Source organism: Streptomyces sp. NPDC043685 (assembly GCF_056436585.1).
On sequence record NZ_JBWKCH010000007.1, the window covers coordinates 113728 to 169879 of the forward strand.

Sequence of the window (56152 nt, forward strand, 5' to 3'; positions counted from 1 at the left end):
TCGTCGACCTCGCCCACCTGTTCGTCTTCGACCAGCGCGGCGACCGCATCTGCCCGAGCCCGGCGCGCCTGCCCGACCTGGAGGAGTGAGCAGCCGCACACCCGGGCCGGGCCCCGGCCGTGCTGTGATGACCGGGACCGGGCGCGCCCGGCACCCCGCGATGTCTGGCGCCATAAAACTATCGCCGCTAGTTTATGTGTCGGACGACGACGCCCCGCCCCGGAGGAAGCGCGATGAAGGCACACGACGGCATGTACATCGGGGGCGCCTGGCGCCCCGCCGCCGGCCAGGACGTGATCGAGGTCGTGAACCCGGTCGACGAGCAGATCATCGGCACGGTCCCGGCGGGCACCGCCGAGGACGTCGACGCCGCCGTACGGGCCGCCCGCGCCGCCCTGCCGGCCTGGGCCGCCACCCCGCCCGCCGAGCGCGCGGCGCGCCTGTCCGCACTGCGGGACGTGCTGGCCGCCCGTGCGGACGAGATCGCCGAGACCGTCACGGCCGAGCTCGGCTCGCCGCTGAAGTTCTCGCAGGCCGTCCACGCGGCCGTGCCGATCGCGGTCGCGGGCTCCTACGCCGAGCTGGCGGGCACGTACTCCTTCGAGGAGAAGACCGGCAACTCCGTCGTGCATCACGAGCCGATCGGCGTCGTGGCCGCGATCACCCCCTGGAACTACCCGCTGCACCAGATCGTCGCCAAGGTCGCCCCGGCCCTCGCGGCCGGCTGCACGGTCGTGGTGAAGCCCGCTGAGGACACCCCGCTCGTCGCCCGGCTCTTCGCCGACGCCGTGCACGAGGCCGGGGTCCCGGCGGGCGTCTTCAACCTGGTCACCGGCCTAGGCCCGGTCGCCGGCCAGGCCCTCGCCGAGCACCCCGGCGTCGACCTGGTCTCCTTCACCGGCTCCACCGCCGTCGGCCGCCGGATCGCCGCGATCGCCGCCGGGCAGATCAAGAAGGTCGCCCTCGAACTGGGCGGCAAGTCCGCCAACGTCATCCTGCCGACCGCCGACCTGGCCAAGGCCGTCAACGTCGGCGTCGCCAACGTCATGTCCAACTCCGGCCAGACGTGCAGCGCCTGGACGCGGATGCTGGTCCCCCGCGAGCAGTACGGCGAGGCCGTCGAGCTCGCCGCCGCCGCGGCGGCCAAGTACGGCGAGCGCATCGGCCCGGTCGTCAACGCCACGCAGCTCGACCGGGTGCGCCGCTACATCGCCAAGGGCGTCGCCGAGGGTGCCCGCCTGGTCGCCGGCGGTCCCGAGGCGCCGCGCGAGAAGGGCTACTTCGTCAGCCCCACCGTCTTCGCCGACGTCACACCGGACATGACCATCGCCCAGGAGGAGATCTTCGGCCCGGTCCTGTCGATCCTCGTCTACGAGGACGAGGAGGACGCCCTGCGCATCGCCAACGGCACGGTCTACGGCCTGGCCGGCGCGGTCTGGGCCGGGGACGAGGCCGAGGCGGTGGCCTTCGCGCGCCGGATGGAGACCGGCCAGGTCGACATCAACGGCGGCCGCTTCAACCCCCTCGCCCCCTTCGGCGGCTACAAGCAGTCCGGCGTGGGCCGCGAACTCGGCGTCCACGGCCTGGCCGAGTACCTCCAGACCAAGTCCCTCCAGTTCTAGTCAGGGGAGTCCCTTCCGTCATGGCTGTCCGCGCCGCCGTCCTGCCCGCCGTCGGCTCCCCGCTGGAGATCACCGGCATCGAGCTGCCCGACCCCGGACCCGGCCAGGTCCGCGTCCGGCTCGCCGCCGCCGGGGTCTGCCACTCCGACCTGTCCCTGTCCGACGGCACCATGCGCCTGCCCGTCCCCGCCGTGCTCGGCCACGAGGGCGCCGGCACGGTCGTCGCCGTCGGCGAGGGCGTCACCCACATCGCGCCCGGCGACGGGGTCGTCCTCAACTGGGCCCCGTCCTGCGGCTCCTGCCACGCCTGCTCGCTCGGCGAGGTGTGGCTGTGCGCCAACGCCCTGGGCGGTGCCGCCGAGGTCTACGCCCGCACCACCGGGGGCACCGACCTCCACCCCGGCCTGAATGTCGCCGCGTTCGCCGAGGAGACCGTCGTCCCCACGTCCTGCGTGCTGCCCGTCCCGGACGGCGTCCCGCTCACCGACGCGGCCCTGCTCGGCTGCGCGGTCCTCACCGGCTACGGCGCCGTCCACCACTCGGCCCGTGTCCGGCGGGGCGAGACGGTGGCGGTGTTCGGGGTCGGGGGAGTGGGCCTCTCCGCGATCCAGGCGGCCCGGATCGCGGGGGCCTCGAAGATCGTCGCGGTGGACGTGTCCGCAGGGAAGGAGGAACTGGCCCGGGCGGCCGGTGCCACCGACTACCTGGTCGCCTCCGACACCACCGCCCGCGAGATCCGGGGCCTGACCGGCAAGCAGGGCGTCGACGTCGCCGTGGAGTGCGCCGGACGCGCCGTCAGCATCCGCACCGCCTGGGACTCCACCCGGCGCGGCGGCCGCACCACGGTCGTCGGCATCGGCGGCAAGGACCAGCAGGTCACCTTCAACGCCCTGGAGATCTTCCACTGGGGCCGCACCCTCTCCGGCTGCGTCTACGGCAACTCGAACCCGGCCGAGGACCTCCCGGTGCTGGCCGAACACGTCCGGGCCGGCCGCCTCGACCTCTCCGCCCTGGTGACGGAGCGCATCTCCCTGGACGGCATCCCGGCGGCCTTCGAGAACATGCTGGCGGGCAAGGGCGGCCGGTCCCTGGTCGTCTTCTAGCCCTCTCTCCCGGTGCCCCGGCCTCCTCGCGAGGCCGGGGCCCTCGGCATGCCCGGACCCGCGGTCGATGCCACGTACAGGCAAAAGTCCTGGTGCGCGACCCGTTGACGTACATACCGTCCGGTCAGTACGTTCCCCGGAACCCGCGCCACCCCCCGTTCCGTCCCCCGCACCCCCCGGAGCGTGCACCGCATGGACACGGCACCTTCCGCTCAGCCCGTCATCACCACGCCCGCCGTCGGCAACCGCCGCCGGGTGGCCACGGCCGCGGCGCTCGCCTCGGCCGTCGAGTGGTACGACTACTTCGTCTTCGGCATCGCCGCCGCCCTCGTGCTCGGCGACCTCTACTTCCCCGCAGGCAGCTCCACCGCGGGCGTCCTCGCCTCGTTCGCGACCTTCGCCGTCGGCTTCCTCGCCCGGCCCATCGGCGGCATCGTCGCCGGCCACCTCGGCGACCGGCGCGGCCGCAAGCCGATGCTGGTCCTCGCGCTGACGCTGATGGGCGTGGCCACCACCGGCCTCGGCCTGCTGCCGACGTACGACACGATCGGCGTGGCAGCGCCGGTGCTGCTCGTCCTGCTGCGGGTGGTGCAGGGCGTCGCCGTCGGCGCCCAGTGGGGCGGCGCGATGCTCCTGGCCACCGAGTACGCCCCGGAGGGTAAACGCGGTGTCTACGGCAGTGTCGTCCAGCTCGGCGTCCCCATCGGCGTGGTCACCGCCAACACCGTCTTCCTGCTGGCCGGTGCCCTCACCACCGACTCGGAGTTCGCGGCCTGGGGCTGGCGCGTGCCGTTCCTGGTCGGCCTGCTGGTGCTCGGCCTGGCCTGGTACATCCACACCCGCGTCGAGGAGACCCCGGCGTTCCGCGAGGCCGAGCGGGCGCTGGCCGAGAAGGAGAAGTCCGAGCAGAGCTCGCCGCTGCGCACCGTCCTGCGCGGCCACCTGGGCACGGTGTTCCTGGCCGGGGGCTCCTTCGCCGTGAACACCGCCACCTTCTACATCCTGATCACCGGGGTCCTCGACTACACGACCCGTGAGCTCGACATGGACAAGGGCGCGGTGCTCACGGTCTCGCTCTGCGTCAGCCTCACCCAGCTCGTGCTGATCCCGGCCTCCGCCGCCCTGTCCGACCGCGTCGGACGCATCCGGATCTACGCCCTCGGCGCGACCGGCATCGCCCTGTGGGCCGTCCCTCTCTTCCTGCTGATCGACACCGGTTCGCTGCTGTGGCTGGCGGTGGGCACGTTCGTCGCCAGCTGCTTCCTGAGCATCATGTACGGCCCCCAGGCCGCCCTGTTCGCCGAGCTGTTCACGCCCGAGATGCGCTACACCGGCGCCTCCCTCGGCTACCAGATCGCGGCCGTCGCGGGAGGCGGGCTCGCGCCTTTCGTGATGGTGCTGCTGCTGGAGACGACGGGCACGTCGATGGCCGTGTCCGGGTACATCGTCCTGCTCTCGGTGATCGCCCTGGTGTCGATCAAGATCCTCGCGGACCGGGCGCGGGCGGCCGAGACGAAGACGCCGCCGGACGCCGAGCCCGGCCCGCGGACGGATGCGGGGTCAGCGGGCTGAGTCCGGGGTGTGCTCGGGCCGTGGCTCCGCGACCGCTCCCGGATCCACGGCCCGGGCCGCCGCCGCCCGCGACCTCGACCGGGACACCGCCACGCCCGCCAGGCACAGCGCGCCGCCGGCCAGCGTGAGCAGCCCCGGCACCTCGCCGAGGAACAGCCAGGACATCAGGACGACCAGCGCGGGAGCCGCGTAGGTCGTCGCGCCCATCCGGCTCGCGGTCGTCCTGGACAGGGCGTACGCCCATGTCGTGAAGGCGAGGGCGGTCGGGAAGACGCCCAGGTAGAGCATGTTGAGCGTCGCGGAGACCGGCGCGTCACCGGCCTGCCGGACGAGCTGTCCGGCGAACGGCAGGCACAGCACCGCACCGACCAGGCACCCGAACGTCGTCACCTGCAACGGGCTCGCCGTGCCCAGGGCCGGCTTTTGCGCCACGACGCCACCGGCGTAGGCGATCGCCGCCAGCAGGCACAGCACCACCCCGAGCACCGAGGAACCGCCCTCGCCCGACATCGACAGCCCCACCGTCACGGCGCCGGCGAACGACACCGCCATCCCCGCCAGCAGCCGCGGCGGCATCGGGTCGCCGAGCAGCCGGGCACCGAGCAGCGCGATCAGGATCGGCCCGGTGTTCACGACCAGGGCGGCCGTCCCCGCGTCGACCTGCTGCTCGCCCCAGTTGAGGGCCACCATGTAGAAGCCGAACCACAGCAGGCCCGAGATCGCGATCCCGCGCCAGGCCGAGCGCGGCGGCAGCCCCTCCCGGCGCAGCAGGCAGATCACCCCCAGCGTCAGCGATCCGGCCAGCAGCCGTCCGAGCGCCAGGGCACCTGGCGCGTACGCGTCGCCCGCGCTGCGGATCGAGACGAAGGCGGACGCCCACAACACGACGGTGACCGCGGCCGCCCCGGCGGCCAGCAGCTCCGCCCGGCGTTCGGGACGGGTGGGGGAGGTGTTCGACATCATGCTCCCGAGGCTAGGAGGGAAAGGGGCCAGAAGGCTCGCGGATTACGGACGGGGCACGGCGCGCGGTCGGAGCGGCGCCGTGGGCGATCGGGGAGTGTCGGATCGGATGGGGCGCCGAGCAGTTGGACGGGGCCATGGGCGGCCGGAACGGCGTCGGGTCGGAGGGGGCGTCGCGCGGGCGGAACGGTGCCGCGGGCGATCGGAGGGCGCCGGGTCGGAGGGGGTGCCGGGCCGGGCCGGGTGCCGTGCGCGGCTACCGGAGCGTCGCCGGCTGTACGCCCAGCAGGTCGGAGAGGGCGCGTTCACCGGCCGCCGTCACCTTCACGGCCCGCTCGGAACCGATGCGCACGCACCACCCGGTGTCCAGGGCGTGCCGGCACAGCGCCGCGCCCGCGACGCCCGCGAGATGCGGACGGCGCTCGGTCCAGTCGAGACAGGCCCGGGCCAGAGGACGTCGGCCCCGCCGCTGGAGCCCGATGCCGGCCGACGCGAACCACGCTAGCCCCGCGTCGGTGAGCGCGAACCCCGTCTCCTGCTCCAGCAGCCCGCGCGCCGTCAGCGCGTCGGTGACCGCGATGCCGAGCCGCCCGGCGAGATGGTCGTAGCAGGTGCGGCCCCGGGCCATGGCCGAACCGGCGCTCGACTCCCGCAGATTGCGCGGTCTGACGGCCGCGGAAGGCGCGACCTGGGCGGCCAGGTCCTCCACCAGCTGGGCGACCCGGGCATCGGCCAGCCGGACGTAGCGGTGCCGGCCCTGCCGTTCCTCCGCGAGCAGTCCGCCCGCGACGAGGCGGCCCAGGTGCTCGCTCAGGGTCGACGCGGCGACCCCCGCGTGCCGGGCGAGTTCGCTCGCGGTCCAGGCCCGCCCGTCGAGCAGCGCCAGCAGGCACGCCGCCCGGGTCTCGTCCGCGAAGAGCGCGGCGAGCCGGGCCAGTGCCGTGGCCTGCGGATCCCTCGTCGTCATGCCCCCAGCATGGAACACGGACCGTTCGGCCGTCGCCGAAGTGTCGCTACGCCGTGCGGCGCACCTGCTCGTACTGGCGCGCCAGCCCGTCCAGCAGGGCCGTCAGACCCGTCTCGAAGGCGCGCTCGTCGATCTTCTCCTGCTGTTCGGCGAGGAGGTGGGCCTGCTGAAGGTGGGGGTAGTCGGCGGGATCGTAGGCGCTCGCGTCGTCCACGAAGCCGCCGGCGAAGGAGCCGAGCGCGGAGCCCATCACGAAGTACCGCATCAGCGCGCCGATGGAGGTGGCCTGCGCGGGCGGCCAGCCCGCGGCGACCATCGCGCCGTAGACCGCGTCCGCGAGGCGCAGTCCGGCCGGGCGGCGGCCGGGGCCGCGGGCCAGCACGGGGACGATGTTCGGATGGTCGCGCAGGGCGGCCCGGTAGGAGACGGCCCAGTCGTGCAGCGCGCTGCGCCAGTCCCGGCCGTCCTGGAACATCGACAGGTCCACCTGGCCGCTCACCGAGTCGGCGACCGCCTCGAGGATCTCGTCCTTGGTGCGGAAGTGGTTGTACAGCGAGGGTCCGCTGACCCCCAGTTCGGCGGCGAGCCGCCGCGTGGAGACGGCGGCCAGGCCCTCCGCGTCCACGAGCGCGCGGGCCGTCTCGACGATCCGGTCGGTGCTGAGCAAGGGCTTGCGCGGTCGGGCCATGGCGCACATAGTAGGGCTGCGCACAGAAACTAGCAGTGCTAATTTAAATGTACGGCTTTCAATGGGGTGACCTGTGGTGAATCTGGAGCTCAGCGAGGAGCAGAGCGCGGTCCGGCAGCTCGCGCGGGACTTCACGGAGCGCGAGATCACCCCGCACGTCGTCGCCTGGGACCGCGCAGAGGAGGTCGACCGGGCCATCGTCAAGAAGCTCGGCGAGGTCGGCTTCCTGGGCCTGACGATCGACGAGGAGTACGGCGGCTCCGGCGGCGACCACCTCGCGTACTGCCTGGTCACGGAGGAGCTGGGCCGGGGCGACTCGTCCGTGCGCGGCATCGTCTCCGTCTCCCTCGGGCTCGTCGCCAAGACCGTCGCGGCCTGGGGGAGCGAGGAGCAGAAGCGGCGCTGGCTGCCCGGGCTGACCTCCGGCGAGTCGGTCGGCTGCTTCGGCCTGACCGAACCCGGCACCGGCTCGGACGCGGGCAGTCTCACCACCCGGGCGGTGCGGGACGGCGGCGACTACGTCATCAACGGCCACAAGATGTTCATCACCAACGGCACCTGGGCCGACGTCGTCCTGCTCTTCGCCCGCTCCACCGACGCCCCCGGCCACAAGGGCGTCTCCGCCTTCCTCGTCCCGGCGGACACGCCCGGCCTGACCCGCCGCACCGTCCACGGCAAGCTCGGGCTGCGGGGCCAGGCCACCGCCGAACTCGCCCTGGAGGACGTGCGCGTCCCGGCCTCCGCGCTGCTGGGGGAGGAGGGCAAGGGCTTCTCGATCGCCATGTCGGCCCTGGCCAAGGGCCGGATGTCGGTCGCCGCGGGGTGCGTCGGCATAGCCCAGGCGGCACTGGACGCGGCCGTGCGGTACGCGGGGGAGCGCGAGCAGTTCGGCAAAACCATCGCCCACCACCAGCTCGTCCAGGAGCTGCTCAGTGACATCGCCCTGGACGTCGACGCGGCCCGGCTGCTGACCTGGCGGGTCGCCGATCTGATCGACCGGGGCCGGCCGTTCGCCGTCGAGTCGTCCAAGGCCAAGCTGTTCGCCTCGGAGGCCGCCGTCCGCGCCGCGAACAACGCGCTCCAGGTCTTCGGCGGCTACGGCTACATCGACGAGTACCCGGCGGGCAAGCTGCTGCGGGACGCCCGTGTGATGACTCTCTACGAAGGCACGAGCCAGATCCAGAAGCTGGTCATCGGGCGGGCGCTGACCGGGGTCTCGGCGTTCTGAGTACCTCTCTGAGTACATCGGCGGATGTGGCGCGGGCCACGTCCGCCGATGCTTGCCCCCATGAGTGAGACACCGGGCAAGCAGCAGAACACGGCCGCCTTCTACGGCCAGGCCGTCGCCTCCTTCGCCGTCGCCATGGCGGCCACCGCCGTAGGCATCTACCAGCTGAGCGCCGACGCCTGGGTGCGGGGCTTCCTCGCCATAGCCGTCCTGTACCTGGTCACCTCGTCCTTCACGCTGGCCAAGGTGATCCGGGACCGGCAGGAGGGCGCGACTGCCCCGTACGCCCCGTTCGACAAGCGCTGAGCGGCCTCGCTAAGCGCTCGCTCACCTTCGGCGGTATGGTGTTCCTCCTGCCAGTGGAGAGGGGCGAGCGATGAGTACGGCGGAGGAGACGGCCGGCGGCGAGGCGCAGGCGTGGGGCGAGGTCACGCCCGACGCGGCGCGGCGGCTGCTGGTCGCCGCGGTGGAGGCCTTCGCCGAGCGTGGCTACCACGCCACGACGACCCGTGACATCGCGGGTCGCGCCGGGATGAGCCCGGCCGCGCTCTACATCCACTACAAGACCAAGGAAGAGCTGCTGCACCGCATCAGCAGGATCGGGCACGAGAAGGCCCTGGAGATCCTGCGGACCGCGTCCCGGCGCGACGGCAGCCCCACCGAGCGGCTCGCCGACGCGGTCAGCTCCTTCGTGCGCTGGCACGCGGGCGGGCGCACCACCGCGCGGGTCGTGCAGTACGAACTCGACTCGCTGGGGCCCGACGCCCGCGCCGAGATCCTCGCGCTGCGGCGCAAGGTCGACGCGGAGGTGCGCGGGATCATCGAGGAGGGCGCCCGGTCGGGCGAGTTCGAGGTCATCGACGTGCACGGCACGACGCTGGCCGTGCTGTCGCTCTGCATCGACGTGGCGCGGTGGTTCAACGTCGACGGGCCGCGCACGCCGGACGAGGTCGGCGAACTGTACGCCGACCTCGTGCTGCGGATGGTGGGGGCCCGGACCCGGGAGGCCTGACGCCCGGCGCGGGTCTCAGAAGTAGTAGCGCGCCACCGACTCGGCGACGCAGACCGGCTTGTCGCCGCCCTCGCGCTCGACGCTGAAGGCGACGGCCACCTGGACGCCGCCGGGCACCTCGTCGACGGCGCTGATCGTCGCGGTGGCGCGCAGGCGTGAGCCGACGGGGACCGGTGCGGGGAAACGCACCTTGTTCGTGCCGTAGTTGACGCCCATCTTCACGCCCTCGACGGTGATCAGCTGCGGTCCGAACAGGGGCAGCAGCGACAGGGTCAGATAGCCGTGCGCGATGGTGGTGCCGAACGGGCCCGCGGCGGCCTTCTCCGGGTCGACGTGGATCCACTGGTGGTCGCCGGTGGCCTCCGCGAAGAGGTCGATCCGCTTCTGGTCGATGTCGAGCCAGTCCGTGTACCCCAGTTGCTCGCCCACCGCCGACTTCAGGTCGTCGACGGACGTGAAGATCCTCGGCTCTGCCATGTCTTCCAGGCCTCTCGTGTGCAGGGGGTCTGCGCGCTCATCTCTAAGCGACTGCTTAGCATGGTCGGGCGCACGGGCTGTGTCAACGGACTCGGTAGGGTTCGAGGGGTGCCCCAGATCCCAGAGAAGATCCATGAGCTCACGGTCGGCCAGCTCGCGGCGCGCAGCGGTGCCGCCGTCTCCGCCCTGCACTTCTACGAGTCCAAGGGCCTGATCAGCAGCCGCCGGACCGCGGGCAACCAGCGCCGCTACTCCCGTGACACGCTCCGCCGGGTCGCCTTCATCCGGGCCGCGCAGCGCGTCGGCATCCCCCTGGCCACGATCCGCGACGCGCTCTCGGAACTCCCCGAGGAGCGCACGCCCACCCGGGAGGACTGGGCGCACCTGTCGGAGACCTGGCGCACCGAACTGGAGGAGCGCATCAAGCAGCTGAACCGTCTGCGGGATCACCTCGCCGACTGCATCGGCTGCGGCTGCCTCTCCCTCGACACCTGCGTGCTGTCCAACCCGGACGACGTCTTCGGTGAGCGGCTCACGGGGTCCCGCCTGATGGCCGACAAGGGCCGCCGCGGCTGACCACCGCTCCGGCTCGCCCCGTGACCGGTCAGACCGGAGGCGGGTCCTGCGACGTGCTCGGGCCCCCGCTTCGGTGCCCGGCCGGCATTCCTCCGCTCCGCCCCCGGCCCGCCCCGTACTCCGTCAGCCCGGCCGCCACCAACTGCGCGTTGGACCGCGCCCGTCGGCCGTCCGGCAGGACGAGGACGTCCTCCAGCCCGATCCGTGTGGCCAGCCCCAGCCGGCCCGCGAGGCGCAGCACCGGCCAGGCGCCGCCGTCCTCGCCGTGCAACAGGACCGGGCGTCCGTGCGCGGTCCCGAGGGCGGACAACAGGGTCCGCGCGGACGCGGCGGCGCTCCGCGGGTCGGTGTCCGTCACCTCCGCCAGCACCCTCAGCACCCTCGGCCCGAGCGGCGAGGCGGCGAACCGCTCCGCCCCGTCGGTCCCGGACCAGATCCCGGCCTCCACGCCCACGCCGAGATCCATGAGCAGGGCGGCCGTCTCCTCCGCCCCCGGCTCGTGCCAGTTGACGGAGGCGTGATCGGGCAGCACATCCCAGGCGCGGATCCGTGCCAGGCGGGCGGCGGGGTCGGGCTCCGCCCACGTGCCGGTGGTCACACCGACCGGCACCGGTGCCTTCGCCCGGATCGCCGACAGGGTCGGCGCCAGCACCCGCGGCGACAACGTGTCCTGTCCGCAAGGGGTCTTGGGGTGGACATGGATGTCCGTCGCCCCGGCGGCGACGGCCTCGGCGGCCGAGTCGGCCATCGACTCGGGCGTCAGTGGCACGGCCGCGCCGTCAGCGGCCGTCCGTGAACCGTTCAGGCACACCTGCATCATGCCGTCGATGGTGCCAGTCACCACCGGCAGTGGGGGTGCGGCATCCCCGGCGCACCCCCCGCGCACCCGCATCCGTCAAGCCGACACCAACAGCCTCGTCCGCCGGGCGTACGCCAGCGACTCGGGCGTGAGCACGGGGCGCGGCACCAGGATCCCGCAGTCCGCGCAGACCGGACCGGACGAGGGTTCGTGGTCCAGGCCGTACCTCCAGACGAGCTGCTCCCCGCCGCACACCGGGCAGTCCGAGCCCGGTTCGCGCTCCAGCGCGGCGATCAGCCGGCGCAGCACCTCGGCCAGCGGTTCACGGGGATGGACCGCCGGATCGTCGCACCACGCCACGCCGAAACCGCCCCAGGTCAGCCGGTGCCAGTCGTCCACACTGCCCGGCCTGCGCAGTCCGTCGTGCTTCTCCTTCTTGCGGCGCTCGGCGAACTCGACCTCGTAGGCCAGCCAGACCGCCCGCGCCTCCTCCAGCTCGTCCAGCGCGGCCACGAGCCGCACCGGATCGGGGGAGCGGTCCTCGGGACCGAACCCCGCGCGGGAGCACAGGTGGTCCCAGGTCGCCCTGTGTCCGTAAGGGGCGAACCTCTCAAGGCACTTGCGCAGCGAATACCGCCGCAAGGCCAGATCGCACCGCGGATCGCGGACCTGTCTCGCCAGACTTCGGAAACCGGCCATCGTCCTGCACCTCCGTCACACCTGCACCTGTAATCCGGTCACTTCGGCGTCGTCGTACGGACGTCGCCGAATAGACGTATCGACAAGCGAATCGGCTCCATCCGATTTCAAATGGCCTCCATAAGCCGCCCGTCGGGACTCGCGAGTCGACTGCCGTGCTCCGTGTGCCTGTTGTGCTGACTCCGAAAAGTGACGCCTGTTCATCTTTCAGCCGGGGGATACCGGCGGTAACATCCCGCCCACCCCCGTCGGGAGGAGCCCCCATGCCACGGCGTGCCCCACGCACCGTTCTCGACAGAATGAGAACTCCCAGCGGAATCCACGGGTTCCTGAAGACAGCATCGGTATGCGCCCTGATCGCAGGTCTCTTGTCGCCGCTTGCCCCGGCTGCCGCCTCGGAAACGGCTTTTCCGCGGGCCACGGCGGCCGTGAACGACCACTGCGGGAAACAGTGTTCGGACATCCTCCCGCCCGGCCAGAACGGCAACGCCACCCTCGCCCAGATCCTCCTCAACCAGGCCTTCGGCACCCAGCCCGAGCACGCCGAGGACCAGCTCGGGCCCTATGCCGACCTGGCCAAGGGCCATCCAGGCCTCACCAACGACAAGATCAACACCTTCTTCAACGACGCCTCCTTCGGGGTCCCCGCCGACCAGGTCGCCTCCACCGTCAAACCCGCCGGGCGCGCCGACGTGACGATCGTCCGGGACAAGAAGACCGGTGTGCCGCACATCACCGGCACCACCCGGTACGGCACCGAGTTCGGGGCCGGCTACGCGGCGGCGCAGGACCGGCTGTGGCTGATGGACGTCTTCCGGCACGTCGGGCGCGGTCAGCTGACCTCCTTCGCGGGCGGAGCGCCCTCCAACCAGGGTCTGGAGCAGCAGTTCTGGCGCCACGCCCCGTACAGCGAGGCCGATCTCCAGGCGCAGATCGACAACGCCGTCGCCACCAACGGCGAGCGCGGACAGCAGGCCCTCGCCGACGCCAAGGCCTACCTCGACGGCATCAACTCCTACATCGACGCCTCCGACAGCGGGCGCACCTTCCCCGGTGAGTACGTGCTCACCGGGCACAAGGACTCAGTCACCAACGCCGGGACCATCGAGCACTTCAAGATCACCGACCTGGTCGCGCTGGCCTCCGTCATCGGCGCGCTGTTCGGCTCCGGCGGGGGCGGCGAGGTGAACAACGCCCTGTCGCTGCTGGCCGCCCAGGAGAAGTACGGCGTCGCCGAGGGCACCAAGGTCTGGGAGTCCTTCCGGATGCGCAACGACCCGGAGGCCGTCCTCACCCAGCACGACGGCAGCTTCCCCTACGGCACCAAACCGGCCGAACCGCAGGGCACCGCACTGCCCGACGCCGGCACGGTGGAAGCCGAACCGCTCGTGTACGACCGCACCGGCAGCGCCACCACGGCCGGTGCGAAGGACGCGTCCGGAAAAGCGGCGAAGACCGCCCTCTCCTCGGCCAGACGCGGCATGTCCAACGCCCTCGTGGTGAGCGGCAAGCACACCGCCAGCGGCCACCCCGTCGCCGTCTTCGGCCCGCAGACCGGCTACTTCGCCCCCCAGCTGCTGCTGCTCCAGGAGATCCAGGGCCCGGGCATCAGCGCCCGCGGCGCCTCGTTCGCCGGCCTGAGCATGTACGTCGAGCTCGGCCGCGGCCAGGACTACGCCTGGAGCGCCACGACCTCCGGCCAGGACATCATCGACTCCTACGCCGTCGAACTGTGCCAGGACGACTACCACTACCTGTACCGCGGCACCTGCACGCCGATGGAGAAGATCGAGCAGAAGAACGCCTGGAAGCCCACGGTCGCCGACGGCACCGCGGCCGGCTCGTACACCATGCGCGTGTGGCGCACGAAGTACGGCCCCGTCGAGTACCGCGCGACGGTCGGCGGCAAGAAGGTCGCCTACACCACCCTGCGCTCGTCCTTCCTGCACGAGGCCGACTCCATCATCGGCTTCCAGATGCTGAACGACCCCGGCTACGTCAAGGGCCCGGACTCCTTCCAGAAGGCCGTGCAGCACATCAACTACACCTTCAACTGGTTCTACGCCGACTCCGAGCACACCGCGTACTACAACAGTGGCGACAACCCGGTCCGCGCGCCCGGCGTCGACGCCGAGTTCCCGGCATGGGCGCGGCCCGCCCACGAGTGGCGTGGCTGGCAGCCGGAGACCAACACGGCCGACTACACCCCGCCCTCCGCCCACCCCCACTCCACCGACCAGGACTACTACGTCTCCTGGAACAACAAGCAGGCCAGGGACTACACGGCCGCGCCCTGGGGCAACGGGCCGGTGCACCGCGGCAACCTCCTGGAGGACCGGGTGAAGAAACTGGTCCAGCAGGGCGGCGTGACCCGGGCCGCCCTGGTGAAGGCCATGGCCGACGCCGCACTGGCCGACCTGCGCGCCGAGGACGTCCTGCCCAGGCTGCTGAAGGTCGTCACCAGCTCGCCCGTCACCGACCCGGCCGCCGCGGCCGCGGTGAGCAAGCTCCAGGCCTGGGCCGCCGCGGGCGGCAAGCGCACGGAGACCGCCGCCGGTTCGAAGAAGTACGCCGACGCCGACGCGATCCGCATCCTCGACGCCTGGTGGCCGCTCCTGGTCGAGGCCGAGTTCCAACCGGGCCTCGGCAGCGCGCTGTACACGGCCTTCACCGCCAACCTCCCCGTCGACGAGTCCCCGTCGGCCTCGCACGGCCCGACCGGCTCACACGCGGGAAGCGCCTTCCAGTACGGCTGGTGGAGCTACGTCGACAAGGACATCCGCGCGGTGCTCGGTGAGCAGGTGACCGGACCGCTGGCCCGGACGTACTGCGGCGGCGGCAGCCTCGGGGCCTGCCGGGACACACTCATCAACACGTTGAAGCAGGCGGCCGGCAGGACCGCGGCCCAGGTCTACCCCGGCGACGACGTGTGCGCGGCGGGCGACCAGTGGTGTGCCGACTCCATCAACCACCGCACCCTCGGCGGCATCAAGCACGGCAGGATCAGCTGGCAGAACCGGCCGACCTACCAGCAGGTCGTGGAGTTCACCTCACACCGCTGACGCGCCCCCCGGCGGCGGGCCGGCGCACCCGGCCCGCCACCAGGACCAGCCGGGCCGGTTCCGCGTGCGGCACGCCGCCGTGCGCGCCGGCCGACGGACCGCCGCGTCGCCCCCGGCCCCCAGCCCCGGTGACGCCACGTGTGGCCGGGGTCAGCGGTAGAGGAGGTACCTCCGCCGCATCCTGCGGAAGGCCGCCAGCTCCTCCTGCCATCCGGCCACCACCTCGTCGGTGTCCGCGCCCGCGTCGATCATCGTGCGCACCCGCGTGGAGCCGGTGAGCTTGTCGATCCAGTGGTCCGGGCGCCAGGCGAAGCCGCTCCAGACCCGCTTGGCGGTGACGAGCAGGGCGATCCCCGTCCGTACGGGATCGAACACGGTCCGGTCGTGCACATGCACCTGCACCCCGCCGATCGTCTTCCCCTGGAACTTCGAGAAGACGGGGGCGAAGTACGCCTCCCTGAACCACACACCGGGCAGGGCGAGTTCGTTCGCAGCGGCGGCCCAGCGCCGGTCGACGCCCTCCGCGCCCAGCAGCTCGAACGGGCGGGTGGTGCCGCGCCCCTCCGACAGGTTGGTGCCCTCGAACAGACACGTCCCGGAGTACACCAGGGCCGTCTCCGGCGTCGGCATGTTCGGGCTGGGCGGCACCCAGGGCAGCCCGCAGGCGTCGTAGAAGTCCGACCGCCTCCAGCCCGACATCGCCACGGTCTCCAGTGGAACGGGCTCGGTGAGGAACTCCTCGTTGAACAGCCGTGCCAGCTCCGCGACGGTCATCCCGTGGGCCTGGGCGATGGGCTGCCGTCCGACGAACGTCGCGAACTCCTTGTGCAGGACCGGGCCGAGGGCCGCCCGGCCGGTCACCGGGTTCGGCCGGTCCAGCACCACGAACCGCTTGCCGGCGAGCTGGGCGGCCTCCATGCAGTCGTACAGCGTCCAGATGTACGTGTAGAAGCGGGCGCCGACGTCCTGGATGTCGAAGACGACCGTGTCGACGCCGGACGCGGTGAAGACGTCGGCGAGCGGGCGGCCGCTCTTGAGGTAGGTGTCGTAGACGGGCAGGCCGGTCGCCGGGTCGTCGTGGCGGCCCTCGGAACCGCCGGCCTGGGCGGTACCGCGGAAGCCGTGCTCCGGACCGAAGACGGCCCTCAGCTCCACCCGGCTGTCCGCGTGCATCACGTCCACGATGTGGCGGGCGTCGCGGGTGATGCCGGTGGGGTTGGTGACGATACCGACGCGCTGCCCGCGCAGGGGTCCGTAGCCGGACGCGGCGAGATTCTCGAAGCCGGTCCGCCGGTGACGCCGGGCTTCGGCCGTGCTGGGGGCGAGTGATGCGGCTGCCCCGGTGGTGGCCGTGAGCAGCATTCGTCTGGACAGGCGCATGGGGTGACCTCCGTGATCCGTTCGGTGCCGCTTTCGTGTGGCTGGTCGCGCAGTTCCCCGCGCCCCTTAGGTGCTGCGCCGCCCCCTTCCTTGAAACATACCGACCGGTTAGTCTGGCGCCATTGCCGATCCGCGACTGAGGAGACCGATGGTGGGAGCCTTTCAAGAGGCCGGAGTCGTTGTCACGGGGGCCGGCGGCGGAATCGGAGCCGCGCTCGCCCGGCGATTCGCCGCGGAAGGGGCCCGGGTCGTCGTCAACGACCTGGACGCCGAGCGGGCCAAGCAGGTCGCGGACGAGGTGGGCGGCATCGCCGTGCCCGGGGACGCCTCGGCGATCGTCCCCGAGGCCCGCGACGCGCTCGGCGGGACCGTCGACGTCTACTGTGCCAACGCCGGCGTCGCCGCCGACGGCATCGAGCCCGGGCAGCCGCTGGACGAGAAGGCCTGGGCCCTGTCCTGGGACGTGAACGTGATGGCGCACGTACGGGCGGCCCACGCGCTGCTGCCCGCCTGGCTGGAGCGCGGCAGCGGACGCTTCGTCTCCACCGTGTCCGCCGCCGGGCTGCTCACCATGATCGGGGCCGCTCCCTACGCCGTCACCAAGCACGGTGCGCTCGCCTTCGCCGAGTGGCTGTCGCTGACGTACCGGCACCGGGGCGTGAAGGTCCACGCCATCTGCCCGCAGGGCGTGCGCACCGACATGCTGGCCGCCACCGGCAGCGCCGGCGACCTGGTGCTCCAGCCGACCGCCATCGAGCCGCGGGCCGTGGCGGACGCGCTCTTGGAGGGCATCGAGGCGGACCGGTTCCTGATCCTGCCGCACCCCGAGGTCGCCGCCTACCACCAGGCCCGGGCCGGTGACCCCGACCGGTGGCTGTCCGGCATGAACCGCATCCAGCAGCAGTGGGAGGCGACCCGGTGACCGAGTCCCGTTACGCGGCCAAGCCCTGGCTCGACCTGCTCAGCGACGCCCAGAAGGGCGCGATCGACCCGGCCGACTCCCTCGTGCACGCCCTGCGCGGGGTCGTGGCGGAGACGCCCGACAGCGACTTCCTGGCCTACTTCGACGGCCGTCTGACCTACCGGGAGGCCGACGAGCTCAGCGACTCCGTCGCCGGGCACCTCGCCGCGCGCGGTCTGCGGCGCGGCGACCGGGTCGCGGTGCTGCTGCAGAACTCCCCGCACTTCGTGCTCGCCGTGCTCGGCGCCTGGAAGGCCGGCGCGGTCGTCGTGCCCGTCAACCCGATGTACAAGTCGGGCGAGGTGTCCCACGTCCTGCGGGACGGCGAGGTCACCGCGCTCATCTGCTCCGACCGTGCCTGGGAGTCGTATCTGCGCGAGACGGCCGCCGACTCGCCGGTGCGGATCGTGCTCACCGGGTGCGAGCTTGACTTCCAGACCCGGGGCGAAACGCGGGTGCTGACCTTCGAGCGGCTGCCGCAGGCCCCGGACGCCGACGACCTGGTGACCGTGGCGCGGGCCGGCCACAAGGCGCCCGAGGACCGTGATCCCGGCCCCTCCGACATCGCGCTCATCAGCTACACCTCCGGCACGAGCGGCACGCCCAAGGGCGCCACCAACACGCACGGCAACATCATGTACAACGCCGAGCGGCAGCGGACCGGGCTCGGGCTGCCCGAGCGGCCGGTGTACTTCGCGCTCGCGCCGCTGTTCCACATCACCGGCATGGTCTGCCAGTTCGGCGCCTGCCTGAACAGCGGCGGCACGCTCGTGCTGGCCTACCGCTTCGAGTCGGGCGTGGTGCTGGACGCGTTCGCCGAACACCGCCCGCACTACACGGTCGGCCCGTCCACGGCCTTCATGGCGCTCGCCGCCCACCCCGCCGTCACCCGCGACCACTTCTCCTCCTTCCGGGTGATCTCCTCCGGCGGCGCCCCGCTGCCGCCCGCGCTGGTGGAGAAGTTCCGGGCCGGTTTCGGCCCCTACATCCGCAACGGCTACGGGCTCACCGAGTGCACCGCGCCCTGCGCGTCCGTGCCGCCCGGCCTGGAGGCCCCGGTCGACCCGGTCTCCGGGACCCTCGCCGTGGGACTGCCCGGCCCCGACACGGTCGTACGGATCGTCGACGACGCCGGTGAGGAGGTGCCCTTCGGCGAGCAGGGCGAGATCGTCGTCAGCGGCCCGCAGGTCGTGCCCGGCTACTGGCGCCGCCCCGACGCCACCGCCCAGACCTTCCCCGGCGCCGAACTGCGCACCGGCGACATCGGCTTCATGGACGAGCGGGGCTGGCTGTACGTCGTCGACCGCAAGAAGGACATGATCAACGCGTCCGGCTTCAAGGTGTGGCCGCGCGAGGTCGAGGACGTCCTCTACACGCACCCGGCGGTGCGCGAGGCCGCCGTGGTCGGGGTTCCCGACGGGTACCGCGGCGAGACCGTCAAGGCGTACATCAGCCTGCGTCCGGACGCCGACACGGACCCGGATGCACTCGCCGCCTACTGCAAGGAGAGACTGGCCGCCTACAAATATCCGCGCCAGGTGGAGATCCTTCCGGACTTGCCGAAGACGGCCAGTGGGAAGATCCTCCGTCGGGAACTGCGTTCCCGTACGCAAGGCAACTGACAGCAGAACGGAAAGGCAGGTGGCGGCAGTGCCCAGGACCACGGACTCGGACGGCACGCCCGTGCCCCAGCGGCTCCTGGCCGCCGCCACCCGGCTCTTCGCCGAGCAGGGGTACGACCGCACCTCGGTGCAGGAGATCGTCGAGGCGGCCGGCGTCACCAAGGGGGCGCTGTACCACTACTTCGGCTCCAAGGACGACCTGCTGCACGAGGTGTACGCGCGCGTGCTGCGCATCCAGCAGGAGCGGCTGGACGCGGTGGCGGGCGCCGACGAGCCGGTCGAGAAGCGGCTGCGGGCCGCGGCCGCCGACGTCGTGGTGACGACCATCGACAACCTCGACGACGCGATGATCTTCTGGCGCTCCATGCACCACCTCAGCCCCGAGAAGAACAAGCAGGTCCGCTCCGAGCGCCGCCGCTACCACGAACGCTTCCGCGCGCTCGTGGAAGAGGGGCAGGAGTCGGGCGTCTTCTCCAAGGCGACCCCGGCCGACCTCGTGGTCGACTACCACTTCGGCTCGGTCCACCACCTGTCGACCTGGTACCGCCCCGACGGCCCCCTCACGCCCCAGCAGGTGGCGGACCACCTGGCCGACCTGCTGCTGCGCGCCCTGCGCCCGTAACCGGCTGCGGAGTCGTCAGGAAAACGCCTCCCTACCCCGAAGGGTGGTCACGAGACAGCGCGAAGTTTCACATCCCGCCCACACCCGGGCGGCAGGAGCGCCGGGAGTCTCCCGCCGCCCCTGCCGCCCGTACGCGTCACAGGTACCGCTTCAACTCCCGCCGCGCCAGCGACCTCTGGTGCACCTCGTCCGGCCCGTCCGCGATCATCAGCGTCCGCGCCCCGGCGTACAGCTCCGCCAGCGGGAAGTCCTGGCTCACCCCGCCCGCGCCGTGCAGCTGGATCGCCCGGTCGAGGATGTCCACCACCGCCCGGGGCGTGGCGATCTTGATGGACTGGATCTCGGTGTGCGCACCCCGGTTCCCGACGGTGTCCATCAGCCAGGCGGTCTTCAGCACCAGCAGCCGCAGCTGCTCCACCGTCACGCGCGCGTCCGCGATCCAGTTGTGCACCACGCCCTGCTGCGCCAGCGCCTTGCCGAACGCGGTCCTCGACACGGCCCGCCGGCACATCAGCTCGATCGCCCGCTCGGCCATGCCGATCAGCCGCATGCAGTGGTGGATGCGCCCGGGCCCGAGCCGCGCCTGCGCGATGGCGAAGCCGCCGCCCTCCTCGCCGACCAGGTTCGACACCGGCACGCGCGCGTGGTCGAAGATCACCTCGGCGTGACCGCCGTGGTAGTGGTCCTCGTACCCGAACACCTGCATGGCGCGCTTGACGGTGACGCCCGGGGTGTCACGCGGCACCAGCACCATCGACTGCTGACGGCGGATGTCCTCCCCGTCCGGGTCGGTCTTGCCCATCACGATGAAGATCGCGCAGTCCGGGTGCATCGCCCCGGAGATGTACCACTTGCGGCCGGTGATGACGTACTCGTCGCCGTCCCGCTCGATGTGCGTGGTGATGTTGGTGGCGTCGGAGGAGGCCACGTCCGGCTCGGTCATCGCGAACGCCGAGCGGATCTCCCCGGCCAGCAGCGGCTCCAGCCACTGCTTGCGCTGCCGTTCGTCGCCGAACTGGGTGAGCACCTCCATGTTCCCGGTGTCGGGTGCCGCGCAGTTCGTCACCGTCGGCGCCAGCTGCGGGGAGCGGCCCATGATCTCCGCGAGCGGCGCGTACTGGAGGTTGGTGAGCCCCGCCCCGTACTCGGAGTCCGGCAGGAAGAGGTTCCACAGGCCCTGCCTGCGGGCCTCGGCCTTGAGCTCCTCGACCACGGGCACGGTCTCCCACGGCGAGTCGAGCCGCTCGCGCTGCTCGTGCGCGACGGCCTCGGCCGGGTAGACGTACTCGTCCATGAAGGCGAGGAGCTTGGCGCGCAGCTCTTCGGTGCGCGCGTCGAAAGCGAAGTCCATGTGGATCAGCCCTCCTGGAGGCCTTCGTGGAGCGTGGTCAGTCCGTGCCGGACGAAGACGGGGACGAGGTCGCCGATGCGGTCGAAGCCGTTGCCGACCGTCTGGCCCAGCGTGTAGCGGTAGTGGATGCCCTCGAGGATCACGGCGAGCTTGAACCATGCGAACGCCGTGTACCAGGAGACCGCGGAGACGTCGCGCCCCGAGCGCGCGGCGTACCGCTCGATCAGTTCCGACGGCGCCGGATGCCCGGGAGCCTCGGCGGTCGTGGAGACGGGGGAGTCGGCCATGCCCAGCGGCATGCTGTACATGACCAGCAGGCCGAGGTCGGTGAGCGGGTCGCCGAGCGTCGACATCTCCCAGTCGAGGATCGCCTTGATCCGGTCGTCCTCGCCGATCAGCACGTTGTCCAGCCGGTAGTCGCCGTGCACGACCGCCGGGGCGGGGGAGCGGGGCAGTTCGCGTCCGAGGGCGGCGTGCAGCTCGTCGATGCCGTCCAGGTCGCGGTTGCGGGAGGCGTCCAGCTGCTTGCCCCAGCGCCGCAGCTGCCGGTCGAGGAAGCCCTCCGGTCTGCCGAAGTCGGCCAGGGACACCTCGCCCGGGTCGACCGCGTGCAGTTCCACCAGCGTGTCGACGAGGTTCAGCACCGCGCCCCGGGTCCGCTCGGGGCCGAGCGGGGCGAGCTGGTCGGCGGTGCGGTAGGGGGTGCCCTCGACGAACTCCATGACGTAGAACGGCGAGCCCAGCACCTCCTCGTCCTCGCACAGCAGCACCGGCTCCGGGACGGGCACGGCGGTCCGGTGCAGGGCGCTGATCACCCGGTGCTCGCGCTTCATGTCGTGCGCGGTGGCCAGGACATGGCCGAGCGGGGGCCGGCGCACGACCCACCGGGAGGCGCCGTCGGAGACCGCGTAGGTGAGGTTCGACCGTCCGCCCTCGATCAGCCGGCCCGACAGCGGGCCGTTGACCAGGCCGGGCCGCTCGCGGTCGAGCAGGCCGCGCAGCCGGTCGAGATCCAGTCCGGGAGGATGGTCGGGGCTCATGCGTCGCTCCTACGGGCAGGTGAACAGTTCCCGACTCATGATGCCGACCGGTCGGTATGTCGTCCAGAGCGGGACCGAAACGTGATCGGGGCCACGATAGGCCGACGGCACCTCGCACGGGGCGCCGGGGAGGTTTCGGCCGGTTCGTTCAGGCCATCCGGCTTGCGTGCCCCGCGACGAGCCCGGAAGGTCAAAGCCATGAAGGCCATCAGCTACTCACGGTACGGCGGTCCCGAGGTGCTGGCGTTCGGGGAGGTGCGCGACCCGAAGGTCGGCCCCGACGCGGTGCTGGTCAAGGTGCGGGCGGCGGCCGTCAACCCCGTCGACTGGAAGGCCCGCGAGGGCCACCTCGACGGCATCCTCGCCCCCGTCTTCCCCGTGGTACCCGGCTGGGACGTCTCGGGCGTCGTCGTACGGCCCGGGGTGGCCGTCTCGGAGTTCGACGTCGGCGACGAGGTCATCGGGTACGTGCGCGAGGACTTCCTCTCCCGCGGCACCTTCGCCGAGTACGTGGCGGCGCCCCTGCGCACCCTCGCGCGCAAGCCCCGCACCCTCTCCTTCGCGGAGGCGGCCGGGCTGCCGCTGGTCGGGCTCACCGCCCACCAGGTACTCGTCAAGGTGCTCCAGGTGAAGCGGGGCGAGACCATCCTGGTGCACGCGGCCGCCGGTGGCGTCGGCTCGGTCGCGGTGCAGCTCGGCGTCCATCTCGGCGCCCGGGTGATCGGCACGGCGAGCGAGTCCAACCACGACTTCGTGCGGGGCCTGGGCGGCGAGCCGGTGGTGTACGGCGAGGGCCTGGGCGAGCGGGTGCGCGGACTGGCCCCGGAGGGTGTGGACGCCGTGTTCGACACCGTCGGCGGGGACGCGCTGAAGGTGTCGGCGAACCTGCTGGCCCCCGAGGGCCGCCTGGCGTCCATCGCCGACAACGACGTCGTGAACTACGGCGGCCGCTACTACTTCGTCCGCCCCGACGCGCAGGACCTCCAGCACCTGGCCGACCTGGCGGAGCAGGGCGTGATCGGCGTGCACGTCGACGAGACGTTCCCCCTGGAGCGGGCGGCGGACGCGCACCGGCTGAGCCAGGAGGGCCGCACCCGAGGCAAGATCGTCGTGACGGTGGACTGGGAGGACGAGGGCGAGGCCGGGTGAGGAACGAGGCGTCCTAGAGGACCAGGGCGGCCCCGCACACCGCCATCGCCACCGTGCACAGCACCGCCGCCGCCGCGTGCCGGGGCGCGAACGCGGGCGGGCCCGGCGCGGCCGCGAGCGTACGGATGCGCAGGTGGGCGACGCGCAGGAAGCCCAGCCAGAGCACACAGCACAGCGCGCACGCGAGGACCCCGGCCGCCGACGCCCCGCCGTGCAGCACCGTCTTGACCGCCAGCACGGCGACCACCGTGCCCGACAGCGTGGTGCGCCGCCAGGCGAGCCGGGTCCGTTCGGGCTGGAGGCCGGGATCACGGTCGAGGTCCCGCGGCCCTGGATCTCCGGAGCCGGGCGGAGGGCCGGCCGGGGTGTTCACCCCTCCCACCCCACGAGCACCACCAGGACCATGGCGACCGCCACCACCGCGACGACGAGGCTCAGCAGGGCCGGGAACCGGGACACCGGCAGGTCCTCGCCGCGGCGCATGGCCCGCTCGCAGCGCACCCAGTGGTTGACGGCCCGCAGGGAGCACAGCACACCCGCGGCCAGCAGGGCGAGCGCCAGCCCCACCCGCCAGCCCCAGCGCAGGTCCGGCAGGAACTGGTCCACGGCGAAGCCGCCGCCGATCAGTGCGAGCGCGGTGCGCAGCCAGGCCAGGAAGGTGCGTTCGTTCGCCAGCGAGAACCGGTAGTCGGGCGTCTCGCCGTCCTCCCGGACCTCGGCGGGCGCGAACCACACCCGGACGTTCCGCACGAACTCGATCACGTGCGCGACCTTACCCGTCGGCCCGGCGCGTCTCCGCTTCAGCCGCTCCGGCCGCTCCGGCCGTTCCTGCCGCTTGGGCCGCTCCTGCGGCTCCGGCCGCTTCAGCCGTTCCGGCCGCCGACCGGAACGCCTTGAGCCGCTCGTATGCCGCCAGCCCGTCCGGGACCCATTCCCACTCGCCGAGGCGGCGCTCGACCTCCTCCTCGGGGACGAAGTCGTACCAGGCCACCTCCTCGGCCTGCGGCCGTACCGGCAGCTCGCAGCGGACCTCGTAGACCGCCGCCCACCAGCTCCCTCTGCGGCCGTCGTCGTAGAGGAACGTGAAGAGGTACCGCGGCTGCGGCAGGCCGGTCACCCCCAGTTCCTCCTCGGCCTCGCGCAGGGCCGCCGTGTCGTAGGACTCGCCCGCGCCGACGACCCCGCCGACGAACATGTCGTACAGGGAGGGGAAGACCAGCTTGGTGGCGGTGCGCCGGTGCACGAAGACGCGGCCCTCGGCGTCCCGGGCCTCGATGAACACACAGCGGTGGCGCAGCCCCCGGGCGTAGGCCTCGCCGCGCGGGGACCGGCCGACGACCCGGTCGTTCTCGTCGACGATGTCGATGATCTCGTCAGCAGAGCTCATGCCCCTCATCCAAGCAGGGGCGTGCGTCCGTGAAGCGCGGGGCCCGTCAGGGCGAGGCCGGGCTCACGGCGGCCGCGGCCACCGGTGTCCGCCGCGGCGCTCCCTGCGGCATCGCCGGGTGCAGTCCGAGCAGCACGATCCCGGCGACCACCGCGAGCAGGCCACCGGCCTCCCAGCTCAGCGCCACCGCGTCGGTGCGCAGCCGGTCGCCCAGGAAGCCGACGCCGCAGACGATCCCGGCGAGCGGCTGGGCCGCGGTCAGGGCCGGCAGCGACTTGCGCAGGGACGCGGTCTCGAACGCGCTCTGCACGAGGACCAGCCCCGTGACACCCAGCGCGAGCACCGCGTACGGCTCCCAGCCGGTGAGCAGTCCGGTGAGGCCGTCCTCGGCCACCTTCTGCCCGCTGATCCGGGTCAGCGCGTCCTGCACGCCGTAGAGCAGCCCCGCGGCCAGGGCCAGCAGCACCGGGCCGGAGCTCAGCCGGGACCGCTTGCCGTGGGTCGTGAGCAGCAGGGCGAGCCCGGTCATGGCTCCGATGATCACCCACTGTCGCACCGGATCGGCCGTCGCGGCGCCGCCTTCCGGCCGGCCGGCCACGATGAACGCGGTCACCCCGCCCGCCAGCAGGAGGAGGCCCGCCCAGCCCTGGCGGCCCAGCGGCTGCCGGGTCTGCCGGCGGGAGAGCGCGAGCGCGAAGAGCAGGTTCGTGGCGAGCAGCGGCTCCACCAGGGACAACTCACCCTGCCCGAGGGCGGCGGCGCCGAGTCCCATGCCGACCACCATCAGCGCGATGCCGCCGAGCCAGCGCGGCACCTTCACGAGGTCGATCAGCAGCCGGAAGGAGAGGAAGTCGCCGAGGGGGGCCCGCTGGGCCGCGTTCTGCTGGAGGACGAATCCGAAGCCCAGACAGCAGGCGGCACCCAGGGCGAGCGCCAGAACTAGAACCGACACGCGGTGTACCTCGATCGTCAGGTCGGGTCACGGTTGCGTAGGGGCCGACTGTACCGGCCGGCTCCGCCCGGCGCGCCCGTACGTCCTGCCATCGTCGGGGCCGGCGGCCCACCGCGCTATGACGTACGCCACAAAGGGGCGAAAGGGAAAAATCGGATGGATGGGCCCCTGGCCCCTCACGCCACTCAGATCACAAAACCCTCACAAGTGGCGGCAGTTGACGCGTGTAACGCCCCGGCGACCCTTGACGGCAACCATTGGCTGAGGGTTGGCTGTGCGTGATCAGCTCATGGCAATGCGCACACCCGCGCTCCCTCAGCCGCCGTGAGCCGAAACACCAGAAGAGCGCGTGAGGAAGTCCCGCGGTGCCCCCACCCCCGCCTCCCCTCGGCCGTGGCCGCAGACGTGCGTCGCAGACCTTCGACGAGGCCCTCGACGACGCCGACCTCGTGGCGGCCCGGTCCGCGCTCGCGCAGGGCCGCTGGCAGGTCGCCCGCTCACTCCTGGTGCACACCGGCGACGACTGGGACCGGCGCGGCCACCGGGTCACCGTCCTCGCGCGTGAGTCCTACTGCGCCGCGTGGGCCCGGGAGTGGCTGCTCGCCGAACCCGAGTCCGCCGACGCCGCCGTGCTGCTCGCCCTCGCCGAGGTCCGCCGCGTCCTGCACGGCAAGGCCAAGCCGCTCCGCGCCCGGGAGGCCTGCCAGGCCGCCGCCGCCCGTGCCCCCGCCGACCCCACCCCCTGGCTCGGCCTGCTCATGCTGGAGTGCGCGGTGGGCGGCGACCAGGACGTGGTCCGCGGCTTCGAGGCGGTCCGCGCCCGGTTCGCCGACCACCACCATGCCCACCACCTGATGGTCGCCCGGCTCGCCGCACGCCGCATCGAGGCCGGGCCGGACCCGCTGCACGAGGTCTACGACTTCGCCGGCTGGGCCGCCGAACAGGCACCCGCCGACTCCCCGCTCGCCATCCTGCCGGTCATCGCGCACGCCGAGCGCTACCGCGCGCTGGCCGCCGCCGGGTACGAGCCCGCCGACCCGGCCGCCTCCGGCCACTGGACGGGCCGCCGGGCCCGGCAGGTCATGAAGGCGGCCTTCGACTGGTGGCTGGAGTGGGAGCTGGAGGGGCACCCGCGGCGGCTGATCGACCTGAACTTCCTCGCCCACGCCAAGTTCTGCGAGGGACGGGGCGCCGAGGCCGCCGCCCTGTTCCACCGCATCGGGCGCCACGCGACCCCGGCCCCCTGGTCCTACCCGGACCGCGACCCGCACGCCGCCTTCGCCGCCGCCCGCGCCGGCGCGCTCGGCACGGCCTGACCACCCGATCCGAAGAGTGAGGACGCTCCCCCGATGACCACGGACAGTTCGAGAACGAGCACAGCCGCCCCCGGCGGCATCAGTACGTTCAAGGGGCAGGAGCGTGCCCTGCGCGCCGACCGGCTCGGGACCGGCGGGCTGCTGCTCTCCGTCCTCGCCGCGACCGCCCCCCTCATGGTCGTCGCGGGTGTCATGCCCACCACATTCGCGGTGATGGGCATCGTCGGCCAGCCGCTGCTCTTCGTCCTCCTCGGCGTCGTCCTCATCCTGTTCAGCATCGGCTACGCCGAGATGAGCCGGCACGTCCACAACGCGGGCGCCTTCTACGCCTACATCTCACGGGGCCTCGGCGGCACCGCAGGCGCGGGCGCCGCCCTGGTGGCCCTGGTCGCCTACAACGCGCTCCAGATCGGCATCTACGGCATCTTCGGCTTCGAGGTCTCCGGGCTCCTCGCCACCTACGCCGAGGTGGAGATCGCCTGGTGGATACCGGCCCTCCTGGCCGCCCTCGCCGTCGGCCTGCTGGGCTGGCTCAAGATCGACGTCAACGCCCGGGTGCTCGGCGTGCTCCTGGTCATCGAGGTGCTCCTCGTCGTCGTCTTCGACGTGGCCGCCATCGCCGACCCCGGCGCGCAGGGACTGTCCCTGCACGCCTTCGACCCCGACACCCTCACCGGCGCGGGCGTCGGCACCGCGCTGTGCTTCTGCATCGCCGCGTTCCTCGGCTTCGAGCAGGCCCCCGTCTACGCCGAGGAGACCAGCCGCCCGCACGTCCTGGTGCCGCGCGTGATGTTCCTCGCCGTCGGTGGGGTCGCCGTCTTCTTCGCACTCAGCTCCTGGGCCCTCACCGTCGCCACCGGCCCCTCCGCCATCGTCGGCACCTCCCGCGAGCAGAGCGCCGGACTGCTGTTCTTCCTCACCGAGTCCCGGCTCGGCGGCACCTTCACCGACGTCCTGCACGTCCTGTTCGTCACCGGCATGTTCGCCGCGCTGCTCAGCTTCCACAACGTCGTCGCCCGCTACGCCTTCGCCATGGGCCGCGAGGGCCTCCTGCCCGCCGCGTTCGGCCGCACCAGCGGCGGCAGCGGCGCCCCCGGCACCGGCTCACTGCTCCAGAGCGTGGTGGCCGTCGTGGTCGTCGCCGGCTTCGCCGTTGCCGACGACAAGCCGGTCGGCGACCCGACCGCGCCCGTCCTGCACCTGTTCACCTGGCTGGGCAACATCGGCGCCCTCGGCGTGATCGTGCTGATGGCGGCGGCCTCCCTGTCCGTCGTGGTGTTCTTCGTCCGCCGCGGCGCCGCCGGCACCCAGGCCTGGCGGCTGGTCACCTCCGCGCTGGCGGGCATCGCCCTGCTGGTCATCGCCGGCTACACGGTCAAGGACTTCGAGGTGCTGGTCGGCGCCGGCCCCGACTCCTCGCTGAGCTGGGTGCTGCCCGGCATCATCGGCCTCGCCGCGCTCGCCGGCGTCGTCCTCGGGCTGGTGCTGCGCGCCCGCGCCCCCGAGAGGCACGCCCGGATCGGGCTCGGCAACGAGGCCTTCCAGCTGGACAAGGCGGCCTCGTCCTGAGCGCGGCCCCGTAAGAAGTGGTTACGGAAATCTGACGAGCACCCGCGATCCCTGTCGAACCGGGGCCGCGGGTGCTCGAATGAGTACGTGAACGAGGACGTACACCCGGGTGTGAACGACGAACACCCCGAAGAGCGGGGCACCCCCATCGGCCGCCGCGTCTTCCTCGGCACCCTCGCCCTGGGCGCCGCGGGCGTGGTCGCCGCGCCCCCGCTGCAACGCGGCCTGGAGGGCTTCCTCGGCGGCGCGGCCGACAAGGACCCCACCGGGCTGACCGGCCTGCTCCCCAACGGGGGCGGCTTCCGCTACTACTCGGTCGCCTCGTCCGTGCCCCGCGAGAACGCCCGCACCTACCGCCTCACCGTGGACGGCCTGGTCGACCGACCGGCGACCTACACCCTCCGCGACCTCAGGGCCCTGCCCCAGACCCGCATGGTCCGCGACGTCCAGTGCGTCACCGGCTGGCGCGTCCCGCGCACCCCCTTCGAGGGCGTACGCCTCTCCAGCCTCCTGGACGCCGCCCGCGTCCGCCCCACCGCCAAGGCGGTCCGCTTCACCTGCTTCGACGGCACGTACACCGAGAGCCTCACCCTCGACCAGGCCCGCCGCGCGGACGTCCTGGTGGCCCTGCGCATGCGGGACGAGGACCTCGGCCACTCCCACGGTGGCCCGGTCCGCCTCTACGTGGCGCCCATGTACTTCTACAAGTCCGCCAAATGGCTCTCCGGCATCACCGTCACCGACGAGGTCCGGCCGGGCTACTGGGAAGAGCGCGGCTACGACGTCGACGCCTGGGTGGGCCGCTCGAACGGACGGGACGATGACCCTACGAGCTGACACACCCCCGGCCACGGCCGAGGTGCCCCGCTTCACCCCGGTACAGCGCTGGATCCACCGCACCACCGCCGCGCTGATGGGCCTCTGCGTCGCCACGGCGGCCTGCCTCTACATCCCGCAGCTCGCCGAACTCGTCGGCCGCCGCGACCTGGTCGTCACCCTGCACCAGTGGTCGGGCCTCGCCCTGCCCGTGCCCGTCCTGGCCGGCCTCGCCTCCCGGGCCTTCCGCGCCGACCTCGGCCGCCTCAACCGCTTCGGCCCGCACGACCGCACCTGGCTGCGCGCCGCCCTGCGCCGCGACAGACGCCACGCGTCCCGCCCCGCGGCCAAGTTCAACGCCGGCCAGAAGATCTACGCGTCCTGGATCGCCGGTGCCACCCTGGTCATGCTCGCCACGGGCCTGATGATGTGGTTCACCCACCTCACTCCCCTGCTCTGGCGCACCAGCGCGACCTTCGTCCACGACTGGCTGGCCCTCACCATCGGCATCGTCCTGGCCGGCCACATCGGCATGGCCCTGGCGGACCCGGAGTCCAGGAGGGGCATGCGCACGGGCAGGGTGAGCAGGCAGTGGGCGGACCGGGAGCACCCCCTGTGGCGGCAGTAGAGCGATCAGGGGGGCGGGGAACCGCGCGACAAGCCACGACGCAGGCTGGCGGCGTAGGGCGCGATCCCGGGCCGTACCACCTCGCTCCGCAGCGAGCAGATGTTGATGATCTTTCCGTGGCCGCGTCCCGTCATCCGGCGCGCCGCCTCCCGGCCGACCAGGAAGGCACTGGTCAGGTTGGTGTCCAGGATGCGGTGCCAGTCGGACTCGCCGAACTCCAGCAGCGGGGCCCGCAGTTGCATGCCCGCGTTGTTGACGAGGATGTCGAGCGGGCCCACCCGCTCCTCGACCTCGGCGACCCCCGAGGCCACCGATGATCCGTCGGTCACGTCGAACGCGGCCGTGTGCACCCGGTCGCCGGGCAGCCCGGCGGCGGCCTCGGTGAGCCGGTCCTCGTCGCGCCCGTTCAGCACGACCGTGCAGCCGGCCTCGGCCAGGCCGCGCGCGAGGGCGAGACCGATGCCCCGGCTGGAGCCGGTGACCAGGGCCGTACGGCCGCCGATGTCGAAGAGAGGGTGAGCCGTCATCGTCGCAGCCCTCCTAGATCACGAGGGACAGCAGCAGGACGATGCCGCCCGCGACCACGGAGATGATGCACTCCATGACCGACCATGTCTTCAGGTTCTGCCCGACACTGAGACCGAAGTACTCCTTGACCAGCCAGAACCCGGCGTCGTTGACATGGCTCAGGAAGAGCGATCCGGCGCCGATGGCGAGGACCAGCAGGGCGGTGTGCGTGGTCGACATGTCGGCCGCGAGCGGCGCGACCAGACCGGCGGCCGAGACCGTCGCCACCGTCGCCGAACCGGTCGCCAGCCGGATCGCCACCGCGATCAGCCAGGCCAGCAGCAGCGCCGGGATCGACCAGTCCTCGGAGATCTCCAGCACCATCCTGCCGACGCCGGAGTCGATCAGCGTCTGCTTGAAGCCACCGCCCGCGCCGACGATCAGCAGGATGCCCGCGATCGGCATCAGGCCCTTCTCGACCAGCGGCGAGATCCGCTCCCTGGCGAATCCGGCGGGCCGCAGCAGCGTGAAGATGCCGACCAGCACCGAGGCGAGCAGGGCGATCATGGGGGCCCCGACGACGTCGAAGACCCGCTGCACCATGTTCTCGGGGTCGTCCACGACGATGTCGACCAGGGCCTTGGCGAGCATCAGGATCACCGGCAGCAGCACCGTGAACAGCGTCGCGCCGAAGCCGGGCCGCTTGTCCAGCTCGTCGGAGGCGCGCTGGGGAATCATGTTCTCGGGCGCGGGGACGTCCACCCACCGGGCCGCGTACTTCGAGAACACCGGCCCGGCGATGATCACCGTGGGTATAGCGACCAGGACGCCGAGCGCCAGCGTGATGCCGAGGTCCGCCTTGACGGCGTCGATCGCGACCAGCGGACCGGGGTGCGGCGGCACCAGGCCGTGCATCACGGACAGGCCCGCGAGCGCCGGGATGCCGATGCGCATCAGCGAGTAGTTGCCGCGCTTGGCGACCATCAGCACCACCGGGATCAGCAGCACGATGCCGACCTCGAAGAACAGCGGCAGCCCGATCACGGAGGCGATCAGCACCATCGCCCACGGCATCGACCGGCCGCCGGCCCTGTCGAGGATGGTGTCGACGATCTGGTCGGCGCCGCCGGAGTCGGCGAGCATCTTGCCGAGGATCGCCCCGAGGGCGATCAGCACACCGACGCCGGCGACCGTGGAACCGAGGCCGGTGCTGAAGCTGAGGAGCACCTTGTCCAGCGGCGCCCCGGCGATCGCGCCCAGCGCCAGCGACCCGATGGTCAGCGCCAGGAAGGCGTGCAGCTTGAACTTGGTGATCAGCAGGACGATGACGGCGATGCCCGCCAGGACGGCGATGCCCAGCTGAGCGTGGCCGGCCGAGGTGATCGGCTCGGGTGCGTCCGCTGCCAGCATCTCGACGCTGAGTCTGGTCACGGTGGGGAGATCCCTTGCGTTGGGGAGTCGGGGAGAGGGGCCCGGAAGGGGCTACTGGAGGGGCTCGGGGAGCGAGTCGAGGGCGGCGGACGCCCGTTCGGTGATCTCCTCCGGGCCGCCCGCGACGTCCACTTCGACCCCTGCCTCGTCCGCCGCCAGGGGCTGGAGCGTGGCGAACTGGGAGTCGAGCAGCGCCGTGGGCATGAAGTGCCCCCGCCGGTGCGACATCCGGTCCTCGATCAGCGCGCGGTCCCCCGTGAGGTGCACGAAGACCACGCCCGGCGCGGCGGACCGCAGCCGGTCGCGGTACGACCGCTTCAGCGCCGAGCAGCTGACCACCCCGCCGAGCCCGGCCCGCCCCTGCGCCCACGCGCCGATGGCGTCGAGCCAGGGCAGGCGGTCCTCGTCGGTGAGCGGGGTACCGGCCGACATCTTGGCGATGTTGGCCGGCGGGTGGAAGTCGTCGCCCTCGGCGTAGGGAACGCCGAGCCGGGCCGCGAGCAGGGGACCGATGGTGGTCTTGCCGGTGCCCGCTACGCCCATGACCACGACGACATGGGGGGTGTTCATCGCTGCCTCACTTGTCCGCTGTCCGAGGTCGACACGTGATGTCGACGCCACTGAAACCCATTAGGTACGACGAATTCAAGAGGTCGTCGTTAATAAGTCTGACTTTTTGGCTGCGTGATCCACCCCGTACGCTGAGTGCATGAGCACAGCGGGCCGGGGGCTGCACGGCCACGTACTGGACACCCTCGGCCCCGAGATCACGGCGGGTGACTACCCTCCGGGCAGCGTCCTGCGCACCGACGAGCTCGCCCAGCGTTTCGACGTGTCGCGCTCCGTGATGCGCGAGGCGGTCCGCGTGCTGGAGTCCATGTACCTGGTCGAATCCCGCCGCCGCGTCGGCGTGACGGTCCGCCCGAAGTCCGAGTGGAACGTCTACGACCCCCAGGTCATCCGCTGGCGCCTGGCCGGTGCCGACCGCCCCGGGCAGCTGCGGTCCCTGACGGTGCTGCGCTCGGCGATCGAACCGGTCGCGGCCGGCCTCGCCGCCCGGCACGCCACGGCGCAGCAGTGCGCGGAGCTCACCGAGTGCGCCCTCGGCATGGTCGCCCACTCACGCGGTCACAAGCTGGAGGGCTACCTCCTGCACGACGTCGCGTTCCACCGCGTGATCCTGGAGGCCTCCGGCAACGAGATGTTCGCCCGCCTCGGGGACGTCGTCGCCGAGGTCCTCACCGGCCGCACCCAGCACGACGTGATGTTCGAGGACCCCGACCCGGCCGCCGTCACCCTGCACGTCCAGGTCGCCGAGGCCGTCCGCGCGAAAGACGCGGCCCGGGCGGAGGAACTGACCCGCCGGATCACGGTCGGCGCCCTCCAGGAACTCGACATCCTGGCGCCGTAGCGGCCGCTACGCCAGGAACTCCCCGTCGACGTACACCCAGGACCCGTCGACCCGCTCGAACCGGCTCCGCTCGTGCAGCGACCCGCCCCGGTACGACGCCCGGAACTCCACGGTCCCGGTGGTGTGGAACGCCGAACCGTCGCTCGCGCCCAGGATCTCCAGCCCGGTCCACCGCGTCCCCGGATCCAGCTCCAGGGTCGCGGGCCGCGTCCGCGGGTGCCAGGTCCGCAGGAGATAGCCGGAGTCCCCCTTGACGAAGGCGCAGTACCGCGACCGCATCAACTTCTCGGCGCTCGGCGCGGCGGCGGACCCGGAGTGAAAACGGCCACAGCACGCCTCGTAGGCCTCGGGGAGCCCGCAGGGGCAGGAACGCCTGGTCATCGTCGCCCTTCCTGGGAACGACCGAGGGCCGTGACCTCGCGGTCACGGCCCTCAGTTTCATGTGTCCGAGGGGGGACTTGAACCCCCACGCCCGATAAAGGGCACTAGCACCTCAAGCTAGCGCGTCTGCCATTCCGCCACCCGGACAAGGTGTCTGTCGCGTGGGTTCTCCCCGCGGCGACGACGTAAACATTACCAGGCTTTCCGGGGTGGCCGATCACCCCCCGTTCGCACCCCGGCGAGGCGTGAACGGCCTGTGACGGGCCGGGAGCGCTCTTGGGGTGCGGACGCGGGAGAGGGAGGATGTGGGTGACCCACCAGCAGTGACAGCGGGAGGAAGCACGTGAGCGAGACGGACACGGCCAGCAGCGTCACCGGCGAGGACGAGGTCGTGGACCTCTGCCGCGAGCTGATCCAGATCGACACCAGCAACTACGGCGACCACTCGGGCCCCGGTGAGCGCAAGGCGGCCGAGTACGTCGCCGAGAAGCTCGCGGAGGTCGGGCTCGAACCGCGCATCTTCGAGTCCCACCCGGGCCGCGCCTCCACCGTGGCGCGCATCGAGGGCGAGGACCCCTCCCGGCCCGCGCTCCTCATCCACGGTCACACCGACGTCGTACCGGCCAACGCGGACGACTGGACCCACCACCCCTTCTCCGGCGAGGTCGCCGACGGCTGTGTGTGGGGCCGCGGGGCCGTCGACATGAAGGACATGGACGCGATGACCCTCGCGGTCGTCCGCGACCGGCTGCGCAGCGGGCGCAAGCCCCCGCGCGACATCGTCCTCGCCTTCCTGGCCGACGAGGAGGCCGGCGGCACGTACGGCGCCAAGCACCTCGTCCGCAACCACCCCGACCTGTTCGAGGGGGTCACCGAGGCGATCAGCGAGGTGGGCGGCTTCTCGTTCACCGTGAGCGAGCAGCGCCGGCTCTACCTGATCCAGACGGCCGAGAAGGGCATGCACTGGATGAAGCTCACCGTGGCCGGGACGGCGGGCCACGGGTCGATGATCCACCGGGACAACGCGATCACCGAGCTGTCGGAGGCCGTCGCGCGGCTGGGACGGCACAAGTTCCCGGTGCGGGTGACCAAGACCACCCGCGCCTTCCTCGACGAACTCGGCGACGCGCTCGGCACCGAGCTCGACCCCGAGGACATGGAGTCGACCCTCGCCAGGCTCGGCGGTATCGCCAAGCTCATCGGCGCGACCCTGAGCAACACGGCCAACCCCACGCAGCTCGGCGCCGGCTACAAGGTCAACGTCATCCCCGGCGAGGCGACCGCCCACGTCGACGGACGGTTCCTGCCCGGACACGAGGAGGAGTTCCTCGCCGACCTCGACCGGATCCTCGGCCCGAAGGTGCGCCGCGAGGACGTGCACGCCGACAAGGCCGTCGAGACGACCTTCGACGGGGCGCTGGTGGCGGCGATGCAGTCCGCGCTGCTGGCCGAGGACCCGACCGCCAAGGCGATCCCCTACATGCTCTCGGGCGGGACGGACGCGAAGTCCTTCGACGACCTGGGCATCCGCGGCTTCGGCTTCGTGCCGCTGAAGCTGCCGCCGGAGCTGGACTTCGCCGGCATGTTCCACGGCGTGGACGAGCGGGTGCCGGTGGAGGGCCTGAAGTTCGGCGTGCGGGTGCTCGACCGTTTCATCGACGCGTCCTGAAACAACCCCTGCCACACGGTGATATTCGGTCGCGCGTGCGGAATCTACTGGGAAGAGTGAATGCGACCATAAGCTCGTAGCCTCATTACTCCAGCCTCGTTACAGGTAATGCGATCGCAAGATGGGTCGCTTTGCCAACTAGGAGGAATAATGATCAAGAAGGTCGTCGCTGCTGCGGCTGCCACCGGTGGGCTGGTTCTCGCGGGCGCGGGCCTCGCCGTCGCCGACTCGGGTGCTCAGGGTGCCGCCGTGCACTCCCCGGGCGTCCTGTCCGGCAACGTTGTCCAGGTGCCCGTTCACGTCCCGGTGAACGTCTGCGGCAACACGGTCTCCGTGATCGGCCTGCTGAACCCCGCCTTCGGCAACACCTGCGTCAACAAGTGACGCTTCCCCCTCACTGAGGGGAGTTCCAAGCCATCGGTCCCGGAGCGCGTGCCATGCGCTCCGGGACCGAACGCTTCTTTCGAGGAATTCGAGAAGAATTCGAGACAGGGTCAAAGGCAGGTATTCAGCAATGCGACAGGCTACCCGCAAGGGTCTGATGACCGTGGCGGCCGCGACCGGCGTGATCGCCGCCGCGGGCGGCACCGCGCACGCCGACTCGGGCGCCCAGGGCGCCGCCTCGGGCTCGCCGGGCGTGCTGTCCGGGAACTCGGTGCAGGCCCCGGTGCACGCGCCGGTCAACGTCTGCGGGAACACGGTCAACGTCATCGGCGTGCTCAACCCGTCCGTCGGCAACTCGTGCGCCAACAAGGGTGGTGGATCGTCGTCGGGGGGATACGGCGAACACGGCCACGGCGGGCACGGTGGTCACGGTGGTTCGCACGCGGGCGGGCACGCCGGCGACTCGCCCGGTGTGGGCTCGGGCAACCACGTCCAGGCACCGGTCCACGTGCCGGTGAACGTCTGCGGCAACAGTGTCGACGTGATCGGCGTCGGCAATCCCAGCGCGGGCAACGACTGCTCGAACGGTGGCGGCGGCCACCACCACGGCACTCCGCCCGGCGGCGGCCACGGGACACCCGGCCAGCCGGGCAACCCCGGCAACCCGGGCCACCCTGGCAACCCCGGCGGCCCCGGCACTCCGGGCCAGCCCGGAACGCCCGGCAACCCCGGAACGCCTGGAAACCCGGGCAACCCCGGAACGCCTGGAAACCCCGGCGGTCCCGGTACCCCGGGCCACCCCGGCGGCCCCGGTGAGTCCGGTCACCCCGGCACCCCGGGCACCCCGCCCGCCACCGGTGTGAACACCCCCGGCGGCTCCTCGCACGGCAACCAGCCGGGCGGCCAGTTCATCACCCAGCCGAAGGGCGACGCCCAGCTCGCCGCCACCGGCAGCGACCTGCCGCTCGGCCTCACCCTCCCGGCCGGCGCGGGCGCGCTGCTGGCGGGCGCGATCCTCTACCGCAAGGCGCGCGCCTCGGCCTGACACGCCCCCGCACAACGGAGCGGGCCCCGCCGCCGCGGGGCCCGCTCCGTCATGTGCTTCTCCCTGTGCCCGTCTCAGCTCACCACGTGGCCCGTACCTGGCGGATGATCCTCCGACGCAACCGCACCTTGCGGCTGCCGTCGCGCAGCAGGCTCAGACGGTGCAACTCCCAATGTCCGTACTCCGCGTGGTCCGTCAGCAGACGTGCCGTCTCCTTGCGGGAGACCCCGCGCGGCACGTACACGTCGACAAATTCGTATTCCGGCATCGCATCTATTGTGCGGGCTGGGGCCAGGTACGGATAGCGTCTGCACTATGTCTGATGCTGCGCAGTCCACCGCTGCCGAGGTACGCGCCGCCGCCGAGGCGGTCAAGACCGCGCTCGACCGCCACCTTGCGGCGGTCGAACGCAGGTCGGGGGAGGACGACCCGGCCGTCTACGAGGCGTTCAACCAGCTGGCCGCGGCCGCAGAGGTGTACGACGAACTGCTCTACGACCGCTACGACGAGGTCACCCCCTTCGAGATCCCCGGTGCGGAGGACGCGCTGCCTCCGTACACCGGCCCCGAGGAACCGAACGCGCTGAGCGTGCTGATCCGCCGCGACTATGCCGTCGTCGAACCACAGCGGCTGCTGGCACAGGCGCAGCGGATCGAATCGGCGGAGGGCGACGACGTCGCCGCGGCCTCCGGGACGGTGCACGGCGCGCTGGGGCTGCTGTTCGGTGAGTTCGAACCCGACGAGGTCGCCTCCCGGCACAAGGAATTCGGGCTGGAGGAGGGCGACTCCACGCTCTGGGTGACGGCCGCTGACGAGCCGGCCGAGCCCGGTGAGTGGCTTCAGGCGCCGTTCGAGCAGGTCGACCCCCAGCAGGTGGTCTGCCGCTTCGACGTCAGCGCCGTCTTCGACGACGAGGACGACGAGGACGGCGACGAGCTCGACGAGCTCGACAGCGACCTGGACGAGGACGAGGACCTGGAGCCGCTGGACGCGGACCGCCGCTGAGCGCACCCGGAGGCGATCACGAGGGGGTGGGTCACGGGCCGAGGCCCGTGACCCACCCCCTCGTCACGTGCCGCTGATCTGGGGGGCGAGCAGCACCGGGAGCCGGGTCGTCCGCGGCTTGGCCGGAACCTCGGCCACGGCCCGGGGGAGTGCCTGGTCCACGCCGTGCACCACGGACAGATGCCGGTCGGCCCGGCCGAACGCCGTGTACACCCACGGCCGGCTGAGCGCCTGCGCCGCATCACCGGGCAGCACCACGACCACCGCGGGCCACCGGCTCCCCACGGCCTGGTGCGCGGTCAGCGCCCAGGCGTGCCGAACGGACTGCTCCACCCGCTCCTTCGGCACGACGACGGCCTCGCCCTCGCACGACAGGTGCAGCCCCTCGGCGTCCGCCGTCACCACACGGCCCGGCACCGCACGCCCCGGGACGGGGGAGTGGACGATCCGGTCACCGGGGTCGAACCCGCCGAAGCGACCCGGGCCCGGGTTGAGCCGCTCCTTCAGCGCCGCGTTCAGCACACGCGTCCCGACCGCTCCGCCGTGCCCCGGCGTGATGACCTGGGTCTCCTCGGCCGGTACGCCGATCGCTCGGGGCACCGAATCCACGACGAGCTGCACCGTCCGGTGCACGGCCTCGCCCGCGTCCCGCACCGGCACGATGACGACTTCCTTGCCGGGGGCCTCGACCTGGTTCAGCTCGCCGACGCCGATCCCGGAGACGAGCTCGCCCAGCGGTCCCGGATCCGGCCGCCGCGAGGCCACGTGGGGGCAGATCCGCGCCGCGAGCAGATCCGCGAACACCCGGCCCGGCCCCACGGACCACAGCACCGAAGGGTCCCCGGCCAGCACCAGCCGCGCCCCGTCCGGCAGCGACTCCGTCAGCAGGGCGGCCGCCTCGACGTCCAGCTGCGGCGCGTCGAGCACCACGAGGAGGTCGAGGTCGAGGGCGCCCTCCGCGTCCCGGCCTGGTCCTTCCCGCCCCGCGAGGAGCCCGGAGACGGTGGCGACGGGGGAGTCGGGGGAGCCGCCGGGTGTCTCGTCCGTTCGCCCCGGGCCGTCCGCTGCCGGGCCGGACCGGCGCAGCAGGGCCGCGAAACGGTTCCGGCCGACCGGGCCGTGGGCGGCCGCCCAGGCCCGCAGCCCGAGGGACCGGGCGGTGGCCAGCAGGGCGGCGGGCTCGGCCAGCGACGCCTCGCCGCCGGTGTGGAGCACCAGGCCGTGGCCGGCGACCGCGCGGATCAGCTCCGCCGCCGACCCCCGGGCCGCGGCGGCACGCTCCCAGTCCTCGGCCGAACCGTCCTGCTTGGGAGCCGAGTTGACCAGCCGGGCCAGGCCGTCGGCCAGGCTCTCCTCCGCCAGCGCGTACCGCTCCAGCCCGACCAGGACACGGACCGGACGCTCCTCGTCCTCCTCCGCGCTCTCCCCGACGCCCGGGGCCGGGGCGGCGGCCCGCTCCTCCAGGGCGTCCTGGAAGACCAGCGCCTCACCTTCCGCGATCGCGTCCTGCACGGCACTGTCGGGTTCCGGAACCCCCCGCTGGGCCAGGGCCGCGAGGAGGGCCGGCATCTCCAGGGCGGTGTGCCCGGCCAGCGCCGCCTGTTCCAGGAGCCAGCCGGTCAGGGCCCGGCCACGCCGCTCGTCGTCCGGGCCGCACTCGGCGCCGAGCAGGGCCCGCGCGAATCCGTCGGCCTGCTCGGGCCGCACGCCCGGGATCCTCAGCAACTGCCAGGGGTCGGCGCGCAGCTGTTCGTCCGCGCCCTCGCCGAGGGCGGTCGCGATCTGCGTCGCGAGCGCCTCCGGGGCGCCGCCCTCGCCGAGCACCTGCGCCACGGCCCGGACCGCCTCCGGCGCGGGTGCCGCCGGTACGGCGGTGGGCTCGGGCGCCACCGGCTGCGGCCGCCGCTCCGGTTCGGGGGCAAAGCGGCGGGGAGCGGGCCGGGGCTCTTCGAACACCGTGGCCACCGGCTTGTCACCGCTCTCGACGGCTCGTACGGCCGCGAGCAGGTCCGCGGCCTTGCCGCTCAGCTTGGTACCGGCCGCGATCGGGCTCTTCTTCTCGGCCTTGCGCTGCTCGATGCGCTCCCGCTCGATCTGCTGGGCGAGCAACTCGGCCTCCGCCTCGGACAGCTGCCCGGGCCCTGCCGCCGGGGCGTCCTCGCCGCCGGATCCCTGCCCGGCATCGGCTCCAACGCCCTGGGCGCCGGACTCCTGCCCCGCGCCGCCTTCACCGTCTTCGCCGCGGGACTCCTGCCCGTCCCCGGCCCCGACACCTTGCTGCCCGCGCCCGTCCCCGGCTTCGACGCCTTGGTCCTCGTGCGGCCCGTCTTCGTCCCCGGCTTCGACGCCTTGGTCCTCGTGCGGCCCGTGCCCGTCCCCGGCTTCGACGCCTCGGTCCTCGTGCGGCCCGTCTCCAACGCCTGCTTCGACGCCTCGGTCCTCGTCCCCGTGACCGGCATCGCCTCCGGCCCCGTGGGTACCGGGCTCCTGCCCGTCACCGGCATCACCACCCCGGGCCACAGGCTCCTGCCCGGCGTCCTCGCCCCGGGGCTCCCCCTCGGCCTCCTGACCAGCCCCCGCCTCGCCCTGCGCCGCCGGTGCGCCGACGACCTCGGCCCCGCCCCGCGCCGCCGACGTGCTTCCGGCGCCCGGCGTCCCCGGCTCGGCTTCCTCCGTGGTCTCGGGCTCCGTGCTCACAGCGTGCTCCAGTCGTGATCGGGATAGCGGTGCACGGGCGCCGACACATCGTCGAGCGCCCGGCAGATCTCGTCAGGAAGACTAAGGGTCTCCACTGACAATGCCGCCGTGAGCTGCTGCGCGTTGCGCGCGCCGACGATCGGCGCGGCCACGCCCGGCCGGTCGCGGACCCACGCCAGGGCCACCTGGAGCGGCGTCACCGCCAGCCCGTCCGCCGCGGTCGCCACGGCGTCCACGATGCGGCTCGCCGTGTCGTCGAGGTACGGCGCGACGAACGGCGCGAGGTGCTCCGAGGCACCGCGTGAGTCCGGCGGTATGGAGTCGCCCCGGTACTTGCCCGTCAGCACTCCGCGCCCGAGCGGTGAGGACGGCAGCAGCCCCATGCCCAGGTCCAGCGCGGCCGGCAGCACCTCGCGCTCGACACCGCGCTGCAACAGGGAGTACTCCAGCTGCGTACCGGCCAGACGGGTCCTGCCGGGTGCCGAGAGCTGCCAGGTCGCGGCCTTGGCCAGCTGCCAGCCGCAGAAGTTGGAGACGGCGGCGTAGCGGGCACGCCCGCTGGAGACGGCCAGGTCGAGAGCCTGGAGGGTCTCCTCCAGCGGGGTGTCCGGGTCGAACGCGTGCACATGCCACAGGTCGACATGGTCGGTGCCGAGCCGGGAGAGCGAACCGTCCAGCGCGGCGAGCAGATGGCCACGCGACCCGTCGAAACGGCGGTCGGGATCCGGCACGCTGCCGGCCTTGGTCGAGATGACCAGGTCGCGCCGGGGCACCAGGCCGTCCATGAGCCGGCCGAGCAGGTACTCGGCCTCACCGTCGCCGTACACGTCCGCGGTGTCGACGAGGGTCCCGCCCGCTTCCCAGAACGTCTTCATCAGGTCAGCGGCGTCGTGCTCGTCGGTGTCCCGCCCCCAGGTCAGGGTGCCGAGCCCGATCCGGGACACACGAAGGCCGGTGCGGCCGAGATGCCTCTGCTCCATGAACGCCGAGATTACTGGCCAGAACCTGCGGTGTGGGTGGCCGCGGACCACCGATTTCCAGGAACGGGACCGTGGGGTTCGCTGATCCGCCGGTGACCGGTGCCCTCGGCTAGCACGTGCCGTCGGACACCTGAAGGCCCTTGTTCGCGCCCGCCGTTCGGTTCACCACGGCCGGCACGCAGGAGGCGGTGTCCGCGCGGAACGTGTACGGGAGGGTGACGGTGGTGTTCGACTTCGGGTCGGGTCCGGCCGGGTGGTTCTCGCTGCCGGGGCTCGACCAGGTCACGTTGTCGAAGATGTTGCCGCCGACCTGCCAGTATCCGGCCTCGTCGGTGTAGAAGGTGCCGAGGACGTCCTTGGAGTCCTCGAAGTAGTTGTTGTCCACCCGGGCGCGGGCGCCGGCCCGGGAGTTGATGCCGGACTCGTTGAGGCGCACGTAGTGGTTGTTGTACATGTGCGCGATGCCGCCGCGCAGCAGCGGGGCGCGGGAGTCGATGTTCTCGTAGCGGTTGTGGTGGTAGGTGATGAACCCGTTCGACCGGTCGCTCTCGCTGCTGCCGACCAGGCCGCCGCGGCCCGAGTTGCGCAGGACGCTGTAGGACAGGGTCACGTACTGGGTGTTGTTCTTCATGTCGAACAGGCCGTCGTAGCCCTCCGACTCACCGCCCGAGGCCTCCAGGGTGGTGTGGTCGACCCAGACGTTGCGGACGTTGCTCTCCATGCCGATGGCGTCGCCGCCGTTGGACGTGGGGGAGCCCGACTTCTTGACGTTCCGGACGGTCACGTTCTGGATGACGATGTTCTTCGATTCGCGGATGTGGATGCCCACTTGGTCGAAGACTGCCCCGCTGCCGACCCCGACCAGGGTCACGTTGCTGACCTTCTTGAGTTCGATCACGCCGTCGGCGGTGTCACAGCCGCTGCCGGAGGCCTTCTTGGTGTTGGCGTGGTTGATGGTTCCCGTGACCTCGATGACGATCGGGGTGCTGGTGCTCGCCCGGCCGCACAGGGCCTGGTGGATCCCCGTGCCCGTGGTGGCCCTGACGATCCGGCCTCCCGCTCCGCCGGTGGTTCCGCCGTTCTGGGTCGCGTAGCCGGTGGCCGCGCCGGTCGCCGCCGACGCCTCGGGCGTCGACACCAGGGTGCCGGTCGCGGCGGCGAGGGCCAGCGTGGCCAGGGTCGCGTGGAGCCTCAGGGGAAGTGCTCGCTTCATCGTGCCTCTCCGTTCGCCTTCGGACGGTGGTGAGAGAAAGCGCTTTCCAGCGAAAGGTACGAACTTGCCGTGGACGCGTCAATGGTCGTGTCCATGATTTCTGTTCACTCATCTAAACGCCGGACCGGCCGTGGCCGTGTACCTCGCCCCGCCCCCCGCGCTAAGGTGCCCGCACAGGCACGTTACTGATCGGTAAGGGGATGCGGCATGCAGCTCGGTATCAACCTCGGCTACTGGGGTGCCGGAATGGACGCGGACAACCTGGCCGTCGCCCAGGAGGCCGATCGGCTCGGCTACGCCGTCTGCTGGGCCGCCGAGGCCTACGGCTCCGACGCCGCCACCGTACTGAGCTGGGTCGCCGCCCAGACCGAGCGCATCGACGTCGGCTCGGCCATCTTCCAGATCCCGGCCCGCCAGCCCGCCATGACCGCCATGACGGCCGCCACCCTCGACTCCCTCTCCGGCGGCCGCTTCCGCCTGGGTCTCGGCGTCTCCGGCCCGCAGGTCTCCGAGGGCTGGTACGGCGTCAAGTTCGACAAGCCGCTCGCCCGCACCCGCGAGTACGTCGAGATCGTCCGCAAGGCCATGACCCGCGAGCGGCTGTCCTACGAGGGGCAGCACTGGACGCTGCCCCTGCCCGGCGGCCCGGGCAAGCCGATCAAGCTGACCGTGCACCCGCAGCGCGAGCACATCCCGCTGTACATCGCCGCGATCGGCCCGAAGAACCTCGAGCAGACCGGCGAGATCGCCGACGGCGCCCTGCTGATCTTCCCGTCCGCCGAGCACCTCGAGGACACGACGATCACGCACCTGCGCGCCGGGCGCGAGAAGGCCGGCAAGACCCTCGACGGGTTCGACGTCTGCCCGACCCTGCCGCTCGCGGTCGGCGACGACAAGGACGTGGCCGCGCTCGCCGACACCTTCCGCCCCTACACCGCGCTGTACGTCGGCGGCATGGGCAGCCCCAAGCAGAACTTCTACAACCAGCTCGCCCAGCGCATGGGTTACGAGCGGGAGGCGGCCGAGATCCAGAGCAAGTACCTCTCCGGCGACAAGCAGGGCGCCGCTGCCGCCGTGCCGCACGACCTGATCGACAAGACGACCCTGCTCGGTTCCGTGGACCGCATCGCGGACCGGATGAAGGCCTACGCCGCCGCCGGGGTCACCACCCTGTCGCTCGCCCCGGCGGGCTTCACGCTCGATGAGCGGCTCGCGTCGCTGCGCGCCGGCACGGAGGCCCTGGAGCGCGCCGGACTCGCCTAGGGTCTGGAGGTTTCCGCGGCCGTGGTGGGGGCTCGGGGGTCTTCCCCGCCACGGCCGTCACGCGGAACAACGCGCCGGGCCGCCGGTGGTTACGGCAGCCCGCCCGCACCAGGCCCGGGGACGCCCGCCCGCACGTCCTCCATTCGGCGCAGTTGTCCCTCACCCCTGTTGCAGCACCCTCCACCCCGCACTTGACTCGTTCTTCGCGGAACCCTGCGGAAGGCCGCAGTACGCCCACGCGCGCGGGAGAGGTGCCCACGATGCTTTCGGCCAAGAGTCTGTTCCAGGAGATCCTCGACAACGACGAGTCCTTCGCCCTGTTCTGCTCCATCGCCGCGAGCGGCGAGTCCCAGGGCGGCTGGGAGAACGCCCGTATCGCCGCGCTCGTCCCGGAAGCCGAGCGCGCGCTCGCTCCCAAGATCGGCCGGCACGGCGCCGACGAGGACAAGCACGGCCGGATCTTCAACGCCCTGATGAAGAAGCGCGGTCTCGACCCCGTCCCGGTCCCGCCGGAGACCGACTACACCATGCTCCTGGAGAAGAACGGCATCGGCCTCGCGCACGAGCAACTCAGGCGCGACGAGCGGCTCACGGTCCAGGACATCGTCACCTACCTCTCGCACAGCAGAGTCACCGAGCAGCGCGCCTCCGAGCAGATGGACCTGCTCCGCAAGCACTTCGCCGACCATCCCGACATCGGCCGCGCGGTCCGGCAGATCTCCGACGACGAGGACAACCACCTCGCCTACTGCCACGAGGAGCTGCTGCGCTTCGCCTACGCGGGCCACGGCCGGGCCATCCAGCGCACCCTGCGCGCGTGCGCGCTCGCCGAGATCCGGATCTACCGGGACGTCAGCCTCGCCGTCATGGCGCACATGGGCCGCATCCTCGGCTGGTCCAAGGCCAAGTCGGCGGTGCTCGCGGCCGGCATCCACGCCGTGTACGCCTACGAACGCGCCGGCGGCTGGCGCCGCATGGTGTCGCTGGAGACGCCCGAGCGCCGCAACGCCCTCGGCGGTCCCGCGGCCCCGGAGCCCGAGTTCGCCTGAGCCGGCCCGGCTACAGCCACCCGCGTCGCTTGAACAGCCGGAAGATCATCACCTCCAGGGCGGCCATCACGACGAGCAGGGCCGGATAGGACCAGACCCAGCGCAGCTCGGGCATGTGGTCGAAGTTCATGCCGTAGATCCCCGCCAGCATCGTGGGGATCGCGGCCATGGCCGCCCAGGCGGAGATCTTCCGCATGTCGTCGTTCTGCCGGACGCTCATCTGCGCCAGGTGCGCCGAGAGGATGTCCGACACCAGCCGGTCCAGGTTCTCCACGGAGTCGTTCACCCGCGTGAGGTGGTCGTTGACGTCGCGGAAGAAGGGCCGGGCGCGGTCGTCCACGAAGGGCACCGCCACACCGGACGTCGCCGTGCCCGCCAGCCGGCTCATCGGCGGGGCCAGCGGGCCGGTCGCCCGGCGGAACTCCAGGACCTGCCGCTTGAAGTCGTAGATCCGGGAGGCCGTGTTCCGCGAGCCCCCGCCGTCCGGCGAGAACACCTCCGCCTCCAGCCCCTCCAGGTCGGTCTGGAGCTCGGTCGCCACGTCCAGATAGTGGTCGACGGTGGCGTCGGCGACCGCGTACAGCACGGCCGTGGGCCCTTTGACCAGCAGCTCCGGCTCCTGTTCGAGCCGGTGGCGCACGGCCCTGAGCGGGGAGCCCTCGCCGTGCCGGACGGTCACCACGAACGAGTCACCGAGGAAGATCATGATCTCGCCGGAGGAGACGGTGTCGCTCTGCGGCTCGTACGCCACCGGCTTGAGCACCACGAAGAGCGAGTCGTCGTACACCTCGAGCTTGGGCCGCTGATGGGCCTTGAGGGCGTCCTCGACGGCCAGCGGGTGCAGCCCGAACTCCCGGGTCACATGCTCGAACTCGCCCTCGGTCGGCTCGTGCAGCCCGATCCACACGAACCCGCCCGCCGTGCGGGCCTCGCCCAGGGCGTCGGAAAGGTCCTCGGGCCCTTCCGTCCGCTGTCCGTCGCGGTAAATGGCACAGTCCACGATCACGAGGCGAGTCTCCCGTCACTCGAACGACACCGCACGCGCGCGTGCGCCTACGCTGGAGCGCATGCCCACGTTGATCCTGGTCAGGCACGGACGCTCCACCGCCAACACCGAGGGACTGCTCGCCGGCTGGACCCCCGGCGTCTCCCTCGACGAGCGCGGTGCCGCACAGGCCGCCGCGCTCCCGGGGCGGCTGGCCGGACTGCCCCTCGCAGAAGTCGTCACCAGCCCGCTCCAGCGGTGCCAGGAGACCGTCCGGCCGTTGCTCGAGGCCCGGCCGGAGCTGAGCCCGCACACCGACGAACGCATCGGCGAGTGCCACTACGGCGACTGGTCCGGACGCAAGCTCGCCGAACTCACGGACGAGCCGCTGATGGAGGTGGTGCAGGCGCACCCCTCCGCGGCGGCCTTCCCCGGCGGGGAGTCCATGCGCGCCATGCAGACCCGCGCCGCCGAGGCCGTACGCGAGTGGAACGCGCGCGTGGAGCGCGACCACGGCCCGGACGCCGTCTACCTCATGTGCTCGCACGGCGACATCATCAAGTCGCTCGTCGCCGACGCGCTCGGACTCCACCTCGACCTCTTCCAGCGGATCTCCGTCGACCCGTGTTCCGTCACCGCGATCCGCTACACCCGGCTGCGGCCCTTCCTCGTCCGGCTCGGCGACACCGGCGACTTCACGTCCCTGGCACCGCGCGAGGAACCGCCGGGCGGCGAGGCCGAAGTCGGGGGTGGTGCGGGCGCACCGTGATCGTTCGCCGCAGTAGGGTGAAGCGGTCGCAGCAGTGCCGTGCTCATACGGTTCCCACGATTCCAATGGAGACAGGACGTGTCCCGTCAGGTGTTCCTCTACGACCATCCGGAGCGTTTCGTGGCCGGTACGGTCGGACTGCCCGGGCGCCGTTCGTTCTACCTCCAGGCCTCCGCCGGCTCCCGCGTGACCAGCGTGGCCCTGGAGAAGACCCAGGTCGCCGCGCTCGCCGAGCGCATGGACGAACTGCTCGACGAGGTCGTACGCCGTAGCGGCGGCAGCGCCCACGTCCCCGCCGTCGCCCCCTCGGACACCGACACCGCCCCGCTGGACACCCCCATCGAGGAGGAGTTCCGGGTCGGCACCATGGCGCTCGCCTGGGACGGCGACGAGCAGCTCATGATCGTCGAGGCGCAGGCGCTCGTGGAGCTCGACGCGGAGTCCGAGGAGGACCTCGCCGAGGCCGAGGAGCGGCTGCTCCAGGACGAGGAGAACGGGCCCCCGATGCTGCGGGTCCGCCTCACCGGCGCGCAGGCCAGGGCCTTCGCCAAGCGCGCCCTCGACGTCGTCAACGCCGGGCGGCCGCCGTGCCCGCTGTGCAGCCTCCCGCTCGACCCGGAAGGACACGTATGTCCGCGCCAGAACGGATACCGCCGCGGAGCGTGACCCCGCCACCGGACGCCGCCGAGCTGCTCGCCCGGGGTGAACTGACCGTCCGCGGACGCATCCGTGAGGCCTCCAACGCGGCCCTGTACTGCACGGTGGCGTACGACGGCCGGGAGGCGGCCTGCGTCTACAAACCGGTCGCGGGGGAGCGGCCGTTGTGGGACTTCCCCGACGGGACGCTGGCCCAGCGCGAGGTCGCCGCGTACGAGGTCTCCGAGGCGACCGGCTGGGGCCTGGTGCCGCCCACCGTGCTGCGCGACGGGCCCTACGGCGAGGGCATGTGCCAGCTGTGGATCGAGGTGGCGCCCGAGGCGGAACTGCTCGCCCTGGTCGACGGCGAGGAACCGGAGCCGGGCTGGAAGGCGATCGGCTTCGCCGAGGTCGGCGAGGGACGCACCGCGCTCCTCGTGCACGCCGACGACGAACGGCTGCGGCGCCTCGCGGTGCTGGACGCCGTGATCAACAACGCCGACCGCAAGGGCGGGCACCTGCTGCCCACCGGTGAGGGACGGCTGTACGGCATCGACCACGGGGTCACCTTCAACGCCGAGAACAAGCTGCGGACCCTGCTGTGGGGCTGGGCGGGGGAACCCCTGCCCCAGGAGGCCCTGGACGTCCTCGTCGACCTCGGGAAGGGCCTTGCGGAGGGCGGGACGCTCGCCGCGCGGCTCGAACCGCTGATCACCGGCGCCGAGATCGACGCCACCCGGGCGCGGGTCGCCGCCCTGCTCGCCTCGGGGACCCACCCGGAGCCGAGCGGTGAGTGGCCGGCGATCCCCTGGCCACCCGTGTAGCAGCACAGACACCCGGAATACCGCAAGAGCGCCTTCTCGGCCGTGTGGCCCGCTCCCGTTCGTATCCGGAACTTCAGTCCGGTTAGGCTCATGGCATGCATGCCTGGCCCGCTTCCGAGGTCCCCGCCCTGCCTGGTCAGGGCCGCGACCTGAGGATCCACGACACCGCGACCGGCGGCCTCGTCACCCTCGACCCCGGTCCCGTCGCCCGTATCTACGTCTGCGGCATCACGCCGTACGACGCCACGCACCTGGGACACGCGGCGACCTACAACGCGTTCGACCTCGTGCAGCGCGTGTGGCTCGACACCAAGCGGCAGGTTCACTACGTCCAGAACGTCACCGACGTCGACGACCCCCTCCTGGAGCGGGCGCAGCGCGACGGCGTCGACTGGGCCGCCCTCGCCGAGAAGGAGACGGCCCTCTTCCGCGAGGACATGACGGCCCTGCGGATGCTGCCGCCGCGGCAGTACATAGGCGCCGTCGAGGCCATACCCGGGATCGTCCCGCTCGTCGAGCGGCTCCGGGACGCCGGCGCCGCCTATGAGCTCGACGGGGACGTGTACTTCTCCGTCGAGTCCGACCCGCACTTCGGCAAGGTCTCGGGCCTCGACGCCGCGGCGATGCGGCTGCTGTCCGCCGAGCGCGGCGGCGACCCGGACCGCCCGGGCAAGAAGAACCCGCTCGACCCGATGCTGTGGATGGCGGCCCGTGAGGGCGAGCCCAGCTGGGACGGCGGATCGCTCGGGCGCGGACGGCCCGGCTGGCACATCGAGTGCGTGGCCATCGCCCTGGACCACCTCGGCATGGGCTTCGACATCCAGGGCGGCGGCTCCGACCTCGCCTTCCCGCACCATGAGATGGGCGCCTCGCACGCCCAGGCCCTCACCGGCGAGTTCCCCATGGCCAAGGCGTACGTGCACGCCGGCATGGTCGCCCTCGACGGCGAGAAGATGTCCAAGTCCAAGGGCAACCTGGTCTTCGTCTCCAGGCTCCGGTACGACGGCGTCGACCCGGCCGCGATCCGGCTGGCGCTGCTCGCCCACCACTACCGCGCCGACTGGGAGTACACCGACCAGGTCCTCCAGGACGCCGTCGCGCGGCTCGGCCGCTGGCGGGCCGCCGTCTCCCGGCCCGACGGGCCCCCGGCCGAGGAGCTCGTCGAGGAGATCCGCGAGGCCCTCGCCGACGACCTGAACGCCCCGGCCGCGCTCACCGCCGTCGACCGCTGGGCCGCCCTCCAGGAGCGGAGCGGCGGCACGGACCTCGGCGCGCCCGGCGTGGTCTCCCGTGCCGTGGACGCGCTGCTCGGCGTGGCGCTGTAGCCGGAAGCCGGACAGAGCCGAAGGGGCGCCTCCCGGCCGGGAGGCGCCCCTTCGGCGTTCGTGCGTCGGTCTCAGTCCTCCGACGACTCGTCGTCGTCCGTGCCCGGCTTGGGCGGTTTCGGCGGGCGAGTGCGGCCCCCGGGGTTGTCCCGCAGGTACGACGTGCTGTCGCTGCCGTCGGCCGTGGCGTGGCCGCCCGTCGCGGGCGGTCCGCCACCGTCGCGGCGCCGCAGATAGCGCTCGAACTCCCGGGCGATCGCCTCGCCCGACGCCTCCGGCAGCTCGGCGGTGTCCCGGGCCTCCTCCAGCGACTGGACGTACTCGGCGACCTCGCTGTCCTCGGCGGCCAGCTGGTCCACGCCGGTCTGCCAGGCGCGCGCGTCCTCGGGCAGCTCGCCCAGCGGAATGCGCACGTCGATCAGGTCCTCCAGGCGGTTCAGGAGGGCCAGCGTGGCCTTCGGGTTGGGCGGCTGCGACACGTAGTGCGGCACCGCCGCCCACAGGGAGACGGCCGGGACGCCCGCGTGCGTGCAGGCCTCCTGGAGGACACCGACGATGCCCGTGGGGCCCTCGTACTTGGTCTCCTCCAGGTCCATGCGGCGGGCCAGGTCCGGGTCGGACGTCGTGCCGCTGATCGGAACCGGACGGGTGTGCGGGGTGTCGCCCAGCAGGGCGCCCAGGACGACCACCAGTTCCACCCCCAGTTCGTGCGCGAAGCCGAGCAGTTCGTTGCAGAACGAACGCCACCGCATGGACGGTTCGATGCCCCGGACGAGTACGAGATCGCGCGGCTTCTCCCCGCCGACCCGGACCACCGACAGCCTCGTCGTGGGCCAGGTGATCTTGCGGACGCCCGCTTCCATGAACACCGTGGGGCGGTTCACCTGGAAGTCGTAGTAGTCCTCGGCGTCCAGCGCCGCGAACACCTCGCCCTTCCACTCCCTGTCCAGATGCGCGACCGCGGTGGAGGCGGCGTCGCCGGCATCGTTCCAGCCCTCGAACGCGGCCACCATGACCGGGTCGATCAGCTCGGGAACCCCCTCGAGCTCGATCACCCAGTGCCTCCTTCCGACGTGCCCTCGCTTGACCACCCAACCTTACGGCGTGCCGCGGGGGCGCCCGCAGCCCCCTTGCAGGGGGAGTGCCCCCATCACTGCCCCGCCATCCGGCCCTGAACACCCCGGATTCGTCCGAGCGGTGCGCCGGGCCCCGGTCACAACGCGGAGCGCAGCCACTGCTCCACGCTCGCGATGTGCACGGTCGCCCACGAGCGGGCCGCCTCGGCGTCCCGGTCGCGCAGGGCGGCGAGGATGGCCCGGTGCTCGCGCAGGGTGCGGGCGACGGCGTCCTCCTGGGTGAGGCCCCGCCAGATCCGGGCCCGGGTCGTGGGACCCGACAGTCCGTCGAGCAGCGAACAGAGCACGGAGTTGCCCGAGCTGTGCACGATGCCCCGGTGGAACTCCAGGTCGCAGGCGACCAGATCCTCCACGGACGGGTCCTCGCCGAGCCGGTCCAGCTGGGCCGTCAGCGCGTCCAGTTGCTGCTCGCTGATCCGCGCGGCAGCCATCGCCGTGGCGGCCGGCTCCAGGATGCGCCGCACGGCCAGGAACTCCAGGACGGTGTCGTCGCGGTGGAAGTCGACGACGAAACTCAGCGCCTCCAGCAGGAGTTGCGGGTCGAGACTGGTGACGTACGTGCCGTCGCCCTGCCGGACGTCCAGGATGCGGATCAGCGACAGGGCGCGCACGGCCTCCCGCAGGGAGTTGCGGGACAGCCCGAGCCCGGCGGCGAGTTCGCTCTCCTTGGGCAGCCGGTCGCCCGGCCGCAGCGCGCCGGAGACGATCATTCCCTTGATCTTCTCGATCGCCTCGTCGGTGACTGCCATGGCCGGCCTCCCGGTGCGCTCAAGACCTCCGACGTATCGAGGGTCATTATGCGGGTGAGGGAACGCGGAAGGGGCGGCTCCGTCGGCGTGGAGCCGCCCCTTCCGGGTGGGGGCCTTCCGGCCCGGGTCTACTTCTTGTCCAGCACGTCCTGCACCTTGGCCCGGACGTCGTCGGTGGCGAGGCCGCGGATGGTCAGCGTGGTGCGGCGGCGCAGCACGTCGTCCTGCGTCTCGGCCCACTCGTGGTCCCGGGCCCAGACGACCTGCGCCCAGATCTCCGGGGCGTCGGGGTGGACGCGCTCGGCGAGCTCGGGGCTCTCGTTGGCCAGCCGGGCGATGTCGAACGCCAGCGAACCGTAGTGCGTGGCCAGGTGCCTGGCCGTGTCGGGCGCCATGCGCGGGCCCGGCGCGGGCCGGTCGGTGAGCAGCCGGTGGGCGACCGCACGCGGGTTGGCGATGCCGGGCAGCGGCAGCTTCTTCGGCAGCGCGCTGATCGGCTCGAAGTCGTCGCCCAGCGGGTGGCCCGGCAGCGACTCCAGCTTCTTCATGATCGTCCGGCCGATGTGGCGGAAGGTGGTCCACTTGCCGCCCGCGACGGACAGCATGCCGCCCCGGCCCTCGGTGACGACCGTCTCGCGCTTGGCCTTGGCGGTGTCGCCGGGGCCGCCCGGCAGCACGCGCAGGCCGGCGAAGGAGTACGTGATGAGGTCGCGGCTGAGCTGCTGGTCGCGGACCGAGAAGGCGGCCTCGTCCAGGATCTGGGTTATGTCCTGCTCGGTGACCGAGACGTCCGCCGGGTCGCCTTCGAACACCTCGTCGGTGGTGCCGAGCAGCAGCATGTCCTCCCAGGGGAGGGCGAAGGTGATGCGGTACTTGTCGATCGGGGTGGCGAGCGCGGCCTTCCAGGGGGAGGTCCGCTTCAGGACGAGGTGCGCGCCCTTCGACAGGCGGATGGACGGAGCCGCGTTCGGGTTCTCCATCTTGCGCAGGTGGTCGACCCACGGGCCGGTCGCGTTCAGCACCAGTCGGGCGTTCACGCCGAACTCGTCGCCGGACAGGCGGTCCTTCAGCTCGGCGCCGGTGACCCGGCCCTGGGTGAAGCGCAGGCCCGTCACCTCGGCGTGGTTGAGCACGACCGCGCCGGCCTCGACGGCCCCGCGGACGGTCATCAGCGCCATGCGGGCGTCGTTCATCTGGTCGTCGCCGTACACGGCCACGGCCTTGAGGTTCTCGGTGCGCAGCTCCGGCACGTCCTGCGCGGCCTTGGCCGGCGAGAGCAGGTGCCCGACGCCGTCACCGAACGCGGAGAGCGCGGAGTAGGCGAAGACGCCCGCGCCGAGCTTCGCCGCGCCGTGCGGCCCGCCCTTGTACACGGGGAGGTAGAACGTGAGCGGGTTCGCCAGGTGGGGGGCCACCTGGCGGGAGACCGCACGGCGCTCGAAGTGGTTCTCCGCCACCAGCTTCACCGCACCGGTCTGCAGGTAGCGCAGACCGCCGTGGAGGAGCTTGGAGGAGGCGGAGGACGTGGCGCCGGCGAAGTCACCGGCGTCCACCAGAGCCACCCTGAGGCCGGACTGCGCGGCGTGCCAGGCGGTGGAGATGCCCAGGATGCCGCCGCCGATCACGAGAAGGTCGTACGACGCCTTGGAGAGCTGCTCCCTGGTCTCGGCTCGGCTCGGGTTCGAGCCGGAGGCCGGGTGCGTCCCCAGGGCAGGCACGGACTGCAGGGTGGACTTGGTGGTCATGCTGTTTCTTACTCCTCGTCCTCGAGCCAGCCCATGGTCCGCTCGACGGCCTTGAGCCAGTTCTTGTACTCACGGGCGCGGGTCTCCGCGTCCATGCGGGGGGTCCACTCGGCGGCCCGCCGCCAGTTGGCGCGCAGGTCGTCGGTGCTGTTCCAGAAGCCGACGGCGAGACCGGCGGCGTAGGCGGCGCCGAGGCAGGTGGTCTCGGCGACCATCGGGCGCACCACGGGGGCGTCCACGAAGTCGGCCAGGGTCTGCATCAGCAGGTTGTTGGAGGTCATGCCGCCGTCGACCTTCAGGGCGGCCAGCTCGACGCCGGAGTCCTTCGTCATGGCGTCGGCGATCTCCCGCGTCTGCCAGGCGGTCGCCTCCAGCACGGCACGCGCGAGGTGGGCCTTGGTGACGTACCGGGTCAGACCGGCGATGACACCGCGGGCGTCGGAGCGCCAGTAGGGGGCGAACAGACCGGAGAAGGCCGGCACGAAGTAAGCGCCGCCGTTGTCCTCGACCGACAGGGCGAGGGTCTCGATCTCGGCGGCGGTGGAGATCAGGCCCATCTGGTCGCGCATCCACTGCACCAGCGAGCCGGTGACCGCGATCGAGCCCTCCAGGGCGTAGACCGTCTTCTGGTCGCCGATCTTGTAGCCGACGGTGGTCAGCAGGCCGCTGTAGGAGTTGATGATCTTGTCGCCGGTGTTCATCACCATGAAGGTGCCGGTGCCGTAGGTCGACTTGGTCTCGCCCTCGGCGAAACAGGTCTGGCCGAACAGGGCCGCCTGCTGGTCGCCGAGCGCGGAGGCGACCGGGATGCCGCCGAGCAGGTCGCCCAGCCTGCCGCCGGTGATCTCGCCGTAGACCTCGGCGGAGGAGCGGATCTCGGGCAGGATCTGCTTCGGGACGCCGATGGACTCGCAGATCTTGTCGTCCCACTGCATGGTGTGCAGGTTCATCAGCATCGTGCGCGAGGCGTTGGTGACGTCGGTGACGTGCTTGCCGCCGTCGACACCACCGGTCAGGTTCCAGATGACCCAGCTGTCCATCGTGCCGAAGAGGATGTCGCCGGCCTCGGCGCGCTCCTTCAGGCCGTCGACGTTGTCGAGCAGCCAGCGGGCCTTGGGGCCGGCGAAGTAGGAGGCGAGGGGCAGGCCCGTCTCGCGGCGGAAGCGGTCCTGGCCGACGTTGCGGCCGAGCTCGCGGCAGAGGGCGTCGGTGCGGGTGTCCTGCCAGACGATGGCGTTGTGGACGGGCTCACCGGTGTTCTTGTCCCACAGCACGGTCGTCTCGCGCTGGTTGGTGATGCCGATGGCCTTGATGTCGTCGCGGGTGATGCCGGCCTTCTCGATGGCCCCGGCGACGACCTCCTGGACGTTGGTCCAGATCTCGGTGGCGTTGTGCTCGACCCAGCCCGGCTTCGGGAAGATCTGCTCGTGCTCTTTCTGGTCGACGGAGACGATCCGGCCGTCCCGGTCGAAGACGATGCAGCGGCTGGAGGTGGTGCCCTGGTCGATGGCGGCGATGAAGGGGCCGGCGGTGTGCGCGTCGGTCACTGTGTCTCCTGGGAAGTTCCGTGTTTATGGGGCTTTACGTACGGCGCGTGCCGAGAGTTTCGCGAAGCGGCGGTGAATGCCGCTCCTAGGCGAACGCGACGTTGTAGATGCCTGCGGCGATGGCACCGCCGATCAGCGGTCCCACCACCGGGACCCAGGCGTAGCCCCAGTCGGAGCCGCCCTTGTTGGGCAGGGGCAGCAGGGCGTGCACGATGCGCGGGCCGAGGTCACGGGCCGGGTTGATCGCGTACCCCGTCGGACCGCCGAGCGACAGGCCGATGGAGACCACGACGAGGGCGGTGACCAGGGCGCCCAGGGTGCCCAGGCCGTTGCCCTTGTCGTTCAGGCCCTGGGTGAGCACCGCGAGCACCAGCACGATGGTGCCGATGACCTCCGTGGCGACGTTCTGCCAGGCGACGCGGACCTCGGGGCCGGTGGAGAAGACGCCCAGCACGGGGCCGGCGCCCTTCTCCTGGGCCTCGACGGCCTTGGCCGTGGTGTCCTGCGCACCCGGGGCGCCGACTATCTCGCGGTCGGTGAGGTGAGCGTGGAACTGACCGTAGTAAGCGATCCAGACCAGGGCCGCGCCGATCATGGCGCCCAGGATCTGACCGGCCCAGTAGACCGGGACGTTCTTCCAGTCGCCGTCCTTGATCGCGAGCGCGAGGGTGACGGCCGGGTTCAGATGGGCGCCGGACAGCGGCGCCGAGGTGTAGACGGCCGTGAGCACCGCGAAGCCCCACCCGAAGGTGATGGCGAGCCAGCCGGCGTTGCGGGCCTTGGAAGCCTTCAGCGTGACGGCGGCACAGACGCCACCGCCGAGGAGGATGAGTATGGCGGTACCGATGGTCTCGCCGATGAAGATGTCGGAGCTGGACACCCGCGACTCCTTTGTCCTACGTCCAGGGAAGTTCGATACCGGCCTGGCGTTGTCACACTCTAGCGCGTATTGCCGGTAGCTGTTCGACAATGTCGACCGATGGACGGGAGTCTTGCTTCGGCGTTACGAGCACGTCAAGGGCTGTGTTGTCGAAAACACGATCGTTACTGATCGCCGCGTGTTCGAAGATCTTCTCCGCAGGTGGACGCGGACATGCCGAGGACCGGAACGCCGTACGACGCCCCGGTCCGCTCGTCGGGTTCTCAGAACCGCCCGGCGCCCAGGTCCCGCGAGACCGCGCGGGCGCAGTCCCGCACCGCCGCGATCAGCTCGGGCCGCAGCGCGCCCTCCTCGTCGGGCCGGCACAGCCGCTCCACGGCGCCGGTGATGCCGACCGCGCCGACCGGCATGCGCCGCCGGTCGTGGATGGGGGCGGCGAGGGAGGCCACGCCCTCCCAGGTCTCCTCCACGTCCGCCGCGTAGCCCCGCGCGCGCGTGACGTCGAGGATGTGCTCGAAGTCCTCCGGCTCGCACACGGTCCGGTCGGTGAACGCCTTGCGGTCCGCCTCCAGGGCCTCACTGTGCGCCACCGGGTCGTAGGCGGACAGCACCTTGCCCAGGGCGGTGGAGTGCAGCGGCTGCATGGCCCCGATCTCCAGGACCTGCCGGCTGTCGTCGGGCCGGAAGACGTGGTGCACGATCAGCACGCCCTGCTGGTGCAGGACGCCGAGGTAGACGCTCTCGCCGCTTGAGCGGGCCAGGTCGTCGGTCCACACCAGGGCGCGCGCCCGCAGCTCGTGCACATCGAGGTACGTGGTGCCCAGGCGCAGCAGCTCCGCGCCCAGCTGGTAGCGCCCGGAGGCGTCGTCCTGCTCCACGAAACCCTCCTGCTGGAGGGTGCGCAGGATGCCGTGGGCGGTGCCCTTGGCCAGGCCCAGCGACGAGGCGATGTCCGACAGGCCG

Annotated in this window: 55 protein-coding genes, 1 tRNA gene and 2 pseudogenes (2 of these 58 running past the window's edge); 29 read left to right on the forward strand and 29 right to left on the reverse strand. The window is 72.0% G+C overall.

The window, feature by feature from the left end; translation table 11 throughout:
- The 4 genes from AC0665_RS23640 to AC0665_RS23655 form a co-directional block, all read left to right on the forward strand.
- Positions 1–89, forward strand: the 3' end of a protein-coding gene (locus AC0665_RS23640; protein WP_478705751.1) for an ABC transporter ATP-binding protein. The gene continues 1291 nt to the left of window position 1, outside the view; the window shows 89 of its 1380 coding nt (coding positions 1292–1380); the start codon falls outside the window, past its left edge; the stop codon is at positions 87–89.
- Between the two features lie 144 nt (positions 90–233).
- On the forward strand, positions 234–1622 hold the full coding sequence (locus AC0665_RS23645; RefSeq protein WP_478705752.1) for an aldehyde dehydrogenase family protein: 1389 nt from the start codon (positions 234–236) through the stop codon (positions 1620–1622).
- 20 nt (positions 1623–1642) lie between these two features.
- Positions 1643–2725, forward strand: a complete 1083-nt coding sequence (locus AC0665_RS23650; protein WP_468410517.1) for a Zn-dependent alcohol dehydrogenase — start codon at positions 1643–1645, stop codon at positions 2723–2725.
- A 192-nt stretch (positions 2726–2917) separates the two neighbouring features.
- Positions 2918–4297, forward strand: coding sequence for an MFS transporter (locus AC0665_RS23655; protein ID WP_478705753.1), 1380 nt, complete (start codon positions 2918–2920; stop codon positions 4295–4297).
- On the opposite strand, the gene AC0665_RS23660 is transcribed toward AC0665_RS23655, so the two are convergent.
- The 3 genes from AC0665_RS23660 to AC0665_RS23670 all read right to left on the reverse strand — a co-directional run bounded on the left by AC0665_RS23660 (position 4286) and on the right by AC0665_RS23670 (position 6921).
- Positions 4286–5257, reverse strand: coding sequence for a DMT family transporter (locus tag AC0665_RS23660; RefSeq protein ID WP_468637281.1), 972 nt, complete (start codon positions 5255–5257; stop codon positions 4286–4288). The genes AC0665_RS23655 and AC0665_RS23660 overlap by 12 nt on opposite strands.
- Positions 5258–5513: 256 nt before the next feature.
- On the reverse strand, positions 5514–6224 hold the full coding sequence (locus AC0665_RS23665; protein WP_478606646.1) for an ArsR/SmtB family transcription factor: 711 nt from the start codon (positions 6222–6224) through the stop codon (positions 5514–5516).
- Between the two features lie 46 nt (positions 6225–6270).
- Positions 6271–6921, reverse strand: a complete 651-nt coding sequence (locus AC0665_RS23670) for a TetR/AcrR family transcriptional regulator (RefSeq protein ID WP_468410719.1) — start codon at positions 6919–6921, stop codon at positions 6271–6273.
- A gap of 67 nt (positions 6922–6988) precedes the next feature.
- Between AC0665_RS23670 and AC0665_RS23675 the strand changes: the two genes are divergently transcribed.
- The 3 genes from AC0665_RS23675 (at position 6989) to AC0665_RS23685 (ending at position 9152) form a co-directional block, all read left to right on the forward strand.
- Complete coding sequence (locus AC0665_RS23675; protein WP_478705754.1) at positions 6989–8140, forward strand: acyl-CoA dehydrogenase family protein; 1152 nt, start codon at positions 6989–6991, stop codon at positions 8138–8140.
- Between the two features lie 60 nt (positions 8141–8200).
- Complete coding sequence (locus tag AC0665_RS23680) at positions 8201–8446, forward strand: YiaA/YiaB family inner membrane protein (protein ID WP_478606640.1); 246 nt, start codon at positions 8201–8203, stop codon at positions 8444–8446.
- Positions 8447–8516: 70 nt separating this feature from the next.
- Positions 8517–9152 (forward strand): TetR/AcrR family transcriptional regulator, encoded by a 636-nt coding sequence (locus AC0665_RS23685; protein ID WP_478606637.1) that lies wholly within the window; start codon positions 8517–8519, stop codon positions 9150–9152.
- A 15-nt stretch (positions 9153–9167) separates the two neighbouring features.
- Here the strand turns inward: AC0665_RS23685 and AC0665_RS23690 are convergent, their stop codons facing one another.
- Positions 9168–9629: a MaoC family dehydratase gene (locus tag AC0665_RS23690; protein ID WP_363120380.1), complete on the reverse strand. Its 462-nt coding sequence runs from the start codon at positions 9627–9629 to the stop codon at positions 9168–9170.
- A gap of 108 nt (positions 9630–9737) precedes the next feature.
- Between AC0665_RS23690 and soxR the strand changes: the two genes are divergently transcribed.
- Positions 9738–10205, forward strand: coding sequence for a redox-sensitive transcriptional activator SoxR (soxR, locus tag AC0665_RS23695; protein WP_363120379.1), 468 nt, complete (start codon positions 9738–9740; stop codon positions 10203–10205).
- Positions 10206–10233: 28 nt separating this feature from the next.
- Here the strand turns inward: soxR and AC0665_RS23700 are convergent, their stop codons facing one another.
- On the reverse strand, positions 10234–11025 hold the full coding sequence (locus AC0665_RS23700; RefSeq protein WP_478705831.1) for a 3-keto-5-aminohexanoate cleavage protein: 792 nt from the start codon (positions 11023–11025) through the stop codon (positions 10234–10236).
- Between the two features lie 75 nt (positions 11026–11100).
- Complete coding sequence (locus AC0665_RS23705) at positions 11101–11703, reverse strand: hypothetical protein (RefSeq protein WP_468410506.1); 603 nt, start codon at positions 11701–11703, stop codon at positions 11101–11103.
- Between the two features lie 263 nt (positions 11704–11966).
- On the opposite strand from AC0665_RS23705, the gene AC0665_RS23710 reads away from it, so the two are divergent.
- Complete coding sequence (locus tag AC0665_RS23710; RefSeq protein WP_478705755.1) at positions 11967–14765, forward strand: penicillin acylase family protein; 2799 nt, start codon at positions 11967–11969, stop codon at positions 14763–14765.
- A 150-nt stretch (positions 14766–14915) separates the two neighbouring features.
- On the opposite strand, the gene AC0665_RS23715 is transcribed toward AC0665_RS23710, so the two are convergent.
- Entirely contained in the window at positions 14916–16145 is a 1230-nt protein-coding gene (locus AC0665_RS23715) for an exo-beta-N-acetylmuramidase NamZ family protein (protein WP_478705756.1), read from the reverse strand.
- 148 nt (positions 16146–16293) lie between these two features.
- Here AC0665_RS23715 and AC0665_RS23720 point away from each other — a divergent pair, with 148 nt between their 5' ends.
- From AC0665_RS23720 to AC0665_RS23730, 3 genes are read left to right on the forward strand one after another with little or no spacing between them, the layout of a single operon-like run.
- A complete protein-coding gene (locus tag AC0665_RS23720) occupies positions 16294–17067 on the forward strand; it encodes an SDR family oxidoreductase (RefSeq protein ID WP_478509805.1) in 774 nt (257 codons plus the stop codon).
- Positions 17064–18728 (forward strand): class I adenylate-forming enzyme family protein, encoded by a 1665-nt coding sequence (locus AC0665_RS23725; RefSeq protein ID WP_478705757.1) that lies wholly within the window; start codon positions 17064–17066, stop codon positions 18726–18728. The genes AC0665_RS23720 and AC0665_RS23725 overlap by 4 nt, the downstream gene beginning before the upstream one ends.
- A gap of 28 nt (positions 18729–18756) precedes the next feature.
- On the forward strand, positions 18757–19350 hold the full coding sequence (locus AC0665_RS23730) for a TetR/AcrR family transcriptional regulator (RefSeq protein WP_363120373.1): 594 nt from the start codon (positions 18757–18759) through the stop codon (positions 19348–19350).
- A gap of 136 nt (positions 19351–19486) precedes the next feature.
- On the opposite strand, the gene AC0665_RS23735 is transcribed toward AC0665_RS23730, so the two are convergent.
- Positions 19487–20701, reverse strand: coding sequence for an acyl-CoA dehydrogenase (locus AC0665_RS23735; RefSeq protein ID WP_468410497.1), 1215 nt, complete (start codon positions 20699–20701; stop codon positions 19487–19489).
- Between the two features lie 5 nt (positions 20702–20706).
- On the reverse strand, positions 20707–21741 hold the full coding sequence (locus AC0665_RS23740; protein WP_478705758.1) for a phosphotransferase family protein: 1035 nt from the start codon (positions 21739–21741) through the stop codon (positions 20707–20709).
- A 198-nt stretch (positions 21742–21939) separates the two neighbouring features.
- Between AC0665_RS23740 and AC0665_RS23745 the strand changes: the two genes are divergently transcribed.
- The gene (locus tag AC0665_RS23745) at positions 21940–22890 is read left to right on the forward strand and encodes an NADP-dependent oxidoreductase (RefSeq protein WP_478606624.1); all 951 of its coding nucleotides are present in this window, start codon (positions 21940–21942) and stop codon (positions 22888–22890) included.
- A 13-nt stretch (positions 22891–22903) separates the two neighbouring features.
- Here the strand turns inward: AC0665_RS23745 and AC0665_RS23750 are convergent, their stop codons facing one another.
- The 4 genes from AC0665_RS23750 to AC0665_RS23765 are packed head-to-tail and all read right to left on the reverse strand — an operon-like array spanning position 22904 to position 25229.
- Positions 22904–23263 (reverse strand): DUF202 domain-containing protein, encoded by a 360-nt coding sequence (locus AC0665_RS23750; RefSeq protein ID WP_468410492.1) that lies wholly within the window; start codon positions 23261–23263, stop codon positions 22904–22906.
- Positions 23260–23652, reverse strand: coding sequence for a YidH family protein (locus AC0665_RS23755; RefSeq protein ID WP_363120368.1), 393 nt, complete (start codon positions 23650–23652; stop codon positions 23260–23262). Before AC0665_RS23755 ends, AC0665_RS23750 begins: the two co-directional genes overlap by 4 nt.
- 10 nt (positions 23653–23662) lie before the next feature.
- Positions 23663–24277, reverse strand: coding sequence for an NUDIX hydrolase (locus AC0665_RS23760; protein ID WP_478606622.1), 615 nt, complete (start codon positions 24275–24277; stop codon positions 23663–23665).
- Between the two features lie 46 nt (positions 24278–24323).
- Positions 24324–25229 carry a DMT family transporter gene (locus AC0665_RS23765; protein WP_478509802.1) on the reverse strand — a complete coding sequence of 302 codons (906 nt, stop codon included), beginning with the start codon at positions 25227–25229 and terminating at the stop codon, positions 24324–24326.
- A gap of 365 nt (positions 25230–25594) precedes the next feature.
- Between AC0665_RS23765 and AC0665_RS23770 the strand changes: the two genes are divergently transcribed.
- The 4 genes from AC0665_RS23770 (at position 25595) to AC0665_RS23785 (ending at position 29558) form a co-directional block, all read left to right on the forward strand.
- Positions 25595–26545 (forward strand): hypothetical protein, encoded by a 951-nt coding sequence (locus AC0665_RS23770; protein ID WP_468410488.1) that lies wholly within the window; start codon positions 25595–25597, stop codon positions 26543–26545.
- Positions 26546–26578: 33 nt separating this feature from the next.
- Positions 26579–28114 carry an APC family permease gene (locus AC0665_RS23775; protein WP_478606619.1) on the forward strand — a complete coding sequence of 512 codons (1536 nt, stop codon included), beginning with the start codon at positions 26579–26581 and terminating at the stop codon, positions 28112–28114.
- A 111-nt stretch (positions 28115–28225) separates the two neighbouring features.
- A complete protein-coding gene (locus AC0665_RS23780) occupies positions 28226–28951 on the forward strand; it encodes a molybdopterin-dependent oxidoreductase (protein WP_478705832.1) in 726 nt (241 codons plus the stop codon).
- Entirely contained in the window at positions 28935–29558 is a 624-nt protein-coding gene (locus tag AC0665_RS23785; protein ID WP_468637080.1) for a cytochrome b/b6 domain-containing protein, read from the forward strand. Before AC0665_RS23780 ends, AC0665_RS23785 begins: the two co-directional genes overlap by 17 nt.
- Positions 29559–29602: 44 nt before the next feature.
- Here the strand turns inward: AC0665_RS23785 and AC0665_RS23790 are convergent.
- The 3 genes and pseudogenes from AC0665_RS23790 to AC0665_RS23800 form a co-directional block, all read right to left on the reverse strand.
- Positions 29603–30085, reverse strand: a pseudogene (locus tag AC0665_RS23790) (SDR family NAD(P)-dependent oxidoreductase); the annotation flags it as partial.
- A 13-nt stretch (positions 30086–30098) separates the two neighbouring features.
- A complete protein-coding gene (locus AC0665_RS23795; protein WP_468410482.1) occupies positions 30099–31496 on the reverse strand; it encodes a GntP family permease in 1398 nt (465 codons plus the stop codon).
- A gap of 51 nt (positions 31497–31547) precedes the next feature.
- Positions 31548–32066, reverse strand: a complete 519-nt coding sequence (locus AC0665_RS23800; protein ID WP_468410480.1) for a gluconokinase — start codon at positions 32064–32066, stop codon at positions 31548–31550.
- Between the two features lie 139 nt (positions 32067–32205).
- Here AC0665_RS23800 and AC0665_RS23805 point away from each other — a divergent pair, with 139 nt between their 5' ends.
- Positions 32206–32907, forward strand: coding sequence for a FadR/GntR family transcriptional regulator (locus tag AC0665_RS23805; protein WP_478606614.1), 702 nt, complete (start codon positions 32206–32208; stop codon positions 32905–32907).
- A 6-nt stretch (positions 32908–32913) separates the two neighbouring features.
- Here AC0665_RS23805 and AC0665_RS23810 read toward each other — a convergent pair whose 3' ends face one another.
- Entirely contained in the window at positions 32914–33288 is a 375-nt protein-coding gene (locus AC0665_RS23810; RefSeq protein ID WP_478606611.1) for a YchJ family protein, read from the reverse strand.
- Between the two features lie 62 nt (positions 33289–33350).
- A tRNA-Leu gene (locus AC0665_RS23815) sits at positions 33351–33435 on the reverse strand.
- A gap of 196 nt (positions 33436–33631) precedes the next feature.
- Here AC0665_RS23815 and AC0665_RS23820 point away from each other — a divergent pair.
- The 3 genes from AC0665_RS23820 to AC0665_RS23830 all read left to right on the forward strand — a co-directional run bounded on the left by AC0665_RS23820 (position 33632) and on the right by AC0665_RS23830 (position 36386).
- Positions 33632–34957, forward strand: coding sequence for a M20/M25/M40 family metallo-hydrolase (locus AC0665_RS23820; RefSeq protein WP_363120356.1), 1326 nt, complete (start codon positions 33632–33634; stop codon positions 34955–34957).
- Between the two features lie 150 nt (positions 34958–35107).
- The gene (chpH, locus tag AC0665_RS23825) at positions 35108–35341 is read left to right on the forward strand and encodes a chaplin ChpH (RefSeq protein WP_215122472.1); all 234 of its coding nucleotides are present in this window, start codon (positions 35108–35110) and stop codon (positions 35339–35341) included.
- 130 nt (positions 35342–35471) lie between these two features.
- Entirely contained in the window at positions 35472–36386 is a 915-nt protein-coding gene (locus tag AC0665_RS23830; protein ID WP_478606608.1) for a chaplin, read from the forward strand.
- Between the two features lie 79 nt (positions 36387–36465).
- Here AC0665_RS23830 and AC0665_RS23835 read toward each other — a convergent pair whose 3' ends face one another.
- The gene (locus AC0665_RS23835; protein WP_010045410.1) at positions 36466–36654 is read right to left on the reverse strand and encodes a DUF5703 family protein; all 189 of its coding nucleotides are present in this window, start codon (positions 36652–36654) and stop codon (positions 36466–36468) included.
- A 47-nt stretch (positions 36655–36701) separates the two neighbouring features.
- On the opposite strand from AC0665_RS23835, the gene AC0665_RS23840 reads away from it, so the two are divergent.
- Positions 36702–37391: a hypothetical protein gene (locus AC0665_RS23840; RefSeq protein WP_478606604.1), complete on the forward strand. Its 690-nt coding sequence runs from the start codon at positions 36702–36704 to the stop codon at positions 37389–37391.
- A gap of 63 nt (positions 37392–37454) precedes the next feature.
- On the opposite strand, the gene AC0665_RS23845 is transcribed toward AC0665_RS23840, so the two are convergent.
- Positions 37455–39500 (reverse strand): helix-hairpin-helix domain-containing protein, encoded by a 2046-nt coding sequence (locus AC0665_RS23845; protein WP_478606601.1) that lies wholly within the window; start codon positions 39498–39500, stop codon positions 37455–37457.
- Between the two features lie 165 nt (positions 39501–39665).
- On the opposite strand from AC0665_RS23845, the gene AC0665_RS23850 reads away from it, so the two are divergent.
- Positions 39666–40106: a hypothetical protein gene (locus AC0665_RS23850; protein WP_478606599.1), complete on the forward strand. Its 441-nt coding sequence runs from the start codon at positions 39666–39668 to the stop codon at positions 40104–40106.
- Here the strand turns inward: AC0665_RS23850 and AC0665_RS23855 are convergent.
- Together AC0665_RS23855 and AC0665_RS23860 are read right to left on the reverse strand one after the other, a co-directional pair.
- Entirely contained in the window at positions 40085–41068 is a 984-nt protein-coding gene (locus tag AC0665_RS23855) for an aldo/keto reductase (protein ID WP_468410465.1), read from the reverse strand. The genes AC0665_RS23850 and AC0665_RS23855 overlap by 22 nt on opposite strands.
- Before the next feature lie 112 nt (positions 41069–41180).
- Positions 41181–42281, reverse strand: a pseudogene (locus AC0665_RS23860) (pectate lyase family protein); the annotation flags it as partial.
- A gap of 207 nt (positions 42282–42488) precedes the next feature.
- Here AC0665_RS23860 and AC0665_RS23865 point away from each other — a divergent pair.
- The gene (locus tag AC0665_RS23865; protein ID WP_363120351.1) at positions 42489–43544 is read left to right on the forward strand and encodes an LLM class F420-dependent oxidoreductase; all 1056 of its coding nucleotides are present in this window, start codon (positions 42489–42491) and stop codon (positions 43542–43544) included.
- Positions 43545–43804: 260 nt separating this feature from the next.
- Positions 43805–44593, forward strand: a complete 789-nt coding sequence (locus AC0665_RS23870; RefSeq protein ID WP_478606595.1) for a ferritin-like domain-containing protein — start codon at positions 43805–43807, stop codon at positions 44591–44593.
- A 10-nt stretch (positions 44594–44603) separates the two neighbouring features.
- Here AC0665_RS23870 and corA read toward each other — a convergent pair whose 3' ends face one another.
- Entirely contained in the window at positions 44604–45599 is a 996-nt protein-coding gene (gene corA / locus AC0665_RS23875; RefSeq protein ID WP_478606593.1) for a magnesium/cobalt transporter CorA, read from the reverse strand.
- A gap of 61 nt (positions 45600–45660) precedes the next feature.
- Here corA and AC0665_RS23880 point away from each other — a divergent pair, with 61 nt between their 5' ends.
- The 4 genes from AC0665_RS23880 to mshC all read left to right on the forward strand — a co-directional run bounded on the left by AC0665_RS23880 (position 45661) and on the right by mshC (position 49132).
- Positions 45661–46347 carry a histidine phosphatase family protein gene (locus tag AC0665_RS23880; protein WP_468410459.1) on the forward strand — a complete coding sequence of 229 codons (687 nt, stop codon included), beginning with the start codon at positions 45661–45663 and terminating at the stop codon, positions 46345–46347.
- Positions 46348–46425: 78 nt separating this feature from the next.
- A complete protein-coding gene (locus AC0665_RS23885) occupies positions 46426–47013 on the forward strand; it encodes a DUF3090 domain-containing protein (protein WP_468410457.1) in 588 nt (195 codons plus the stop codon).
- Positions 46977–47807, forward strand: a complete 831-nt coding sequence (locus tag AC0665_RS23890; RefSeq protein ID WP_468410455.1) for an SCO1664 family protein — start codon at positions 46977–46979, stop codon at positions 47805–47807. Before AC0665_RS23885 ends, AC0665_RS23890 begins: the two co-directional genes overlap by 37 nt.
- A gap of 95 nt (positions 47808–47902) precedes the next feature.
- Positions 47903–49132 (forward strand): cysteine--1-D-myo-inosityl 2-amino-2-deoxy-alpha-D-glucopyranoside ligase, encoded by a 1230-nt coding sequence (gene mshC, locus AC0665_RS23895; RefSeq protein ID WP_468410453.1) that lies wholly within the window; start codon positions 47903–47905, stop codon positions 49130–49132.
- A gap of 71 nt (positions 49133–49203) precedes the next feature.
- Here mshC and AC0665_RS23900 read toward each other — a convergent pair whose 3' ends face one another.
- The 6 genes from AC0665_RS23900 to AC0665_RS23925 form a co-directional block, all read right to left on the reverse strand.
- A complete protein-coding gene (locus tag AC0665_RS23900; RefSeq protein WP_468637049.1) occupies positions 49204–50187 on the reverse strand; it encodes a PAC2 family protein in 984 nt (327 codons plus the stop codon).
- A 158-nt stretch (positions 50188–50345) separates the two neighbouring features.
- Complete coding sequence (locus AC0665_RS23905) at positions 50346–51017, reverse strand: FadR/GntR family transcriptional regulator (protein ID WP_468410449.1); 672 nt, start codon at positions 51015–51017, stop codon at positions 50346–50348.
- Positions 51018–51145: 128 nt separating this feature from the next.
- On the reverse strand, positions 51146–52762 hold the full coding sequence (locus tag AC0665_RS23910; RefSeq protein ID WP_468410447.1) for a glycerol-3-phosphate dehydrogenase/oxidase: 1617 nt from the start codon (positions 52760–52762) through the stop codon (positions 51146–51148).
- Positions 52763–52770: 8 nt separating this feature from the next.
- Positions 52771–54309 carry a glycerol kinase GlpK gene (gene glpK / locus AC0665_RS23915; RefSeq protein WP_468410445.1) on the reverse strand — a complete coding sequence of 513 codons (1539 nt, stop codon included), beginning with the start codon at positions 54307–54309 and terminating at the stop codon, positions 52771–52773.
- Positions 54310–54394: 85 nt separating this feature from the next.
- Positions 54395–55189, reverse strand: coding sequence for an MIP/aquaporin family protein (locus AC0665_RS23920; protein ID WP_478705759.1), 795 nt, complete (start codon positions 55187–55189; stop codon positions 54395–54397).
- 263 nt (positions 55190–55452) lie between these two features.
- Positions 55453–56152, reverse strand: the 3' portion of a protein-coding gene (locus tag AC0665_RS23925; protein ID WP_468410441.1) for an IclR family transcriptional regulator. 74 nt of this gene lie beyond the right edge of the window; the window shows 700 of its 774 coding nt (coding positions 75–774); its start codon lies off the right edge, out of view; its stop codon occupies positions 55453–55455.

Coding starts and splice junctions, on each gene's coding strand:
- AC0665_RS23645 (WP_478705752.1), top strand. CDS start 234: ATGAAGGCACACGACGGCATGTACATCGGGGGCGCCTGGCGCCCCGCC.
- AC0665_RS23685 (WP_478606637.1), top strand. CDS start 8,517: ATGAGTACGGCGGAGGAGACGGCCGGCGGCGAGGCGCAGGCGTGGGGC.
- AC0665_RS23655 (WP_478705753.1), top strand. CDS start 2,918: ATGGACACGGCACCTTCCGCTCAGCCCGTCATCACCACGCCCGCCGTC.
- AC0665_RS23745 (WP_478606624.1), top strand. CDS start 21,940: ATGAAGGCCATCAGCTACTCACGGTACGGCGGTCCCGAGGTGCTGGCG.
- AC0665_RS23865 (WP_363120351.1), top strand. CDS start 42,489: ATGCAGCTCGGTATCAACCTCGGCTACTGGGGTGCCGGAATGGACGCG.
- AC0665_RS23670 (WP_468410719.1), bottom strand. CDS start 6,921: ATGTGCGCCATGGCCCGACCGCGCAAGCCCTTGCTCAGCACCGACCGG.
- AC0665_RS23805 (WP_478606614.1), top strand. CDS start 32,206: ATGAGCACAGCGGGCCGGGGGCTGCACGGCCACGTACTGGACACCCTC.
- AC0665_RS23705 (WP_468410506.1), bottom strand. CDS start 11,703: ATGGCCGGTTTCCGAAGTCTGGCGAGACAGGTCCGCGATCCGCGGTGC.
- AC0665_RS23810 (WP_478606611.1), bottom strand. CDS start 33,288: ATGACCAGGCGTTCCTGCCCCTGCGGGCTCCCCGAGGCCTACGAGGCG.
- AC0665_RS23890 (WP_468410455.1), top strand. CDS start 46,977: ATGTCCGCGCCAGAACGGATACCGCCGCGGAGCGTGACCCCGCCACCG.
- AC0665_RS23650 (WP_468410517.1), top strand. CDS start 1,643: ATGGCTGTCCGCGCCGCCGTCCTGCCCGCCGTCGGCTCCCCGCTGGAG.
- AC0665_RS23800 (WP_468410480.1), bottom strand. CDS start 32,066: ATGAACACCCCCCATGTCGTCGTGGTCATGGGCGTAGCGGGCACCGGC.
- AC0665_RS23735 (WP_468410497.1), bottom strand. CDS start 20,701: ATGGACTTCGCTTTCGACGCGCGCACCGAAGAGCTGCGCGCCAAGCTC.
- AC0665_RS23855 (WP_468410465.1), bottom strand. CDS start 41,068: ATGGAGCAGAGGCATCTCGGCCGCACCGGCCTTCGTGTGTCCCGGATC.
- AC0665_RS23785 (WP_468637080.1), top strand. CDS start 28,935: ATGACCCTACGAGCTGACACACCCCCGGCCACGGCCGAGGTGCCCCGC.
- AC0665_RS23905 (WP_468410449.1), bottom strand. CDS start 51,017: ATGGCAGTCACCGACGAGGCGATCGAGAAGATCAAGGGAATGATCGTC.
- AC0665_RS23740 (WP_478705758.1), bottom strand. CDS start 21,741: ATGAGCCCCGACCATCCTCCCGGACTGGATCTCGACCGGCTGCGCGGC.
- AC0665_RS23830 (WP_478606608.1), top strand. CDS start 35,472: ATGCGACAGGCTACCCGCAAGGGTCTGATGACCGTGGCGGCCGCGACC.
- AC0665_RS23835 (WP_010045410.1), bottom strand. CDS start 36,654: ATGCCGGAATACGAATTTGTCGACGTGTACGTGCCGCGCGGGGTCTCC.
- AC0665_RS23665 (WP_478606646.1), bottom strand. CDS start 6,224: ATGACGACGAGGGATCCGCAGGCCACGGCACTGGCCCGGCTCGCCGCG.
- AC0665_RS23690 (WP_363120380.1), bottom strand. CDS start 9,629: ATGGCAGAGCCGAGGATCTTCACGTCCGTCGACGACCTGAAGTCGGCG.
- AC0665_RS23720 (WP_478509805.1), top strand. CDS start 16,294: ATGGTGGGAGCCTTTCAAGAGGCCGGAGTCGTTGTCACGGGGGCCGGC.
- AC0665_RS23880 (WP_468410459.1), top strand. CDS start 45,661: ATGCCCACGTTGATCCTGGTCAGGCACGGACGCTCCACCGCCAACACC.
- AC0665_RS23660 (WP_468637281.1), bottom strand. CDS start 5,257: ATGTCGAACACCTCCCCCACCCGTCCCGAACGCCGGGCGGAGCTGCTG.
- AC0665_RS23680 (WP_478606640.1), top strand. CDS start 8,201: ATGAGTGAGACACCGGGCAAGCAGCAGAACACGGCCGCCTTCTACGGC.
- chpH (WP_215122472.1), top strand. CDS start 35,108: ATGATCAAGAAGGTCGTCGCTGCTGCGGCTGCCACCGGTGGGCTGGTT.
- AC0665_RS23775 (WP_478606619.1), top strand. CDS start 26,579: ATGACCACGGACAGTTCGAGAACGAGCACAGCCGCCCCCGGCGGCATC.
- AC0665_RS23840 (WP_478606604.1), top strand. CDS start 36,702: ATGTCTGATGCTGCGCAGTCCACCGCTGCCGAGGTACGCGCCGCCGCC.
- AC0665_RS23910 (WP_468410447.1), bottom strand. CDS start 52,762: ATGACCACCAAGTCCACCCTGCAGTCCGTGCCTGCCCTGGGGACGCAC.
- AC0665_RS23870 (WP_478606595.1), top strand. CDS start 43,805: ATGCTTTCGGCCAAGAGTCTGTTCCAGGAGATCCTCGACAACGACGAG.
- AC0665_RS23760 (WP_478606622.1), bottom strand. CDS start 24,277: ATGAGCTCTGCTGACGAGATCATCGACATCGTCGACGAGAACGACCGG.
- AC0665_RS23700 (WP_478705831.1), bottom strand. CDS start 11,025: ATGATGCAGGTGTGCCTGAACGGTTCACGGACGGCCGCTGACGGCGCG.
- AC0665_RS23715 (WP_478705756.1), bottom strand. CDS start 16,145: ATGCGCCTGTCCAGACGAATGCTGCTCACGGCCACCACCGGGGCAGCC.
- mshC (WP_468410453.1), top strand. CDS start 47,903: ATGCATGCCTGGCCCGCTTCCGAGGTCCCCGCCCTGCCTGGTCAGGGC.
- AC0665_RS23710 (WP_478705755.1), top strand. CDS start 11,967: ATGCCACGGCGTGCCCCACGCACCGTTCTCGACAGAATGAGAACTCCC.